At 63.6% G+C, this 41,154-nt stretch carries 40 protein-coding genes and 2 tRNA genes; 33 read left to right on the top strand and 9 right to left on the bottom strand.

What is annotated here, in order from left to right; genetic code table 11:
* Nucleotides 1-87 precede the first annotated feature (87 nt).
* Nucleotides 88-163, top strand: a tRNA-Gly gene (locus tag PPL01S_RS22125).
* Between the two features lie 103 nt (nt 164-266).
* On the opposite strand, the gene PPL01S_RS22120 is transcribed toward PPL01S_RS22125, so the two are convergent.
* Nucleotides 267-677: a PA2817 family protein gene (locus PPL01S_RS22120; RefSeq protein WP_016391919.1), complete on the bottom strand. Its 411-nt coding sequence runs from the start codon at nt 675-677 to the stop codon at nt 267-269.
* A gap of 128 nt (nt 678-805) precedes the next feature.
* Nucleotides 806-3,253, bottom strand: coding sequence for an acyl-CoA dehydrogenase (locus PPL01S_RS22115; protein WP_016391250.1), 2,448 nt, complete (start codon nt 3,251-3,253; stop codon nt 806-808).
* Between the two features lie 273 nt (nt 3,254-3,526).
* On the opposite strand from PPL01S_RS22115, the gene PPL01S_RS22110 reads away from it, so the two are divergent.
* From PPL01S_RS22110 to PPL01S_RS22100, 3 genes are all read left to right on the top strand, one after another.
* Nucleotides 3,527-4,150, top strand: coding sequence for a glutathione S-transferase (locus tag PPL01S_RS22110; protein WP_028626096.1), 624 nt, complete (start codon nt 3,527-3,529; stop codon nt 4,148-4,150).
* 135 nt (nt 4,151-4,285) lie between these two features.
* On the top strand, nt 4,286-5,218 hold the full coding sequence (locus PPL01S_RS22105; protein ID WP_016391248.1) for an ABC transporter ATP-binding protein: 933 nt from the start codon (nt 4,286-4,288) through the stop codon (nt 5,216-5,218).
* Entirely contained in the window at nt 5,215-5,994 is a 780-nt protein-coding gene (locus tag PPL01S_RS22100; RefSeq protein ID WP_008096461.1) for an ABC transporter permease, read from the top strand. The genes PPL01S_RS22105 and PPL01S_RS22100 overlap by 4 nt, the downstream gene beginning before the upstream one ends.
* Here the strand turns inward: PPL01S_RS22100 and PPL01S_RS24935 are convergent.
* A complete protein-coding gene (locus tag PPL01S_RS24935; RefSeq protein WP_116131208.1) occupies nt 5,878-6,504 on the bottom strand; it encodes a DUF2062 domain-containing protein in 627 nt (208 codons plus the stop codon). The genes PPL01S_RS22100 and PPL01S_RS24935 overlap by 117 nt on opposite strands.
* A 142-nt stretch (nt 6,505-6,646) precedes the next feature.
* Between PPL01S_RS24935 and PPL01S_RS22095 the strand changes: the two genes are divergently transcribed.
* Genes PPL01S_RS22095 through murB form a run of 8 tightly spaced genes read left to right on the top strand, consistent with a single transcriptional unit; the run spans nt 6,647 to nt 13,483 of the window.
* A complete protein-coding gene (locus tag PPL01S_RS22095; protein ID WP_016391245.1) occupies nt 6,647-8,884 on the top strand; it encodes a DNA internalization-related competence protein ComEC/Rec2 in 2,238 nt (745 codons plus the stop codon).
* 54 nt (nt 8,885-8,938) lie between these two features.
* Nucleotides 8,939-9,574, top strand: a complete 636-nt coding sequence (gene pocA, locus PPL01S_RS22090; RefSeq protein ID WP_016391244.1) for a flagellar polar localization protein PocA — start codon at nt 8,939-8,941, stop codon at nt 9,572-9,574.
* On the top strand, nt 9,571-10,005 hold the full coding sequence (gene pocB / locus PPL01S_RS22085; RefSeq protein WP_016391243.1) for a flagellar polar localization protein PocB: 435 nt from the start codon (nt 9,571-9,573) through the stop codon (nt 10,003-10,005). The genes pocA and pocB overlap by 4 nt, the downstream gene beginning before the upstream one ends.
* Nucleotides 10,005-11,012, top strand: a complete 1,008-nt coding sequence (gene lpxK, locus PPL01S_RS22080) for a tetraacyldisaccharide 4'-kinase (protein WP_016391242.1) — start codon at nt 10,005-10,007, stop codon at nt 11,010-11,012. The genes pocB and lpxK overlap by 1 nt, the downstream gene beginning before the upstream one ends.
* 44 nt (nt 11,013-11,056) lie before the next feature.
* On the top strand, nt 11,057-11,242 hold the full coding sequence (locus PPL01S_RS22075; RefSeq protein ID WP_003247142.1) for a Trm112 family protein: 186 nt from the start codon (nt 11,057-11,059) through the stop codon (nt 11,240-11,242).
* The gene (gene kdsB / locus PPL01S_RS22070) at nt 11,239-12,003 is read left to right on the top strand and encodes a 3-deoxy-manno-octulosonate cytidylyltransferase (RefSeq protein ID WP_016391241.1); all 765 of its coding nucleotides are present in this window, start codon (nt 11,239-11,241) and stop codon (nt 12,001-12,003) included. The genes PPL01S_RS22075 and kdsB overlap by 4 nt, the downstream gene beginning before the upstream one ends.
* Complete coding sequence (locus tag PPL01S_RS22065) at nt 12,003-12,467, top strand: low molecular weight protein-tyrosine-phosphatase (protein WP_016391240.1); 465 nt, start codon at nt 12,003-12,005, stop codon at nt 12,465-12,467. Before kdsB ends, PPL01S_RS22065 begins: the two co-directional genes overlap by 1 nt.
* Complete coding sequence (gene murB, locus PPL01S_RS22060) at nt 12,464-13,483, top strand: UDP-N-acetylmuramate dehydrogenase (protein ID WP_028626097.1); 1,020 nt, start codon at nt 12,464-12,466, stop codon at nt 13,481-13,483. The genes PPL01S_RS22065 and murB overlap by 4 nt, the downstream gene beginning before the upstream one ends.
* Nucleotides 13,484-13,663: 180 nt before the next feature.
* Here murB and rne read toward each other — a convergent pair whose 3' ends face one another.
* Nucleotides 13,664-16,894, bottom strand: coding sequence for a ribonuclease E (rne, locus tag PPL01S_RS22055; protein WP_028626098.1), 3,231 nt, complete (start codon nt 16,892-16,894; stop codon nt 13,664-13,666).
* An 800-nt stretch (nt 16,895-17,694) separates the two neighbouring features.
* Here rne and rluC point away from each other — a divergent pair.
* Genes rluC through PPL01S_RS22040 form a run of 3 tightly spaced genes read left to right on the top strand, consistent with a single transcriptional unit; the run spans nt 17,695 to nt 20,327 of the window.
* The gene (rluC, locus tag PPL01S_RS22050) at nt 17,695-18,651 is read left to right on the top strand and encodes a 23S rRNA pseudouridine(955/2504/2580) synthase RluC (RefSeq protein WP_016391237.1); all 957 of its coding nucleotides are present in this window, start codon (nt 17,695-17,697) and stop codon (nt 18,649-18,651) included.
* Between the two features lie 3 nt (nt 18,652-18,654).
* The gene (locus PPL01S_RS22045; protein WP_016391236.1) at nt 18,655-19,335 is read left to right on the top strand and encodes an HAD family hydrolase; all 681 of its coding nucleotides are present in this window, start codon (nt 18,655-18,657) and stop codon (nt 19,333-19,335) included.
* Nucleotides 19,336-19,337: 2 nt separating this feature from the next.
* A complete protein-coding gene (locus PPL01S_RS22040; protein ID WP_016391235.1) occupies nt 19,338-20,327 on the top strand; it encodes a S49 family peptidase in 990 nt (329 codons plus the stop codon).
* Nucleotides 20,328-20,384: 57 nt separating this feature from the next.
* Here PPL01S_RS22040 and PPL01S_RS22035 read toward each other — a convergent pair whose 3' ends face one another.
* On the bottom strand, nt 20,385-20,963 hold the full coding sequence (locus PPL01S_RS22035; RefSeq protein ID WP_028626099.1) for a Maf family protein: 579 nt from the start codon (nt 20,961-20,963) through the stop codon (nt 20,385-20,387).
* Between the two features lie 96 nt (nt 20,964-21,059).
* Between PPL01S_RS22035 and PPL01S_RS24925 the strand changes: the two genes are divergently transcribed.
* The 12 genes from PPL01S_RS24925 to PPL01S_RS21975 all read left to right on the top strand — a co-directional run bounded on the left by PPL01S_RS24925 (nt 21,060) and on the right by PPL01S_RS21975 (nt 30,921).
* The gene (locus PPL01S_RS24925) at nt 21,060-21,587 is read left to right on the top strand and encodes a YceD family protein (protein ID WP_016391233.1); all 528 of its coding nucleotides are present in this window, start codon (nt 21,060-21,062) and stop codon (nt 21,585-21,587) included.
* A gap of 13 nt (nt 21,588-21,600) precedes the next feature.
* Nucleotides 21,601-21,783, top strand: a complete 183-nt coding sequence (gene rpmF / locus PPL01S_RS22025) for a 50S ribosomal protein L32 (protein WP_010223221.1) — start codon at nt 21,601-21,603, stop codon at nt 21,781-21,783.
* A 3-nt stretch (nt 21,784-21,786) separates the two neighbouring features.
* Nucleotides 21,787-22,797, top strand: a complete 1,011-nt coding sequence (gene plsX / locus PPL01S_RS22020) for a phosphate acyltransferase PlsX (RefSeq protein WP_028626100.1) — start codon at nt 21,787-21,789, stop codon at nt 22,795-22,797.
* 127 nt (nt 22,798-22,924) lie between these two features.
* Nucleotides 22,925-23,863, top strand: coding sequence for an ACP S-malonyltransferase (gene fabD, locus PPL01S_RS22015; RefSeq protein WP_028626101.1), 939 nt, complete (start codon nt 22,925-22,927; stop codon nt 23,861-23,863).
* Nucleotides 23,864-23,878: 15 nt separating this feature from the next.
* On the top strand, nt 23,879-24,619 hold the full coding sequence (gene fabG / locus PPL01S_RS22010) for a 3-oxoacyl-ACP reductase FabG (RefSeq protein WP_016391230.1): 741 nt from the start codon (nt 23,879-23,881) through the stop codon (nt 24,617-24,619).
* A 203-nt stretch (nt 24,620-24,822) separates the two neighbouring features.
* Entirely contained in the window at nt 24,823-25,059 is a 237-nt protein-coding gene (gene acpP / locus PPL01S_RS22005; protein ID WP_016391229.1) for an acyl carrier protein, read from the top strand.
* A 173-nt stretch (nt 25,060-25,232) separates the two neighbouring features.
* Nucleotides 25,233-26,477, top strand: coding sequence for a beta-ketoacyl-ACP synthase II (fabF, locus tag PPL01S_RS22000; RefSeq protein ID WP_016391228.1), 1,245 nt, complete (start codon nt 25,233-25,235; stop codon nt 26,475-26,477).
* Nucleotides 26,477-27,292 carry an aminodeoxychorismate lyase gene (gene pabC, locus PPL01S_RS21995; protein ID WP_016391227.1) on the top strand — a complete coding sequence of 272 codons (816 nt, stop codon included), beginning with the start codon at nt 26,477-26,479 and terminating at the stop codon, nt 27,290-27,292. Before fabF ends, pabC begins: the two co-directional genes overlap by 1 nt.
* Nucleotides 27,293-27,296: 4 nt before the next feature.
* A complete protein-coding gene (mltG, locus tag PPL01S_RS21990) occupies nt 27,297-28,484 on the top strand; it encodes an endolytic transglycosylase MltG (RefSeq protein WP_028626102.1) in 1,188 nt (395 codons plus the stop codon).
* A gap of 9 nt (nt 28,485-28,493) precedes the next feature.
* Entirely contained in the window at nt 28,494-29,126 is a 633-nt protein-coding gene (gene tmk, locus PPL01S_RS21985; RefSeq protein WP_016391225.1) for a dTMP kinase, read from the top strand.
* Nucleotides 29,119-30,105 (top strand): DNA polymerase III subunit delta', encoded by a 987-nt coding sequence (locus PPL01S_RS21980; protein ID WP_016391224.1) that lies wholly within the window; start codon nt 29,119-29,121, stop codon nt 30,103-30,105. Before tmk ends, PPL01S_RS21980 begins: the two co-directional genes overlap by 8 nt.
* 30 nt (nt 30,106-30,135) lie before the next feature.
* The gene (locus tag PPL01S_RS21975) at nt 30,136-30,921 is read left to right on the top strand and encodes a TatD family hydrolase (RefSeq protein ID WP_016391223.1); all 786 of its coding nucleotides are present in this window, start codon (nt 30,136-30,138) and stop codon (nt 30,919-30,921) included.
* A 216-nt stretch (nt 30,922-31,137) separates the two neighbouring features.
* Here PPL01S_RS21975 and PPL01S_RS21970 read toward each other — a convergent pair whose 3' ends face one another.
* Nucleotides 31,138-32,271 (bottom strand): aminotransferase class V-fold PLP-dependent enzyme, encoded by a 1,134-nt coding sequence (locus tag PPL01S_RS21970; protein WP_028626103.1) that lies wholly within the window; start codon nt 32,269-32,271, stop codon nt 31,138-31,140.
* A 72-nt stretch (nt 32,272-32,343) separates the two neighbouring features.
* Between PPL01S_RS21970 and PPL01S_RS21965 the strand changes: the two genes are divergently transcribed.
* The 5 genes from PPL01S_RS21965 to PPL01S_RS21945 all read left to right on the top strand — a co-directional run bounded on the left by PPL01S_RS21965 (nt 32,344) and on the right by PPL01S_RS21945 (nt 35,822).
* Complete coding sequence (locus tag PPL01S_RS21965) at nt 32,344-32,979, top strand: TetR/AcrR family transcriptional regulator (RefSeq protein ID WP_008096393.1); 636 nt, start codon at nt 32,344-32,346, stop codon at nt 32,977-32,979.
* A 109-nt stretch (nt 32,980-33,088) separates the two neighbouring features.
* The gene (locus tag PPL01S_RS21960) at nt 33,089-34,057 is read left to right on the top strand and encodes a GTP 3',8-cyclase MoaA (protein WP_028626104.1); all 969 of its coding nucleotides are present in this window, start codon (nt 33,089-33,091) and stop codon (nt 34,055-34,057) included.
* Nucleotides 34,058-34,122: 65 nt separating this feature from the next.
* Complete coding sequence (locus tag PPL01S_RS21955) at nt 34,123-34,728, top strand: DUF4823 domain-containing protein (RefSeq protein ID WP_016391220.1); 606 nt, start codon at nt 34,123-34,125, stop codon at nt 34,726-34,728.
* A 10-nt stretch (nt 34,729-34,738) separates the two neighbouring features.
* Complete coding sequence (locus PPL01S_RS21950; protein ID WP_016391219.1) at nt 34,739-35,299, top strand: DUF1285 domain-containing protein; 561 nt, start codon at nt 34,739-34,741, stop codon at nt 35,297-35,299.
* A gap of 106 nt (nt 35,300-35,405) precedes the next feature.
* Entirely contained in the window at nt 35,406-35,822 is a 417-nt protein-coding gene (locus PPL01S_RS21945; protein ID WP_016391218.1) for a cupin domain-containing protein, read from the top strand.
* 33 nt (nt 35,823-35,855) lie between these two features.
* Here the strand turns inward: PPL01S_RS21945 and PPL01S_RS21940 are convergent, their stop codons facing one another.
* The 3 genes from PPL01S_RS21940 to PPL01S_RS21930 all read right to left on the bottom strand — a co-directional run bounded on the left by PPL01S_RS21940 (nt 35,856) and on the right by PPL01S_RS21930 (nt 38,568).
* Nucleotides 35,856-37,100: a nucleoside deaminase gene (locus PPL01S_RS21940; RefSeq protein ID WP_016391217.1), complete on the bottom strand. Its 1,245-nt coding sequence runs from the start codon at nt 37,098-37,100 to the stop codon at nt 35,856-35,858.
* Nucleotides 37,101-37,222: 122 nt separating this feature from the next.
* Nucleotides 37,223-37,298 (bottom strand) — tRNA-Asn (locus tag PPL01S_RS21935).
* A gap of 73 nt (nt 37,299-37,371) precedes the next feature.
* Complete coding sequence (locus PPL01S_RS21930; protein ID WP_016391216.1) at nt 37,372-38,568, bottom strand: amino acid aminotransferase; 1,197 nt, start codon at nt 38,566-38,568, stop codon at nt 37,372-37,374.
* 287 nt (nt 38,569-38,855) lie between these two features.
* Here PPL01S_RS21930 and uvrB point away from each other — a divergent pair, with 287 nt between their 5' ends.
* On the top strand, nt 38,856-40,871 hold the full coding sequence (gene uvrB / locus PPL01S_RS21925) for an excinuclease ABC subunit UvrB (protein WP_016391215.1): 2,016 nt from the start codon (nt 38,856-38,858) through the stop codon (nt 40,869-40,871).
* Nucleotides 40,872-41,154 lie beyond the last annotated feature (283 nt).

Genomic DNA, 41,154 nt, shown 5'->3' with positions numbered 1-41,154 from the left:
AGTTTAAATACTGTGGCGTTCGCACGGTGCAGTGGTGGTGAAGGTCTTCATGGCGCTTCACGTCGATTAGCGGTAAAGCTTCAAATTGCGGGAATAGCTCAGTTGGTAGAGCACGACCTTGCCAAGGTCGGGGTCGCGAGTTCGAGTCTCGTTTCCCGCTCCAAATCAGAAAACGCCATCTCTTACGAGGTGGCGTTTTTTTTTTGCCCTGCACAATGGGCCCTGGGCAGAAGTTGCGCCTGTTTCAGCGCAACTTCATGGCATGATCAGTGCGTGCCGCCCTGGGAAGGCGTGCTCATCAGTTGCTTTTCCAGGTGCCAGTCGAAGGGTTCGTCATTCTGCTCGGCTTCATAGCGACGCTCTTCCAGTTGCTGGTACATCTCCAACTCCTCGTCGGGCATGAAGTGCAGGCAGTCGCCGGCGAAGAACCACAAAAGGTCGCGGGGCACCAGGTGGGCGATCTGCGGGTAGCGCTGGATCACCTGGCAGATCAGGTCCTGACCCAGGTACTGGCTTTCCAGCGGGTCCTGCGGCAGCAGGGTCAGCAACTCGTCGAAGCGTTCGAGGAACAGGGCGTGGCTTTCCTCCGGTACCTGGTCGGCTTCACCCAGAGCGACCAGAATGGTGCGCAGGTGATTGAGCAGTTGCAGGTGGTATTCCAGATGGGGGTTGGCCATGGTGGCGGACCTCGGGTGGTTGAAACGGGGGGGCGGAGTATACGCCGGTTGGGGCGGGTATGGGGATGCACTCCGCTCCTGTGGGAGCCGGCTTGCCGGCGAATGGGCCGCAAAGCGGCCCCCCTGTATCAGCGAACCTTGCCCCGCGCAGGCAACAACTCTTCCTTGTCGAACGCATCCACATCGATCACCAGACGGCGGGCCTTCTCTGCCTCATGCAGCCGCTGGCCTTCACCTGGCTGCAGCACACCGTGTTCGATCGCCGCATCGATCGCCGATTGCCCGGGTGCCGGTTTCAGCTTGCCGTCCTTGATCGCCTGATGCAGTGCCTTGTGCAACGGTACTGCTTCATCCAGCAAATCGCTCGCCCGCTGCAGAGCCGCCACCGGGTCGCCTTCGGCCTGCGGCCTGAAGCAGCCGGCGAGCAACTCCTCGAGTGCCGGGTCACCCTTGCTGCGGCCGATCAGCGCTGCCACTTCGGCATCCAGTTCATCGCTCGGGCCGGTGTGACGTCGGCCAAACGGGAACGCCAGCACCCGCAGCGCACAGCCGACGAAACGGTTGGGGAAGTTGTCCAGCAGACGGTCCAGCGCACGTTCTGCCTGGCCCAGGCTCTCTTCCATGGCCCAGCGCAGCAGTGGCCGCATATGTTCCGGCGAGCCCAGGTCGTGGTAGCGCTTGAGCGCGGCCGACGACAGGTACAGGTGGCTGAGCACATCACCCAGTCTTGCACTCAGCCGTTCCCGGCGTTTGAGCGCTCCGCCCAGCAACATCATCGACAGGTCTGCCAGCAGGGCGAACGCGGCGGCCTGGCGGTTGAGGGCACGGAAGTAACCTTGGCTCAACGCATCCCCCGGCACTTTTTCCAGCCGCCCCAGGCCCAGCCCGAATATCAGTGTGCTGGCGGCGTTGCCGACGGCGAACATGATGTGCTTCATCAGCAAATCGTCGAACTCCCTGAGCGCCTGGTCGCGGTCTTCACGCCCGGCCAGGGCCATTTCCCTGAGCACGAACGGGTGGCAGCGAATGGCGCCCTGGCCGAAGATCATCAGGTTGCGCGAGAGGATGTTGGCCCCCTCGACCGTGATGAAGATCGGCGCACCCTGCCAGTTACGCCCCAGGTAGTTGTTCGGGCCCATGATGATGCCCTTGCCGCCATGCACATCCATGGCGTGCTGGATGCATTCGCGGCCGCGTTCGGTCAGGTGATACTTGAGGATCGCCGACAGCACCGACGGTTTTTCCCCCAGGTCCACCGCCTTGGCGGTCAGCAAGCGGGCACTGTCCATCAGCCAGGCGTTGCCGCCGATGCGCGCCATCGACTCCTGGATGCCCTCGAAGGCCGCCAGTGGCACGTTGAACTGTTCGCGGATATTGGCGTACTGACCGGTGACCAGGCTGGTGTACTTGGCGGCGCCTGTCCCGACGGCGGGCAGCGAGATGGAGCGGCCCACCGACAGGCAGTTCATCAGCATCATCCAGCCCTTGCCGAGCATGGCCTGGCCGCCGATGAGCAGATCCAGCGGCACGAACACGTCCTTGCCGCTGTTGGGGCCGTTCATGAAGGCAGCGCCGAGGGGCAGGTGGCGCTTGCCGATTTCCACGCCGGGGGTGTCGGTGGGGATCAGCGCCAGGCTGATGCCCAGTTCTTCCTCTTCGCCGAGCAGGTGTTCCGGGTCGTAGGCCTTGAATGCCAGGCCGAGCAGCGTGGCTACCGGGCCGAGGGTGATGTAGCGCTTTTCCCAGTTCAGGCGCAGGCCGATGACTTCTTCACCTTGCCACTGGCCCTTGCAGATGACGCCGGTGTCGGGCATGGCGCCGGCGTCGGAACCGGCCAACGGACCGGTGAGGGCGAAGCAGGGGATTTCATCGCCGTGGGCCAGGCGGGGCAGGTAGTGGTTGCGCTGTTCGTCGGTGCCGTAGTGCAGCAGCAGCTCGGCCGGGCCCAGGGAGTTGGGGACCATCACCGTGGAGGCCAGGTCGCCGCTGCGGGTGGCCAGCTTCATCGCCACCTGGGAGTGGGCGTAGGCGGAGAAACCCTTGCCGCCGTACTCCTTGGGGATGATCAGGGCGAAGAAGCCGTGCTCCTTGATGAAGGCCCAGGCTTCTGCGGGCAAGTCGAGGTCCTGGCCGATTTGCCAGTCGCTGACCATCGCGCACAGTTGTTCGGTTGGCCCGTCGATGAATGCCTGCTCTTCATCGCTCAGCTTCGGCGCAGGGTAATCGAGCAGGGTGCGCCAGTCGGGGCGGCCGCTGAACAGCTCGCCATCCCACCAGACGGTGCCGGCGTCGATCGCTTCGCGTTCGGTCTGCGACATCGGCGGCAGGGTGCGCTGGAACCAGTTGAACACCGGGCCGGTGAACACCTTGCGCCGCCACTCGGGCAGCGCCACCAGGGCGATCTTCAATGCCAGCACGATCCAGATCAGGGTCAGCAGCCAGCCGGGGGCGCTGCTGAAAATGCCCATCAGCAGCACATAGGCCGCCATGATGCCCAGTATCTGCAAGGGTGCCAGACGCCGGTGCGTGAGGTACGCCGCGCCGATCACCAGTACCACCAACCACAACAGCAACATAATCGGTCCTCCTTGGAACCAGGGGGGCTTTGGCCGTCCCACAGAGCTTAGACGCTAAGCAGTGGGCGTCGGTGTCAGAACAGTGACAGGGTGTGGCGGTGGGAGTTTCAGTTCATCTGCGCCTTTACCGGCCCGATCGCCTGCAAGTCGGCTCCCACGGGAGGCCCGCCGCACCTGAACCTGTGGGAGCCGACTTGCCGGCGATCGGGCCAGTACAGGCGACAGAGCTCTGGAGTAGACTGTCCGCCCACCGCATTTCATAAGGACGTTGCCATGCTGAAGATCTGGGGCCGCAAGAATTCGAGCAATGTGCGCAAGGCGCTGTGGATCGCCCACGAGCTGGGCCTGGATTTCGAGTCCATCGACGCCGGCGGCGCCTTTGGCGTGGTCAACGAGCCGCATTATCGCGCCCTCAACCCCAACGGCCTGGTGCCCATGCTCGAGGACGGCGACCTGGTGCTGTGGGAGTCCAACACCATCGTCCGCTACCTCTGTGCCGAGTATGGCGCCGAGCAGGGCTGGTACCTGGGCGACCCACGCCAGCGCGCCCTCGCCGACAAGTGGATGGACTGGACCACCTCGTCTTTCGCCACCCCGTTTCGCCCGCTGTTCTGGGGCCTGCTGCGCACGCCCGAGGAACAGCGCGACTGGGTGGCGATCAACGCTGCTCACAAGCAGTGCGCGCAGTTGCTGGCGATTGCCGATGAAACCTTGGCCCGCCAGCCTTACCTTTCCGGTGATCAGATCGGCATGGGCGACATCCCACTGGGTAGCTTTGTCTACGCGTGGTTCGAGATGCCCATCGAACGTCCGGCCATGTACCACCTCGAGGCCTGGTACGAGCGACTGAGGGCGCGCCCGGCCTACCAGGCGGCGGTAATGACGGCGCTCACCTGAACCTGCTTCGATAGTCATTATCAATAGATGTGACTGTACTTGTGCGGCCTGGCCTTGCACCATGGCCGAACTCACTGCGCCAGTGACTTTACCTGGCGTGTCCTGAACCATTCTTTACTCGGTACGTGACCCGCTATGAGTTCCGCCCTGTCCATCCGACAGCTGACCAAGACCTACGGCAACGGCTTCCAGGCCCTCAAGGGCATCGACCTGGAGGTTGCCGAAGGTGACTTCTTCGCCTTGCTAGGCCCCAATGGCGCCGGCAAGTCCACCACCATCGGCATCCTCTCGACCCTGGTCAACAAGACCAGCGGCACGGTGAACGTGTTCGGCCACGACCTGGACGGTGAACCCGCCGCGCTCAAGCGTTGCCTGGGCGTGGTGCCGCAGGAGTTCAACTTCAACCAGTTCGAGAAAACCTTCGATATCCTCGTCACCCAGGCCGGTTACTACGGCATCCCGCCCAAGCTGGCCAAGGAGCGCGCCGAGCAGTACCTGACCCAACTGGGGTTGTGGGACAAGCGTGACGTGCAGTCGCGTTCGCTTTCCGGCGGCATGAAGCGTCGCTTGATGATCGCCCGGGCGCTGATCCACGAGCCGCGCCTGCTGATTCTCGACGAACCGACCTCCGGGGTGGACATCGAGCTGCGCCGTTCGATGTGGAGCTTCCTCACCGAGCTCAACCAGAAGGGCATCACCATCATCCTCACCACCCACTACCTGGAAGAGGCCGAGCAGTTGTGTCGCAACATCGGCATCATCGACCACGGCACCATCGTCGAGAACACCAGCATGCGCAAGCTGTTGGGCAAGCTGCACGTGGAGACCTTCGTGCTTGACCTCAAGCAGGACCTGGCCCAGGCACCGACCCTGCAAGGCTACCCCTGCCGCCTGCTGACACCGCACACCCTGGAGGTGCAGGTGGAGAAGGACATCGGCATCACTGCGCTGTTCGGCCAGCTGGCGCTGCAGAACATCGAGGTGCTGAGCCTGCGCAACAAGACCAACCGACTCGAGGAGCTGTTCGTGTCCCTGGTGGAAAAGAACCTGTCGAAGGTGGCCGTATGAGTGTGGAACTGCGCACCAACTGGGTCGCCCTGAATACCATCGTCTACCGTGAAGTGCGCCGCTTCCTGCGCATCTGGCCACAGACCTTGCTGCCACCGGCGATCACCATGGTCCTGTACTTCGTCATCTTCGGTAACCTGATCGGCCGGCAGATCGGTGACATGGGTGGCTTCACCTACATGGAATACATCGTGCCGGGGCTGATCATGATGTCGGTCATCACCAACTCCTACGGCAACGTGGTGTCGAGCTTCTTCGGCAGCAAGTTCCAGCGCTCGATCGAGGAGTTGATGGTGTCGCCGGTGTCGCCGCACATCATCCTCGTGGGCTACGTGATGGGCGGCGTGCTGCGCGGTCTGGCGGTCGGCGTGATCGTGACCATCCTGTCGATGTTCTTCACGCATCTGCAGGTGCATCATCTGGGTGTGACCGTGGTCGTGGTGCTGCTGACCGCCACGATCTTCTCGCTGCTGGGCTTCGTCAACGCCGTCTTTGCGCGTAACTTCGACGATATCTCGATCATCCCGACCTTCGTGCTGACACCGCTGACCTACCTGGGCGGGGTGTTCTACTCGATCAACCTGCTGCCGCCGTTCTGGCAGACCGTGTCGCTGGCCAACCCGGTGCTGCACATGGTCAACTCGTTCCGCTACGGCATCCTAGGGGTGTCGGACATCAGCATTGGCACGGCGATCACCTTCATGCTGGTGGCCACCGCAGTGCTCTACGTGCTGTGCGTGCGTCTGCTGGTCAGCGGCCGCGGCATGCGTGCCTGAAGCCTTCTGCTTGCGCCGGCGCCACTGCCGGCCAACCCACCAGCGCCAGTACAGCATGGTGGTGAAGTAGGCGACGATACCCAGCACCACCCCGCATACCACCGAGCCCAGCAAGAACGGCTGCCACAGCGTTGCCAGCTGGTCGGTGATCCACTCGAAGGTCAGTTCGTCGGGCAGCGTGCGGGGTGGCAGCTGCATCAGCCATGCGCCGGTCATGTAGGTGACGAAGAATACCGGCGGCATGGTCAGTGGGTTGGTCAGCCAGACCAGACTCACCGCGATCGGCAGGTTGCCGCGTACCGGGATGGCCAGCGCCACCGCCAGCAGCATCTGCATGGGAATCGGGATCAGCGCCGCGAAAAGGCCTACCCCCATTGCCCGCGCCACCGAATGGCGGTTCAGGTGCCAGAGGTTCGGGTCATGCAGCAGTTTGCCGAAAAAGCGCAGGGACTTGTGTTCCCGAATGCTGGCTGGATCCGGCATGTACCGTTTGAAAAGTCGGCGCGGCATGTAGGCTCCTGGAGCGTGGATCGGGGCAGTATGCCTTGATTCAATCTCCGGCTCGTTCAGAGTTTGTGACAATTGTTGAGCGAGCCAGGTCGGTATTTCAGCTAAGCCTCAGTAGGCGATTGTGCTTCTGGAGCTCTACCTCATGCGCACAGGGATGCTTGCGCTGGCACTCGGGCTGCTGTGCCCGGGTCTGTTACCCGTATTGCCGTCGGTCGGATGGCTGTGGCTGTTGCTGTGCAGCGGCCTGCTGTGCCTGCGCACGCGTGGCTGGCCGGTGGGTTGTTTCCTGCTCGGTTTGTGCTGGGCCGGTTGGTCGGCGCAGCAGGCGTTGGATGATCGCCTGGCGCCGCTGCTGGATGGCCGCACCCTGTGGGTGGAAGGGACGGTGGTCGGGCTGCCGACCGCGACAGGGCAGGGCACGCGCTTCGTCCTCGAACACCCCGTTTCGCGCCGTGCCGAGTTGCCCGCCCGGCTGCAGCTGAGCTGGTTCGATGGCCCGCCGGTGCGGGCGGGCGAGCGCTGGCGCCTGGCGGTAAGCTTGCAGCGCCCAGCGGGGCTGCTGAACCCCCATGGGCCTGATCGCGAGGCGCAATTGCTGGCGCGGCGAATTGGCGCCAGCGCAACGGTCAAGGCAGGGCAGGTGCTCGATGCGCAAGCGCCAAGCTGGCGCGATACCCTGCGCCAGCGTTTGCTGGCCATCGATGCCAACGGCCGGGAAGCGGCATTGGTGGCGCTGGTGCTCGGCGACGGTGGCGGGCTGGCCCGCAGCGATTGGCAAGTGCTGCAGGCCACGGGCACGGTGCACCTGCTGGTGATTTCGGGGCAGCACATCGGCCTGGTGGCCGGACTGCTCTATGCGCTGGTGGCCGGCTTGGCGCGTTGGGGGCTGTGGCCTCGGCGACTGCCGTGGCTGCCTTGGGCATGCGCCCTGGCATTGTCGGCGGCCCTGGCCTACGGCTGGTTGGCCGGTGGCGGGGTGCCGGTGCAGCGTGCCTGCCTGATGTTGGCGGTGGTGCTGTTGTGGCGCTTGCGCTTTCGTCACCTGGGGGCGTTCTTTCCCTTGCTGGTTGCACTGAACCTGGTGCTGATCGTCGAGCCCCTGGCCGCCCTGCTGCCGGGTTTCTGGCTGTCCTTCGCGGCGGTGGCAACCCTCGTCTACTGCTTCAGTGCCCGCCTCGGCGGCTGGCGCCCCTGGCAGGCGTGGACCCGCGCCCAGTGGGTGATCGCTATCGGTTTGCTGCCGGTGCTGCTGGCTACCGGGCTGCCGATCAGCCTGAGCGCGCCATTGGCCAACCTGGTGGCTGTGCCCTGGATCAGCCTGGCGGTATTGCCGTTGGCCTTGCTCGGTACCCTGCTGTTGCCGCTGGCTGGTGTGGGCGAGGCGCTGTTGTGGCTGGCGGGCGCCATGCTCGATGGCTTGTTCGGGTTGCTGGGGGTTATTGCGCAGTGGCGGCCTGCCTGGGTTCCGCCAGCATTGCCGCTGTGGGCCTGGATGCTGGTGTGCCTGGGCGCGCTGCTGGTCCTGCTGCCCACCGGTGTGCCCTTGCGCGGACTGGGCGGTGTCATGCTGCTTGCTTTGTGGGTGCCCAGGGAGCCCGTGCCGCATGGATTGGTCGAGGTCTGGCAGTTGGACGTCGGCCAGGGCCTGGCGGTGCTGCTGCGCACGCGAGAGCACACGTTGCTGTACGACGCGGGCCCGGCGCGGGGCGACCTTGACCTTGGCGAGCGGGTGGTGCTGCCGACCCTCTACAAGTTGGGTGTGCGGCAGTTGGACCTGATGGTGATCAGCCATGCCCACGCCGATCATGCGGGTGGAGCGTTGGCGGTCGCTCGCGGATTGCCGGTAGCGCAGGTACTGGGTGGCGAGCCGCGGGCCCTCGCCAGTTCGTTGTCGGCGCAGCCGTGCCTCGGTCACGAGGGCTGGGAATGGGATGGCGTGCGCTTTTCGCTCTGGCAGTGGGCCGACGGGCAGGGCAGTAACGATCGTTCCTGCGTGCTGTTGGTCGAGGCGCGTGGCGAACGCCTGCTGCTGGCGGGTGACATGGAGGCCGGTGCCGAGCAGGCCTGGCTGGCAGCCATCGAAGCGCCGGCGATCGATTGGCTGCAGGCGCCGCACCATGGCAGCCGCAGTTCATCCACAGAAGCGTTCATCCGTGCCACGGCGCCGCGCGGGGTGATGATTTCCAGGGGGCGCAACAATGGCTTCGGGCACCCCCATGAACAGGTGATGGAGCGCTATCGGCGCCATGGCCTGGCGATTCACGATACGGCGGTGGAGGGCGCGTTGCGCCTGCTGCTGGGCAGCCAGGGCGAGGTCGAGGGCGTGCGCGGGCAGCGGCGCTTCTGGCGCGAGGGCAATTCCCTGACCTTCGGCAGATGAGCCCCTGGCGCGCGTATGGTAGAGTGGCGGCCTTTTTCCAAAGGGGCGTTTACTGTGTGGGAATTGGTCAAGTCCGGTGGTTGGATGATGCTGCCGATCATTCTGAGTTCCATCGCTGCCATGGCTATCGTCGTCGAGCGCCTGTGGACCCTGCGCGCCAGCCGTGTCACGCCACCGCACCTGCTCGGCCAGGTGTGGATGTGGATCAAGGACAAGCAACTCACCAGTGACAAGCTCAAGGCCCTGCGCGCCGACTCGCCGTTGGGCGAGATCCTCGCGGCAGGCCTGGCCAACTCGCGCCATGGTCGCGAGATCATGAAAGAGTGCATCGAAGAAGCCGCCTCGCGGGTCATCCACGAACTCGAGCGCTACATCAGCACCCTCGGCACCATTGCCGCAATGGCCCCGCTGCTAGGCCTGCTGGGCACCGTGCTGGGCATGATCGACATCTTCAGCGCCTTCATGGGCTCGCAGATGACTGCTAACGCCGCCGTGCTGGCAGGGGGTATCTCCAAGGCCCTGGTCACCACCGCCGCCGGCTTGATGGTGGGTATCCCCGCCGTGTTCTTCCATCGCTTCCTGCTGCGTCGCATCGACGAGCTGGTGGTGGGCATGGAGCAGGAAGCGATCAAGCTGGTGGAAGTCATCCAGGGCGACCGTGAAGTCGAAGTGGCCGGAGGCAAGGCGTGAAGTTCCGGCGCAATCGCCAGCGGGAGAACGTCGACATCAACCTGGCGTCGCTGATCGATGTGGTGTTCGTCCTGCTGCTGTTCTTCGTGGTCACCACCACCTTTACCCGTGAGACGCAGTTGCGCGTCGAGCTGCCCGAGGCCGCCAGCGCCGAACAGCCGCCGGCGGATCAGGACAAGCTGGTGGAGGTCACCATCAGCGCCGAGGGCGTCTATTCGGTGAACAACCACCTGCTGCCCAAGAGCGACCTGGCCACCCTGACCGAGGCCATCGAGCGTGAGTCCGGAGGCGATACTACGTTGCCATTCGCAATCAGCGCCGACGGCAAGACCCCGCACCAGGCCGTGATCACCGCGATGGATGCTGCCGGCAAGCTCGGTTTCAGCCACCTGCGCATGACCACCGTCGAGGCGGCCCAGGGCACACCTTGATGGCGCTCGCCGACCGTCTGTTGGCTGCCTGGTATGCCGGGCATCCGGCGCTGGCCCTGCTGCGTCCGCTCGAGGCGTTGTACCGCCGTGTGGTCATGCGCAAGCGTGCGCGTTATCTCAGTGGCGAAAGCGCCAGCTATCGGGCCCCGGTGCCGGTCATCGTGGTGGGCAATATCACCATTGGTGGGACCGGCAAGACGCCGATGATCCTCTGGCTGATCGAGCATTGCCGAAAGCAGGGGCTGAAGGTCGGGGTGGTCAGCCGCGGTTATGGTGCCAAGCCGCCGCAATTGCCCTGGCGCGTCGAGGCGCATCAGCCTGCCGGCCAGGCTGGCGACGAACCGCTGCTGATCGTCCAGCGCACCGGCGTGCCGCTGATGATCGACCCCGACCGTTCGCGCGCCGTACAGGCGCTGTTGGCCAGCGAGCCGCTGGACCTGATCCTGTGTGATGACGGCATGCAGCACTACCGCCTGGCGCGTGATCTGGAGCTGGTGCTGATCGACGCCGCCCGCGGCCTTGGAAATGGCCGCTGCCTGCCGGCCGGGCCTCTGCGTGAGCCGGCCGAGCGCCTGCAGGAAGCGGATGCGGTGCTGTTCAATGGCGCCAAGGCTGATCGCCCCGATGGCTTCGCCTTCCGTTTGCAGCCCAGTGCCCTGGTCAACCTGCGCAGCGGCGAGCGACGCGCGCTGGACGTGTTCCCGGCAGGCCAACGCCTGCACGCGGTTGCCGGTATCGGCAACCCGCAACGTTTCTTCAATACCCTGCTGGGGCTAAACTGGCAGCCGGTACCGCATCCCTTCGCCGACCACGCCGAGTTCAGCGCCGAACGCCTGGCGTTCAACCCGCCACTGCCGCTGGTCATGACCGAAAAGGATGCGGTGAAATGCCGGGCTTTTGCCGCCGATGACTGGTGGTACCTGGCCGTCGAGGCGCAGCCCACGGCGGCCTTCGTCGCCTGGTTCGACAGCCAGCTGCAACGCCTGCTGGCGCAGTGCACGCCCTGAGCCCGTTTTCTATTTTCCGGCCACCTGGCCTCAAGGAAGCTTCCATGGACACCAAACTGCTCGACATCCTGGCCTGCCCGATCACCAAGGGCCCGCTCAAGCTCAGCGCCGACAAGACCGAGCTGATCAGCAAGGGCGCAGGCTTGGCCTATCCGATTCGCGACGGCATCCCGGTGATGCTGGAAAGTGAGGCTCGCACCCTGACCGACGATGAGCGTCTGGACAAATGAGTATCGACTTCACCGTGGTGATTCCCGCCCGCCTGCGTTCCACGCGCCTGCCGGGCAAACCGCTGCTGATGATCGCCGGCAAGCCGATGGTCCAGCACGTCTGGGAACAGGCGCGCAAGAGCGGCGCCAGTCGCGTGGTCATTGCCACCGACGACGCCAGCATCGTCGAGGCGTGCCAGGCGTTTGGCGGTGAAGTGCTGTTGACCCGCGCCGATCATGAATCGGGCACTGATCGCCTGGCCGAAGTGGCCGCGCAGCTCGGCCTGCCCGCCGATGCCATCGTGGTCAACGTGCAGGGTGACGAACCGCTGATTCCGCCGGTGATCATCGACCAGGTGGCCAGCAACCTGGCCGCTCACCCGGAAGCGGGCATCGCCACCCTGGCCGAGCCGATCCACGAGCCGGAAACCGTGTTCAATCCCAATGCGGTCAAGGTGGTCAGCGACAAGAACGGCCTGGCGTTGACCTTCAGCCGTGCACCGTTGCCGTGGGCGCGCGATGCCTTCGCCAAGGACCGCAACCAACTGCCGGAAGGCGTGCCGTATCGCCGCCATATCGGCATGTATGCCTACCGCGTGGGCTTTCTCCAGGACTTCGTCAGCTGGGGTCCATGCTGGCTCGAGCAGACCGAGTCGCTGGAGCAGCTGCGCGCCCTGTGGCATGGCGTACGTATCCATGTCGAAGATGCCATCGAAGCGCCGGCCGTGGGCGTGGATACTCCCGAAGACCTGGAGCGCGTGCGGCGCTTGTTGGAGGCCTGATGCGCGTTCTGTTCGTGTGCCTGGGCAATATCTGCCGCTCGCCCACCGCCGAAGGTGTGTTGCGCCATCAACTGCAGGTCGCAGGGCTGGCCGAACAGGTGCACGTGGCCTCTGCCGGCACCGGCGACTGGCATGTCGGCAAGGCGCCCGACAGCCGCACCTGCAAGGCCGCGCTGGCCAGGGGTTACGACCTCTCGGCGCAGCGAGCCCAGCAGGTCAAGGTGGCGCATTTTGCCGAGTACGACCTGGTCCTGGCCATGGACGAAAGCAATCTCGGCCACCTGCAGGCCATGCGCCCGCAGACTGCGGTCGGCGAGCTCGATTTGTTCCTGCGCCGCTATGGCGCTGCCCTCGACGAGGTGCCGGACCCGTACTACGGCGGTTCCGACGGTTTCGAGCAAGTGCTGGACCTGATCGAGGCAGCCTGCCGTGAGCTGGTCGTGGAAATCAAGGGGCGGTTATGACAGCGCGATGGCAAGGGCAGGTGTCGCTCAAGCCCTACAACACCTTCGGCATCGACGTGAGCGCCCGGTATTTCACCCAGGCCCACAATGATGAGGAAGTGCGTGAAGCGTTGGCCCAGGCGCAGCAGATGGGGGTGCCTGTGATGGTGATCGGCGGCGGCAGCAACCTGCTGCTGACCCGTGATGTCGACGCGCTGGTGCTGCATATGGCCAGCCAGGGCCGCTGGGTGCTGAGCGATGATGGCGAGCGGGTGGTGGTCGAGGCCGAAGCGGGCGAAGCCTGGCATCCGTTCGTGCAATGGTCGCTGGCGCAAGGCTACTGTGGCCTGGAAAACCTCAGCCTGATCCCGGGCACCGTGGGGGCCGCGCCGATGCAGAACGTCGGTGCCTATGGCGTGGAGATCAAGGACGTGTTCGTCGGGCTGACCGCACTCGACCGGGAAACGGGTGAGCTGCGCAATTTCGACCTGGATGAATGCGCCTTCGGATACCGCGACAGCCTGTTCAAGCGCAACCCTGGCCGTTGGTTGATCCTGCGCGTGCGCTTTGCCCTGAGCCGTGTTCTGCAGGCGCACCTGGACTACGGCCCGGTGCGTCAGCGTTTGCTGGAGCAGGGCGTCGGGCAGCCGACTGGCCAGGCGATCAGCGATGCCATCTGCAGCATTCGCCGCGAGAAATTGCCTGATCCGGCCGAACTGGGTAATGCGGGGAGTTTCTTCAAGAACCCGGTGGTGTCTGCCGAGCGAGTGGAGCGGATTCGTGCCCGATATGCAGGTGTGGTGGCTTATCCTCAGGCCGATGGCCAGGTGAAGCTGGCGGCGGGGTGGTTGATCGAACAGGCGGGATGGAAGGGTTATCGCGAGGGCGATGCCGGGGTGCACAAGCTGCAATCGCTGGTACTGGTCAATTATGGTCAGGCGAGCGGGGGGCAGATGCATGCGCTGGCACAGCGTATCCAGGCTGATGTTCTGCAGCGATTCGGGGTCGAGCTGGAGATGGAGCCCAACCTTTACTGATCGCTGCGCCTGTACCGGCCTCATCGCCGGCAAGCCGGTTCCCACAGGTATTGCACTGCACTCTTTCATGTGGGAGCCGGCTTGCCGGCGATGAGGCCGGTGCAGTCAACGCAAAACATCCAACCAAGAAAAAGCCCCGCCAGTTCGCACTGGCGGGGCTTTTTCATTCAGCCGTTGCTATCAACCGTGATGTGGCTTGTGCTCATCGGCGGTTTCCAGCGCAGGCTCGTCGGCTGCAGTTGCAACTTCCTGAGCGGCCTTGGCGGCAGCCTCGGCTTCACGCTTGCGGCGACGTACTTCACGTGGGTCGTTCGGTGCGCGGCCATTGGGCAGCATGACGGTAGCGGCTTCGACCACTGCCGGTGCTTCTTCCGGGGCTGGCTCTGCAGCGACAGGCGCTACTTCGACAGTGACCGGGGCAGGCTCGGCAACCACTTCTGGTTGAGCTTCGACGACTGGAGCGGGCTCTGCCGCAGGTGCAGCTTCGAAGGCGACCGGGGCCTTCTCGGCTTCACCGGCCTCGATTGCCGGTGCCTGGGCAACTACAACCGGCTCGGCGGCAGGTGCAGGTTCGGCTTCGACAACGGGCTGCGGTGCAGCTTCGACCACAGGCTCGGCGCTAGCCTCGACCACGGCAGCAGGCTGGCTGACAGGTTGCTCGACCACAGGCGCGATCACGGTTTCCTCGGCCTGGACAGCGGCTTCGACCTGCTCGACCGGGGCTTCGCTGTTGTCGGTGACGGCTGTATCGGCAGTGGCGCGTTCGGCCTGCTGGTTGGCTTCAGCCTCGGCACCGGCACTGATGTTGCTGCTGGCGACTGCGGCGGTGACGGTCAGGCCGGCGGCGAGTTCTGCACCCAGTTCGGTGGCCTGATGCTGTGGCTGCTCTTCGCTGCCATCGTCTTCGCTGCCTTCGATCAACTCGCCATTGGCATTGCGCTGACGTTCACGACGGTTGCTGCGGCGACGTTGGCCACGGGAGCGGCGGCGCGGACGCTCGCCATCGACACCTTCCTGCTCGTCCTGCAGCAGTTCTTCGTTCGGCAATTGCTCTTCGGCGAGCTCGGCAGCCTGCTCGGCGGCCTGTTCGGTTGCACGTGGCTGACGCTCTTCGCGCGGCGGGCGTGGTTGACGCTCTTCGCGTGGGGCGCGTTCTTCACGTGGGGCGCGTTCCTCGCGAGGTGCACGTTCTTCACGCGGAGCGCGTTCCTCGCGAGGGGCACGCTCTTCACGCGGGGCACGCTCTTCACGTGGGGCGCGTTCTTCGCGTGGTGTGCGCTCTTCACGCGGCGCTCGCTCTTCGCGGGCTACGCGTTCTTCACGAGGTGCACGCTCCTCGCGTGGCTGGCGCTCTTCGCGGGCGACCGGTGCAGCGTCCAGTGGCTCGCGCAGTTCGCGAACCGGGCGCTCTTCACGGTTGCCGCGGCGGTCTTCGCGTGGCTGGCGTGGTGCCCGCTCTTCGCGTGGGGCGCGTTCTTCACGTGGGGCACGCTCTTCGCGAGGCTGGCGCTCTTCACGCGGGGCGCGCTCGGCACGCTCCTCGCGCGGTTTGCGCTCTTCGTCACGACGGCCGTTACGGTTGCGGCTCTGCTGGCGGCCGTTGCGACGCTCTTCGTTGCGCGGCGTGCGCTCGGTGGCAGGCTTTTCGGTGACCACGGCCGGAGCGGCGACAGGTTCATCCTTGCCGGCGAACAGGCTGACCAGCGACTTGACCAGGCCCTTGAACAGGCTTGGCTCCGGCACGCTCGGCGCAGGTGCTGCGGGTGCTGCGGGTGCGGCAGGCTGCTCTTCTTCGGTGGTCGGTACCGGCGCGTTGGCGCGGGCTGGTGCGGTCTTCACCGCGGCTTCCTGGCGTACCAGGGTGCGGGTGGCGGTCGGCAGCGGCGCCTCTTCGGTTTCCGATGCGGCGATTTCGTAGCTGGACTGGTTGTTCAGCACTTCCGGATTGTCGTCGCGCAGGCGCTGGACTTCAAAGTGCGGGGTTTCCAGGTGATCGTTCGGCAGGATGATGATGCGCGCACGGGTGCGCAGTTCGATCTTGGTGATCGAGTTGCGCTTCTCGTTGAGCAGGAAGGCCGCCACCGGGATCGGCACCTGTGCCCGTACTTCGGCGGTGCGGTCTTTGAGGGCTTCTTCTTCGATCAGACGCAGGATTGCCAGCGACAGCGATTCGACGTCACGGATGATGCCGGTGCCGGAGCAGCGTGGGCAGACGATGCCGCTGCTTTCGCCCAGCGACGGGCGCAGGCGCTGACGGGACATTTCCAGCAGGCCGAAGCGCGAGATGCGGCCTACCTGGACACGGGCGCGGTCGGCCTCCAGGCATTCGCGCACGCGCTCTTCCACGGCGCGCTGGTTCTTCGCCGGGGTCATGTCGATGAAGTCGATGACGATCAGGCCGCCGATGTCACGCAGGCGCAGCTGGCGGGCGATTTCCTCGGCCGCTTCCAGGTTGGTCTGCAGGGCGGTTTCTTCGATGTCGCTGCCCTTGGTGGCGCGCGCCGAGTTGATGTCGATGGAAACCAGTGCCTCGGTCGGGTCGATCACGATCGAGCCGCCGGATGGCAGGTCGACCACGCGCTGGAAGGCGGTTTCGATCTGGCTTTCGATCTGGAAGCGGTTGAACAGTGGCACGCTGTCTTCGTACAGCTTCACCTTGCTGGCGTATTGCGGCATCACCTGACGGATGAAGGTCAGGGCTTCTTCCTGGGCGTCGATGCTGTCGATCAGCACTTCGCCGATGTCCTGGCGCAGGTAGTCGCGAATGGCGCGGATGATGACGTTGCTTTCCTGGTAGATCAGGAATGGCGCAGCGCGGTCCAGGGAGGCTTCCTTGATGGCAGTCCACAGCTGCAGCAGGTAGTCGAGGTCCCACTGCATTTCTTCGCTGCTGCGGCCAAGGCCTGCGGTGCGCACGATCAGGCCCATGTCGCCTGGTACGGTCAGGCCGTTGAGGGCTTCGCGCAGTTCGTTGCGCTCTTCGCCTTCGATGCGGCGGGAGATACCGCCGGCACGCGGGTTGTTGGGCATCAGCACCAGGTAGCGGCCCGCCAGGCTGATGAAGGTGGTCAGGGCGGCGCCTTTGTTGCCGCGCTCTTCCTTCTCGACCTGGACGATGACTTCCTGGCCTTCGCTCAGGACTTCCTTGATGTTGACGCGGCCTTCAGGGGCTTTCTTGAAGTATTCGCGGGAGATTTCCTTCAGCGGCAGGAAGCCGTGACGTTCAGAGCCGAAGTCGACGAAGGCCGCTTCGAGGCTGGGCTCGATCCGGGTGATCTTGCCTTTGTAGATGTTGGCCTTTTTCTGCTCGCGCGCGCCGGACTCGATGTCCAGGTCGTAGAGACGTTGGCCGTCCACCAGGGCTACACGCAACTCTTCGGGTTGAGTTGCGTTAATCAGCATTCTTTTCATGTTGTACCGTCGGTTTCCGGGCTGCCGGAAACGGCGTTCGGCACACACGACTTCTCATGGTCGGTGCCAAGGTGCGCAAAGGGTGGCCGGGCCACCCCCGTGTCGAGCAACGTTCGGCACCAGCCGGTTGCCCAGCCTGCCGTTGTCGCGACGACGCGTCCTGTTTGCTGCGGTGCCTACCAGGCCCCGGTGGCTTCGAATGGGTATCCGAATCAACCAAGCGGGCCTCGTGCACTCAGTCAGGAGGAGGAATCAACCGTCAGCCGTGGACGCCCGAGGGCATCTGTTCAGGACCTTATCCGCTCGCCGGCCATGTCAGTGGGCCGGTGGCCGGACTCGGTGCTACACGGTCCGAGGGCTGTGCATCTCCACCCTGCACGTATCCCTGATAATTCGGGTGCTGCCGCGCGCTGAATCCGCAACGGGTTGCATTTTTCGCCAGCTCCGAACGAGGAGCTGGCGCCATTACATGTCCAAGGCAGGTATTTCCGAAGCATTCGCCGGGCGTTGCGTGGAAGCGACGGGGCGGGCAGAGGTGCGGCGAAAAGAATCGGGTAAGCAGGCGAAAAACCACACTTGTCGTTTTTTTCGGTCTTCTCTACACAGCGCTGGTGGCGATTCCAGGCAATTCGGTAAACTGGCGAAAACCCCGTAGGACGGCCTCGCGTCCTGCAGAATTGCGTTGGTCAGGGACCGGCCAAGGGCCTGGTGCCGCTGGCCTGCCGCTTTTGGCGGCGTTCGCGACTATAGCAGTAATGATTAAGTGCTTCAATTCCATAAAAAATTGTTATGATCCCGCAATGACGACCAATACCCCTCCGACTTCCGGCGTAAAGCTGATCGAAGTCGCGCCGGAGCTTGCCGGCCAACGCATCGACAATTTCCTCATCACCGCGCTCAAGGGCGTGCCCAAGACGCTGGTCTACCGCATCCTGCGCAAAGGCGAGGTGCGGGTCAACAAAGGCCGCGTCAAGCCCGAGTACAAGCTGCAGGCCGGCGACATCGTGCGTGTACCGCCCGTCCGCTTGCCGGAGCGCGACGAGCCGGCACCGGTCGCCCAGGGGCTGTTGCAGCGCCTGGAGGCGGCCATCGTCTACGAAGACAAGGCGCTGATCGTGATGAACAAGCCCGCCGGCATCGCCGTGCACGGCGGTAGCGGCCTGAGCTTCGGTGTGATCGAGGCGCTGCGTCAGCTGCGTCCGGATGCCAAGGAGCTGGAGCTGGTGCACCGCCTGGACCGCGATACCTCGGGCCTGCTGATGATCGCCAAGAAGCGCAGCATGCTGCGCCATCTGCATGCGGCCTTGCGTGGCGATGGCGTCGACAAGCGCTACATGGCGTTGGTGCGTGGTCATTGGCCAACCGCCAAGAAACAGGTGAATGCGCCGCTGCTCAAGAGCAACCTGCGTTCGGGCGAGCGCATGGTCGAGGTGAACGACGAGGGCAAGGAAGCGCTGACCCTGTTCCGCGTACTGCGCCGTTTCGGTGAGTTCGCCACCATCGTCGAGGCCCGGCCGATTACCGGTCGGACCCACCAGATCCGTGTGCATACCCTGCATGCCGGGCACATGATTGCCGGCGACAGCAAGTACGGCGACGAGGATTTCAGTCGCGAGATTCGTGAGCTGGGCGGCAAGCGCCTGTTCCTGCATGCCTATGCCTTGACCGTGCCGCTGCCCGATGGCGGCGAGCTCAAGCTGGAAGCGCCGGTGGACGAAGTCTGGGCGAAAACCGTCGAGCGCCTGAGTGCGTCGTGATCCATGAAAAAACCGTATGAGCTGCTGATCTTCGATTGGGATGGCACCCTGGCCGACTCCATTGGTCGTATCGTCGAGGCCATGAATGCCGCGGCCGACCGTGCCGGTGAGGCGCGGAGCGATGAACGAGCGGTGAAGGGCATCATCGGCCTGGCGCTCGGTGAGGCCATTTCGACGCTGTATCCACATCTTGAGCCAGGCCAGGTGGAAGTCTTTCGCCAGCACTATGCCGATATCTACATGGCGCTCGATCAGCAGCCTTCGCCGCTGTTCGAGGGTGTGGTCGAATCGCTGGATGCCTTCCGTGCCCAGGGCTATCGCCTGGCGGTGGCCACCGGCAAGGCGCGTCGTGGCCTCGATCGGGTGCTCAAGGCCAATGGTTGGGAGCAGTTCTTCGATATCACCCGTGCCGCCGACGAGACGCGAGGCAAGCCGTACCCGTTGATGCTCGAAGAGATTCTTGGCCATTGTGGCGTCGAGCCTGGTCGCGCTCTGATGATCGGCGACTCGGCGTTCGATCTGCAGATGGCCAGCAATGCCGGCATGCACTCGGTGGCTGTGGGCTATGGTGCGATGTCGCTGCAGGCGTTGGCCGAATTCGGCCCGCAGGTATGTATCGATCATTTCTCCCAGCTGCGCGAGTGGCTGGCCGGTTCCAAGCAACTGCAATTCCAAGGTAGGTGAGCATGGCTGACGAGTGGAAGGCGCCTGAGTCCGAGCCCGATGAGCGCGAAGAGCGCAAGAGCTGGAAACTGTTGGAAAAGACCTTGCTGGCCGGGGTTCAGGAGCAGCGTCGGGCGCGGCGCTGGGGGATTTTCTTCAAGCTGTTGACCTTCGTCTATCTGTTCGGTCTGCTTGCCCTGTTCCTGCCGTTCATGGATGTGGACAAGGCCGCGTCGCTCAGCGGTAGCCATACGGCGCTGGTGGAGGTGCGCGGGGTCATTGCCGACCAGGAGGCAGCCAGTGCCGACAATATCGTCAAGAGCCTGCGTGCAGCCTTCAAGGACCCTAAGACCAAAGCTGTGGTGATGCGCATCAACAGCCCGGGCGGCAGCCCTGTGCAGGCGGGCTATGTGTATGACGAGATCCGCCGCCTGCGCGCCGAATATCCGGATATCAAGCTGTATGCGGTGATTTCCGACCTGGGTGCTTCCGGTGCCTACTACATCGCCAGTGCGGCGGATGAGATCTACGCCGACAAGGCCAGCCTGGTTGGTTCCATTGGCGTGACAGCGGCCGGCTATGGTTTTGTCGGTTCGATGGAGAAGCTGGGGGTCGAGCGGCGCACCTACACGGCAGGCGAGCACAAGGCCTTCCTTGATCCGTTCTCGCCGGAGAAGCCGGAAGAGCGAGTGTTCTGGCAGGGGGTGCTGAATACCACGCACCAGCAGTTCATTGCGATGGTCAAGCAGGGGCGCGGTGATCGCCTGAAGGACAAGGAGCATCCGGAGCTGTTCAGCGGCCTGATATGGACGGGCGAGCAGGCCAAGGCGCTGGGGTTGGTGGATGGCCTGGGTAGCGCCAGTTACGTGGCGCGCGAGATCGTTGGCGAGAAGGAGCTGGTGGACTTCACCGTCCAGGAATCGCCGTTCGATCGCTTCTCCAAGCGGATCGGCGCCAGCGTGGCCGAGCGTCTGGCCATGTGGATGGGCTTCCAGGGGCCTGTCCTGCGCTGATCTGTTCCGGCCTCATCGCCGGCAAGCCGGCTTGCCGGCGATGAGGTCGACGCATTCTCAGGGAATCATCACCCCTTCCTTGTTCAGCATATCCACCAACCGAATCAACGGCAGCCCGATCAGGCTGGTCGCATCGCACCCGTGGGTGCTCTGGAACAGGCTCACCCCCAATCCCTCCGCCTTGAAGCTGCCTGCGCAATCCAGTGGCTGCTCGGCCGCCACATAGCGCTCCACGCGTTCCCGGTCCAGTTCCCGCATCGTCACGGTAAACGGTACGCAGTCGACCTGGCAGTGCCCTGTGGCGCTGTTCAGCAGGGCCAGTCCGGTAAGGAAGGTGACCTGCTGTCCGCTCGCCTCCAGCAGTTGCTCGCAGGCGCGCTCGAAGGTGTGCGGCTTGCCGAGGATCTGTTCGCCCAGCACGGCGACCTGGTCGGAGCCAATGATCAGGTGTCCGGGATGGCTGCCGGCCAGTGCTTCTGCCTTCTGCCTGGCGAGTCGCCGTACCAGCGCCGAAGCCGGCTCGTCATCCAGGCGCCGCTCGTCTAGGTCGGGGCTTGCCCAGGTGAAGGGCAGGCGCAGGCGCGCAAGCAGTTCGCGCCGGTAGGCAGAGCTGGAAGCCAGCAAGAGAGGCAGCATGGTAGACTCCTGGTCAGTTGAACCCGATTCTAACATGCGAGATGCCGCCGAATTTCCTTTGACAGGGGCGGGGGGCATCCCTAGAATGCTGCGCCTATGTTGAATGACCCGATTCCACCTCACGTTGACCCGCGCAAATTAGCCGATCGTGGCGTAACCCTTAACGGTTCGCTGCAACTCGCTGATTTGGATAGACTCTGCGACCCGCTTTCCGACAATGTCGGTACGGTGCAGGCGAAGTTCGATTTTGAACGAGATGAGCAGCACGTGGTGGTTATCCACAGCGAGCTGGACGTCGAGGTCAAGATGGTTTGCCAGCGTTGTCTTGAGCTGGTCACCCTGCCGATTCACAGCGAATGTACGTACGCTGTGGTGAAGGAGGGTGCGAATACCCAGTCGTTGCCGAAAGGCTATGACGTGCTGGAACTGGGCGAAGATCCTTTGGATCTGCAGGCCTTGATCGAGGAGGAGCTTCTGCTCGCCTTGCCCATCGTGCCTGCTCATCATCCGGAAGAATGCCAGCAGCCGGCGGGCGCAGACGAGCCCGATTCGAGCAAGGACGAGGTATCGCGGTCCAACCCGTTCAGTGTTTTGGCGCAGTTAAAGCGTGACCCAAACGTTTAGGAGTTAATCAATTATGGCTGTTCAGCAGAACAAAAAATCCCGCTCTGCCCGTGACATGCGCCGTTCCCACGACGCCCTGTCGGAAAACGCGCTGTCGGTAGAGAAAACCACCGGTGAAGTACACCTGCGTCACCACGTTTCGCCAGAAGGCGTATACCGTGGTCGCAAAGTGATCGACAAGGGCGCTGACGAGTAATCCTTGTCCGCTCAGATCATCGCGATCGACGCAATGGGCGGGGACTTCGGTCCCCGCAGCATTGTCCAGGCTAGCATTGCCTGCCTTTCGGCTACTCCCTCGCTTCACCTGACCCTCGTCGGTCAACCCTCCCTCCTTGAAGATCTTGTCAGCGGCCTTGCAGCTGCGGATCGCGCGCGCCTGCAAATCGTCGCCGCCAGTGAGGTGATCGGGATGGACGAGCGTCCTTCGCAGGCGCTGCGGGGCAAGCCGGATTCGTCGATGCGCATTGCCCTTGAACTGGTGCGTGACGGCAAGGCCCAGGCCTGCGTGAGTGCCGGCAATACCGGGGCGTTGATGGCGCTGTCGCGTTACGTGCTCAAGACATTGCCCGGCATCGATCGGCCGGCCATGGTCGCGGCGATCCCGACCCAGGCGGGTTACTGCCAGCTGCTCGACCTTGGCGCCAATGTCGATTGCAGTGCGGAAAACCTCTACCAGTTCGCCGTGATGGGTTCGGTGGCTGCCCAGGCCCTCGGTGTGCATCGTCCGCGCGTTGCGCTGCTGAACATCGGTACCGAGGACATCAAGGGCAACCAGCAGGTCAAGCTGGCTGCCACGCTGTTGCAGAACGCCCGCGGCCTCAATTATGTTGGCTACGTCGAAGGTGATGGCTTGTATCGCGGGGAGGCGGATGTGGTGGTGTGCGACGGGTTCGTCGGCAACATCCTGCTCAAGTCCAGCGAAGGGCTGGCGACCATGATCGGCGTGCGCATCGAGCGGCTGTTCAAGGGGGGTGCCTTGTCGAGGGTGGCGGGGGCCTTGGCCATGCCTTTGCTCAAGCGCCTGAAGGCCGATCTGGCGCCGGCACGCCACAATGGCGCGAGTTTCCTTGGCTTGCAGGGCATCGTCATCAAGAGCCATGGCTCGGCAGGTGTGGAAGGGTTCCAGAGTGCGATCCAGCGGGCGCTGATCGAGATCCAGGAGAACCTGCCGCAACGCCTGCACGGCCGCCTCGAAGACTTGCTGCCTTAGGCATTTCACCGATGAAGTGCTTAAATGTGACCGCGCAGTTTTCGATACCATCCAAGATTTCATACCCTGCGCCTGGCTCGCGGCCGGGCGCACCCCATTCGACGACAAGATCATAAGGGCTTGTTCAATGTCTGCATCCCTCGCATTCGTCTTTCCCGGTCAAGGTTCCCAGTCGCTGGGCATGCTCAAGGAGCTGGGCGCCGAAAAGCCGGTGATCGTTGAGACCTTCAAGGAAGCCTCCGACGCTCTGGGTTACGACCTGTGGAAGCTGGTCCAGGAAGGTCCGGAAGAACAACTCAATCAAACCGACAAGACCCAGCCAGCGATCCTCACTGCTTCCATCGCGCTGTGGCGCCTGTGGCTGGAAGAGGGTGGTGCGCAGCCGGCTTTCGTTTCCGGTCACAGCCTGGGTGAGTACAGTGCCCTTGTCGCTGCCGGCAGCCTGTCGCTCAAGGATGCGGTGAAGCTGGTCAAGCGCCGTGGCGAGCTGATGCAGGAAGCCGTGCCTGCTGGTCACGGCGCCATGGCTGCGATTCTCGGCCTGGACGACGCTGTCGTAGTCGAGATTTGTGCCAAGGCAGCTGAAGACCAGGTGGTCAGTGCAGTCAACTTCAACTCCCCGGGCCAGGTTGTGATTGCGGGCAACAAGGCGGCAGTGGATCGCGCCATCGAGCTGTGCAAAGAGGCCGGCGCCAAGCGCGCCCTGCCGCTGCCAGTCAGCGTGCCGTCGCACTGCGCCCTGATGGAGCCGGCCGCCGAGCGTTTTGCCGAATCGATCAACGCCATCGAGTGGAAGGCCCCGCAAATTCCGGTGGTGCAGAACGTCACCGCCGCCGTCGCCGCCGACCTCGATGCGCTCAAGCACGACCTGCTGGCGCAGCTGTACCAGCCGGTACGCTGGGTCGAGTGCGTGCAGGCCCTGGCGGCCAACGGTGCCGTCAATCTGGTCGAGTGCGGCCCGGGCAAGGTCCTGGCCGGCCTGAACAAGCGTTGCGCCGACGGCGTCACCACCTACAACCTCAATACCCCTGATGCCGTCGCCGCCACCCGTGCGGCGCTGGCCTGAATTGGAGAAGCTTGCATGAGCCTGCAAGGTAAAGTTGCATTGGTTACCGGCGCCAGCCGTGGCATCGGCCAGGCCATCGCCCTCGAACTGGGCCGCCAGGGCGTGATCGTGATCGGTACTGCCACTTCGGCGTCCGGCGCCGAGCGCATCGCCGCGACCCTGAAAGAGCACGGCATTGCCGGTACCGGCATGGAATTGAACGTCACCAGCGCCGAGTCCGTCGAGGCAGTGCTGGCCGCCATTGGCGAGCAGTTCGGCGCACCGTTGATCCTGGTCAACAACGCCGGCATCACCCGTGACAACCTCATGCTGCGCATGAAGGACGACGAGTGGTTCGACGTGATCGACACCAACCTGAACAGCCTCTACCGTTTGTCCAAGGGCGTGCTGCGTGGCATGACCAAGGCGCGTTGGGGTCGTATCATCAGCATCGGCTCTGTCGTCGGTGCCATGGGCAACGCCGGTCAGGCCAACTACGCGGCCGCCAAGGCGGGCCTCGAAGGCTTCAGTCGTGCGCTGGCGCGTGAAGTGGGTTCGCGTGGCATCACCGTCAACTCGGTGACTCCGGGCTTCATCGACACCGACATGACGCGCGAGCTGCCAGAAGCACAGCGCGAAGCCCTGCAGACCCAGATTCCGCTGGGCCGCCTGGGCCAGGCTGACGAAATCGCCAAGGTGGTTTCCTTCCTGGCGTCCGACGGCGCAGGCTACGTTACCGGTGCCACCGTGCCGGTCAACGGCGGGATGTACATGTAACGCTGCAACTCAATGTGACGGATTGCTTAAAAAAAGAGTCATACTCCGAGCCTAAAATCCGTTATAAAGCTGCAACCAGATTCCAGGCAGGGGGTTGGGTGTCTAATCCGAAAGTGCGTTCCGCTTGAAAAGCGAACGTCTTTCTATAAACTTGGTCACCGGCCAGCTGCCTGACATATGTCCATTAGGAGTGAAAACTAGGTATGAGCACCATCGAAGAACGCGTCAAGAAAATCGTCGCCGAGCAACTGGGCGTCAAGGAAGAGGAAGTCAAGAACGAGGCTTCCTTCGTCGATGACCTGGGTGCCGATTCGCTTGACACCGTTGAGCTGGTGATGGCTCTGGAAGAGGAATTCGAGACCGAAATCCCTGACGAAGAAGCCGAGAAGATCACTACCGTTCAAGCAGCCATCGACTACGTCAACAGCCACAAGGCCTAAGACGCTGTAGTCGTCGCTTCCTGACGAGAAAAACCGCACTGCCTTTGCCGGCGTGCGGTTTTTTCTTTGCGAAGCTGCAGCGTCGGTTCGCTCACGGCGAGAGCCTGTTGCCATTTCATTCCATTGCCTGAATGCAATGGCAAGAGACTCTGTAATCAGAAAAGGAGAGTACTGTGTCGCGTAGACGCGTCGTGGTCACCGGTATGGGTATGCTGTCGCCACTGGGTACCGATGTACCGAGCACCTGGCAGGGCATTCTGGCTGGCCGCAGTGGCATTGGTCCGATCGAACACACGGACCTGTCTGCCTACTCCACCCGTTTTGGCGGCTCGGTGAAGGGCTTCGAGGTCGAGCAGTACCTGTCGGCCAAGGAAGCTCGCAAGCTTGACCTGTTCATTCAGTACGGCCTGGCGGCCGGCTTCCAGGCGGTACGCAATGCCGGCCTCGAAGTCACCGACGCCAACCGTGAGCGCATCGGCGTGGCCATGGGCTCGGGTATTGGCGGCCTGACCAACATCGAAGAAACCAGCCGCACCTTGCACGATCAAGGTCCGCGCCGCATTTCGCCGTTCTTCGTGCCCGGTTCGATCATCAACATGATCTCTGGCTTCCTGTCGATCCACCTGGGGCTGCAGGGGCCGAACTACGCCATCGCCACGGCGTGCACTACCGGTACCCACTGCATTGGCATGGCGGCACGCAACATCGCCTACGGTGAGGCCGACGTAATGATCGCAGGCGGCGCCGAAATGGCTGCTTGCGGCCTCGGCATGGGCGGTTTCGGTGCCTCGCGTGCACTGTCGACCCGCAACGACGAGCCGACCCGGGCCAGCCGTCCGTGGGACAAGGGCCGTGACGGTTTCGTGTTGTCCGACGGTGCCGGTGCCCTGGTGCTCGAAGAGCTGGAACACGCCCAGGCCCGTGGCGCGACCATTTATGCCGAGCTGGTCGGTTTCGGCATGAGCGGCGACGCCTACCATATGACCTCACCGCCCGACAGTGGTGAAGGCGCCGCGCGCTGCATGGCCAATGCCTTGCGTGATGCCGGGATCGCGCCGGAAGCGGTCAGCTACATCAATGCCCATGGCACCTCGACGCCTGCGGGCGACATTGCCGAAGTGGCGGCGATCAAGCGCGTATTCGGCGAGCACGCCTACAAGCTGGCGGTCAGTTCGACCAAGTCGATGACCGGCCACCTGCTGGGTGCCGCAGGTGCCGTTGAAGCGATCTTCAGTGTCCTGGCGATCAACAGCCAGATGGCACCGCCGACCATCAACCTCGACGAGCCGGACGAAGGCTGCGACCTGGACTTCGTGCCCCATGTGGCGCGCAGCATGCCGATCGACGTGGTGTTGTCCAACTCGTTCGGCTTCGGTGGCACCAACGGCTCGCTGGTGTTCCGCCGGTTCGCCGGTTGATGCACAGCTGGGTCGACGGCCAGCCTGCGACTGCGGTCAACCTGCAGAACCGAGGCCTGGCCTATGGCGATGGCCTGTTCGAGACCATCGCCATACGCGCCGGCCGGCCCAGCCTGCTGGACGGCCATCTGGCCCGCTTGGCGCTGGGTTGCCAGCGCCTGGCGATCGATGCCGACCTGGCGCTGCTGCGCGATGAAGTCCAGCGCTACGCCAGCCAGCTGGGCGACGGCGTGGCCAAGCTCATCCTCACCCGTGGCGATAGCTTGCGTGGCTACGCGCCGGCGGCGGGTGCCGCGCCGCGACGTATCCTGCAGGGCAGTCCGCTGCCAAGCTATCCTGTCGAACATGCCGAGCTCGGCGTGCGCTTGTTCCCCTGCCAGACCCGGCTTGGGGAACAACCGTTGCTGGCTGGCCTCAAACACCTCAATCGCCTGGAGCAGGTGCTGGCCCGAGCCGAATGGCAGGACAGCGAACATGCCGAAGGCCTGATGCGTGACGGGCAGGGAAGGGTGATCGAAGGCGTGTACAGCAATCTGTTCCTGGTGCGTGACGGCGTGCTTCTTACCGCCGACCTCAGTCGCTGTGGGGTTGCCGGGGTGATGCGCGGTGCGTTGCTGGAGCAGGCGCAGGCGCTGGCGATACCGGTGCAGGTACGCGACCTGCCGTTCGAGGCGCTGGAGCAAGCCGATGAAGTGTTCGTCTGCAACAGTGTCTATGGGGTCTGGCCGGTGCGTGCAATTGCCGCGCTGAACTGGTCGCCGGGCCCGCTCACCCGTAAACTGCAGGCCGTTGCCCGTACGTTACTGGATACCTGAATTCGTGAGACGCAAATTCCTGCTGCTGCTGGAAATGGGTTTGATCCTCGCCGGCCTGGCATTGGGCTGGTCGGCCTGGAAGATCAACTCGGTGCTGGAGCAGCCCTTGCACGTGACGCAGGAGCGCCTGCTGGACGTGCCCAGTGGTACCAACCCCAATCGCATGTTCTATCGCATGCAGAACGAGGGGTTGCTCGAAGACGCCGTCTGGCTGCGCCTTTACTGGCGCTTCAACATGGCGGGTATCCCGCTGAAGACCGGCGAGTATCGTCTCACCCCTGGCATGACCGTCGAAGACCTGTTCGACGCCTGGCGCCGCGCCGACGTGGTGCAGTACAACCTGACCCTGGTCGAGGGCTGGACTTTCCGTCAGGTGCGTTCAGCCATCGCCAAGCATGAGAAGCTCAAGCACACCCTCGATGCTCTGTCCGACGCCGAGGTCATGGACAAGCTTGGCCACACCGGCGTCTTCCCCGAAGGGCGCTTCTTCCCTGACACCTACCGCTTCGTGCGCGGCATGAGCGACATCGAGCTGTTGCAGCAGGCCTATATGCGCCTGGACGAAGTGCTGGCCAAGGAGTGGGCCGAGCGCACCACCGACTTGCCTTACCGGGACCCTTACCAGGCCTTGATCATGGCCTCCCTGGTGGAGAAGGAAACCGGCATACCCCAGGAGCGTGGACAGATCGCCGGCGTGTTCGTCCGGCGCCTGCGCCTGGGGATGATGCTGCAGACCGACCCGACGGTGATCTACGGCATGGGTGAGCGCTACAACGGCCGGATCACCCGCGCCGATCTGCGCGAGCCGACGCCCTACAACACCTATACCATGACCGGTTTGCCGCCGACGCCGATCGCCATGGTCGGGCGCGAGGCGATCCACGCCGCGCTCAACCCGTCCGATGGCACCAGCCTGTACTTCGTCGCCCGTGGTGACGGCAGCCATGCCTTCTCCGACGACCTGGACGACCATAACTCGGCAGTGCGCGAGTTCCAGCTCAAGCGGCGCGCGGATTACCGCTCCAGCCCCGGGCCACAGGCTGCTCCGGAGTCCGTGCCCGAGCCTGTGCCGGCAGTGGACCCGCCCGAACCGCAATCGCCATCACCGCAGGAGTCGGTGCCGGACAGCGAGCCTGAGCCCGCCGGCGAACCTGCACCGGCCGATGCGCCGGCACCTGACGAACAACATTAAGGACTGCCTGTGAGCGGCTTGTTTATTACCCTGGAAGGCCCCGAAGGCGCGGGCAAGAGCACCAACCGCGACTACCTGGCCGCGCGATTGCGCGAACACGGGCTGGATGTGGTGTTGACCCGCGAGCCCGGTGGCACGCCTTTGGCGGAGAAGGTCCGCGAATTGCTGCTGGCACCCAGTGAAGAGGCGATGCATGCCGACACCGAACTGTTGCTGGTGTTCGCCGCGCGTGCCCAGCATCTGGCCCAGGTGATCCGCCCGGCGCTGAGCAACGGCTCGGTGGTGTTGTGCGATCGCTTCACGGATGCCACCTACGCCTACCAGGGTGGCGGTCGCGGTCTGTCCGTGGCGCGCATTGCAGCGCTGGAGCAGTTCGTTCAGGGCGATCTGCGTCCTGACCTGACACTGGTGTTCGACTTGCCGGTCGAGGTCGGCCTCGCCCGCGCTGCCGCGCGCGGTCGCCTGGATCGTTTCGAGCAGGAAGGCCAGGCCTTCTTCGAGGCTGTACGCCAGGCCTACCTGCAGCGCGCCCAGGGCGAGCCGCAGCGCTACCACATGCTGGACGCGGCACAGCCGCTGGAAGCAGTGCAACGTGCCATCGACGCGCTGTTGCCGGTGATTCTGGAGCGCTGCCGTGGCTGAGGCCTACCCCTGGCAGCAGTCGCTGTGGCAGCAGTTGGCCGGACGTGCCCAGCATGCCCACGCCTACCTGTTGCACGGCCCCCAGGGGATCGGCAAGCGCGCCCTGGCCGAGCGCCTGATGGCCCGCCTGCTGTGCCAGCACCCGCAGGGGCTGGACGCCTGTGGGCAATGCAAGGCCTGCCTCTTGCTCAAGGCAGGTAGCCATCCGGACAACTACGTGCTGGAGCCGGAAGAGGCCGACAAGCCGATCAAGGTGGACCAGGTGCGTGAACTGGTTTCCTTCGTGGTACAGACCGCGCAGCTGGGCGGGCGCAAGGTCATCTTGATCGAGCCGGTAGAGGCCATGAACGTCAATGCCTCCAACGCCTTGCTCAAGAGCCTGGAAGAGCCTTCGGGCGACACGGTGATGTTGCTCGTCAGCCATCAACCCAGCCGCCTGCTGCCCACCATCAAGAGCCGCTGCCAGCAGGTCGCCTGCACGCAGCCCAGCCTGGCCGAAAGCCAGGCCTGGCTGGCGGCGGCGCTGCCCGACAGCGACGGTGTGGAGCGTGATGAACTGCTGACCCTGGCGGCCGGATCACCGTTGAGGGCAGTGAGCTTGCAGGCTCAAGGGGTGCGTGAGCAGCGCGCGCTGGTCGCTGAAGGGGTGAAGAAACTGCTCAAGCAGCAGCAATCGCCCAGTCAGCTGGCCGAAGCCTGGAGCAATGTGCCATTGTTGTTGCTGTTCGACTGGTTCTTCGATTGGTCGCACCTGATCCTGCGCTACCAATTGAGCCAGGACGACACTGGGCTTGGCCTGGCCGACATGAGCAAGGTGGTGCAGTACCTGGCGCAGAAGAGTCGGCAGGCCAAGGTGCTCGAGGTTCAGGCCTGGATCCTCGAGCAGCGCCAGAAGGTGCTCGGCAAGGCCAACCTCAATCGTGTGCTGTTGCTGGAAGCGTTGCTCGCCCATTGGTTGCAGCTGCCTGGCTCCCGCTGATTTTTCATTTCTTCACATGTGCCGTATCCCATGCTCGTAGACTCCCATTGCCACCTCGACCGTCTTGACCTGAGCGCCCACCAAGGCTCCCTCGATGCCGCCCTGCAGGCTGCCCGTGAACGGGGCGTAGGGCATTTCCTGTGCATCGGTGTAAGCGCCGAGAACGCCGGCGCGGTGAAGGCCCTGAGCGAGCAATATGCCGATGTCGATTGCTCGGTAGGGGTACACCCACTGGATCTGGCGCCCGGCGAGATACCGGCCCTGGAATGGCTGTTGCGCGAGCTGGCGCACCCGCACGTGGTGGCGATCGGCGAAACCGGTCTGGACTACCACTACGAGCCGGAAGCGGCCCATTTGCAGCAGGCCTCGTTCCGTCTGCACCTGGAGGCATCGCGTCAGGCCGGCAAACCGGTGATCGTGCACACCCGTGCGGCCAGGGCTGATACCTTGGCGCTGTTGCGCGAGGCGAACCTGCCCCAGGCCGGTGTGCTGCATTGCTTCACCGAGGACTGGGACATGGCTAGGGCCGCGCTCGACCTGGGTTACTACATTTCGTTGTCGGGCATCGTCACGTTCCGCAATGCCGAGGCCTTGCGCGATGTCGCCCGGCAGGTGCCGGCCGACCGCTTGCTGGTGGAAACCGATTCGCCTTACCTCGCACCCATTCCGCACCGTGGCAAGCCGAACCTGCCGCAGTACGTACGCGAGGTAGCCGAGTATGTCGCCTCGTTGCGTGGGGTCAGCTACGAGCAGTTGGCCAGCCAGACCACCGCCAACTTCAAGCGATTGTTCCCGCTGGCACGGGTGGCGATGTAAAGGGCAAAAAAAACCCGGGTTCTGGGGGGGGAATCCGGGTTAAGACCATTAGGAGTAAAACAAAGGTACGCGGTCCCTGAGCACCTTTATTGGCGCGCCACTTGGGGGGGATGCGCCGCGCCAACACTTCAAGTATTGGTCAGGTTTGGCGCAGTGCCAGTGTCTGTTGTTCGTTTTTTAAACAGATTTGGAATACGCCCGGGCACCGTTCCTCCCTCAGCGTATGGCCAGTCGCCGCACCTGCGCGACAGCTTCGTCGATCAATCGCTCATCGGTATAGAAATGCGGCGAAAAACGCACACCTGGGCCGCGAAGCGCACAAACAGTCCCCTCGCTTGACAGCGAGCGATAGATATCGGCGCTCAGATGGCCCTGGACGCTGAATGTGATGATCCCGGCCCGTCTTTGCGGGGCTGTCGGGCTATGCAGCTCGACCCCGGGGATACTGGCCAGCCCCTGGTGCAACTGCTCGATCCGTTGTTGCAGTTGCCGCGTCACCTCATCCATGCCCACCTCCTCCAGCAACGACAGACTTGCTTCCAGCGCACAGGTGCCCAGCATGTTCGGGCTGCCGCACTCGAAGCGCCGCGCACTGCGTGCCGGCTGCCACTGGCGGCGTTCGAAGTCGCCAAGATTTTCGAGCATGTGCCAGCCATAGGCATGGAGCCTGAGGCGTGGGCGTAACGCTGCCCGGCAGTAGAACAGGCCCAGGCCCTCCGGGCCCAGCATCCACTTGTGACCATCGGCCATGGCGAAATCGCACGGGTACTGCTGCACATCGAAGGGCAGGGCGCCGATGTGCTGGATGGCATCGACGCAAAACAGCACCTTGCGCGCCTGGCAGCCTTGGCCAAGTCGCGCCAGGTCCAGGCGCAGGCCGCTGCCGAACTGCACGGCACTGACTGCCAGCAAGCGTGCGCGTGGGCCGCAGGCGTCAAGCAGCGAAGATTCCGGGTCGTCGCCGCCAAGGCTCACCTGGACCACCTCGACACCGCGGTCGGCCAATGCTTCCCACACGACCCTGTTGGAGGGAAACTCCTCGTCGCTGATCACGACCTGGTCGCCCACTTGCCAGTCGAGGCCGAAGGCAACCAGCGACAGCGCTTGCGAGGTGTTGCCGACCAAGGCAATGTCGCCGCTGGACGGTGCATTGATCAAGCGGGCCAGGCGTTGGCGCAAGCGCCGTTCGGTGGCCAGCCATGTCGCATACTCGCGGGCGCCCAGGCTGAGGTTCTCCCGAGCGAAGCGCGCCACGGCCTCGCTGGCCCGGCGCGGCCAGGGCGCGATGGCGGCGTGGTTCAGGTAGCGCAGTCCCGGGGCTTGCTCGAACTCATCGTGAAACATAGACATGGTTGGAAGATCCGTGCAATTTGCCGCAAGTTAGGCATAATAAACCGCTTCGATTGTCATCCAGTCCTTCCTATGCAGAAAGAACCTCGTAAGGTCCGTGAGTTTCGCCGTCGCGAACAGGAAATCCTCGACACTGCACTCAAGCTTTTTCTCGAACAGGGTGAAGACAGCGTCACCGTCGAGATGATCGCTGATGCCGTGGGTATCGGCAAAGGCACGATCTACAAGCACTTCAAGTCCAAGGCGGAGATCTACCTGCGCCTGATGCTCGACTACGAACGCGACTTGAACGCCCTGTTGCACTCGGCCGATGTCGACCGTGACAAGGAGGCGCTGTCGCGTGCCTACTTCGAGTTCCGCATGCGCGACCCGCAACGCTATCGGCTGTTCGACCGCCTTGAGGAAAAGGTGGTCAAGGGCAACCAGGTGCCAGAAATGGTCGAGGAATTGCACAGCATTCGCGCGTCCAACTTCGATCGCCTGACCCAATTGATCAAAGGCCGCATCAGCGAAGGCAAGCTTGAGGATGTGCCGCCGTACTTCCACTACTGCGCCGCCTGGGCATTGGTACACGGTGCCGTGGCGCTCTACCATTCGCCGTTCTGGAGCAATGTGCTGGAGGATCAGGAAGGGTTCTTCCAGTTCCTCATGGACATCGGCGTGCGCATGGGCAACAAGCGCAAGCGCGACCCCGAAGCGACCAACTGACGAGGGCGCCGAGCGTCCCGTCGCAGCCGGCATCGAGCAGGGGCTTGCAAAAACCTGAATTTTGAGTCAGGTTTTGCCGGCCCCCGATTCATCCATGCCGGAGTCACCCATGATCGTCGATCGTCAAGGCAGGCGCTTTCGCAACCTGCGCGTCAGCCTGACAGCTGCCTGTAACTACGCCTGCAGCTATTGCGTGCCTGACGGCAAGCGCCTGGTGGCGGCCCAGGATGAGCTCACGGCCGAGACCTTGGCCCGTGGCGTGTCCTACCTGATCGAAACAGCCGGAATCGAGCGCCTGCGCATCACCGGCGGCGAGCCGCTGGTGAGTCCGCGGCTGGATGCATTTCTGGCTGCCGTCGCCAAGCTCGACCTTCAGGACATCACCCTGACCACCAATGGCCAGCTGCTTTCGCGCAAGTTGCCGCAACTGCAGGCGGCCGGCATTCGCCGCTTGAACGTTTCCCTCGATTCCCTCGACCCGCAAGCCTTCCGGCGGATCGCCCGCGGCGGTGACCTCGCCACTGTGCTCGCCGGCATGGACCAGGCCCGGAGCATGGGTATGCAGATCAAGGTGAACATGGTGCCCATGCGTGGACAGAACCTCGACCAGGTGCTGCCAATGCTCGACTACTGCCTCGATCGCGGCTATGAGCTGCGTTTTATCGAGCTCATGCGCATGGGGCATCTGGCCCGAGACAACAACGCGTTCCTGCAACAGTTCGTGGGGCTCGACCATCTGCTCGCCCTCATCGGCCAGGCGCATGACTACCAGCAGGCCCAGGCGCCTCTGGATGCCACTGCACTGCGCTACCAGATTCCCGGCAAGGGCCATTTCGGTGTGATTGCCAACGAGAGCGTGCCGTTCTGCCGCACCTGCTCGCGCTTGCGGCTGTCGTCCACCGGTTGGCTGCACGGCTGCCTGTCGTCGAGCAATCGTCACTTTGTCGGCGATCTGCTGGAAAAGCCGCGCCATGAGGCCTTGCCTGCGCTGCAGCGCTTGCTGGTCAAGGCCTTGGCCGACAAGCAGGAGCTGGCGTTTGCCGGCGGTGTGACGGTGATGAAGGTGATCGGCGGCTGATCTGGCGCAAAAGCTGCATCCGCCAGCTATTCGCCGGTTTTTCGTCGCCGGTCATTGGAGGAAAGATGCGTAGCCTGGTCTTGCCCCTGGCGCTGTTGGCGCTGGGTGGCTGCATGAATGTCAGCGACATGGGCGAGGGCGTTCGTTATCACATGAGCGATGCCGGCCTGCTGGACCACAGCGATACTCGCCGCTCATTGTCGATCCGCCTGCAGCCCGACTCGTTCATCTTCATTGGCCAGGGTGCCTTCGTGCCGCCCGCCAACGGCCCGGTACCGCCTCAGAATGTGGTGGCCGACGAGGCTTTCAAGAGTTTTGTCGAGTACTTCCCGCTGGTGCGCCGTGCTGCGGGCCCGCTGGGCCTTGAGGAAGCGATTGCCCAGGCGCGCGCGGTCGGTGCCGACTACGTGCTGTATACCCGCTTCGCCCGCACCGACGACCGTATCGGCAATGGCGATGAGTGGTATGACGAACAGGCGGTCGATCGCCTGGGCTGGGATACCGGTGTAGTGCAGATGATGCTGATCGAAACCAATACCCGCTACCTGATCGATACCGCACGGATCAAGAGCCGTGGCGGATTGTTGACGTTCCACGACAATTCACCCCAGGATTTGCTTGCCGCACCGATGCGCGAGTACGCTCGTAGCCTTCTTGGAATGAGTGAATGAGGCGAGCGCGATGACGGATTCCGGCAAGGCCAATGATCTGCTGGCACAGATACCCAAGCACAAGGGCCTGCCGCCGGTGCATCTGTGGAATCCTGATTTCTGCGGCGACATCGACATGCGCATCGCCCGTGACGGCACCTGGTACTACCTGGGCACGCCGATCGGGCGCAAGCCGATGGTGCGGCTGTTCTCCACCATCATTCGGCGTGATGGCGATGAGTACTTCCTGATCACCCCGGTCGAGAAGGTTGGCATCCGGGTCGACGATGTGCCTTTCGTTGCCGTGACCCTCGACGTGCAGGGCAGTGGTGAGCAACAAGTGCTGAGCTTTACCAGCAATGTCGAGGATCAGGTCGAGGCGGGCCCGGCCAATCCGCTGCGGGTGGAGATCGATCCCGTCACCCAGGAGCCGTCGCCGTATGTGCTGATGCGCAGTAATCTCGAAGCGTTGATCCACCGCAATGTGTTCTACCAGCTGGTCGAGCTGGCGGTGCCGCGCATGATTGATGGCGAAGAATGGCTTGGCGTCTGGAGTCATGGCGAGTTCTACCCCATCGGACGTAGCAACTGAAGTCCCGGGGCTGTGAAGCGGCCCCCTGTTTTTTCTCCGAATTGGCCGTTTGCCTCTGTTGGTCCTGGGCCTAACCTGCAGGCAGTCGCCAATCAGGAGAAGCCCCATGAAATCTTCCTATCTTCCTTTTGCCCTGCTCGTCGGCATCGGCCTGCTCGCTGGCCAATCCAATGCCTGGGCGCACGGTGACGTGCCAGACCAGGTCAAGGTCCTGCAGGTACAACAACCTTCGAATGCCCCCGGCAAGCAAGCGATCATGCTCACCGTCAATTATGCCCCTGGCCAGGCATCGCCTGCCCACCAGCATCCAGGCGCGGTGATGGCCTATGTGCTTGAAGGCGCAGTGGTGTCGAAGCTCAATGATGAGCAGGAAAAGACCTACCAGGCGGGGGAGTACTGGTACGAAGCGCCGGGGACTGTGCACAGCGTGTCGCGCAACGCCAGCAAGACCAAGCCTGCCAGGTTGCTGGTCTGGAGCCTGGTGGATGAAGGCAAGCCGGTGACCTTGCCCCTGGCGCAATGAAGCACCCCGCCGCGCAAGGCGGGGTGGTCGTGGCTACAGCAAGGCCTGTGCAGCGCTGACCAGCGCCGCGTCCAGTACCTGGCTGGGGGCGACTTGCACGCTCTGGGTGTAGAAGGGCGGGAGGTTCAGGGCCAGTTGCGCGACCTCCTGCGCCGTGGTGCCCTCCGGCAGCAGCACATATTGCAGGTTGGAGGGGAACGACTGCGGTACGGCGCCCTCCATGGTCGAGCCGTACGCACCGAATGTCATCACGGCCTGGCTGCTGCTCGGGTCCGGGATGTAGAGGAACACGAAGGTGCCGTACTTGGGGTGGGTCAGGTAATCATTGGCCTGCTGACGAACCACTGGGTCCGCGTCGTTCATCAGGGTCCAGCGCATGATCGCGTAGTTGCGCGTGGTCTCCATGAACGCGGTGCGGATCGGCGACTGGTTTTCCACGCCGCCCAGGCACGCCAGCAGGTTACCGAACGGGTCGAGCAACGCCACGGCGTTGGGCGTGTCGGCCTGCCGGGCGGTCTCGATGAGCGGTTTTGCCAGCTCCTGGCCCGGCAAGCGCGGGTTCGCGGTCTTGAGCTGTAGCGCCCAGGGGCTCAGTGCGCTGAGTGCCTGGCGCACCTTGCTGTCGGCAGGCAGGGTGGTCGGGTCCTTCAGCTGCGAAGGCGGCAGGCCGCTGTTGTTGCTCGCCTCACGCACGGTGTTGACGCTGGCATCGAACACGGTGCCGGTGAGGGTGAAGGCTGCCGCGTCTATCGATTGACCGGCATGAATCGGACCCTGTGAGCCTTGGTAGGGGCGGCCGATCGGTGCATCCACGGCGTAGTAGCCCCATGTATCGCGGGCCTGTTGGCGCACGGCGGGCGGCAGCGTCGGGAAGTCGAACTGGCTGTTGTAGTTGATCCCGGCATAGGTGTCGATGGCACTGACTGCCACGTTGAAGCCTGCGGTCAGCAGCGAGCCTGCACACATCGCACAGGGGTCCAGGGTTGTCACCACGGTCAGTTGCTGGGGGGGTGGCAGGCCGAGTGACTGCCGGTTGGCGAAATACCAGTCGACCAGTTGCCGCTCGCCATGGGCAGTGGGATCGTGGGGCAGGAAGGGCGGCTGCACGGTACTGTTGGGGAATGGCATCAGTACGTTGTTGTGCAAGGCGGCGAGTACGTTGCCGGTCTGGTTGTCGACGATGCAGCCGCCGACCGCGAAGGTGCCTTGCTGACTGGCCAGGATAGCCTGGTTGGCGACCAGGTCCACGGCCTGCTGGGCATTCTGGATAGTGTCCATGATGACTCCCTGTCGATGAGCGCTCGATGCGCTTTCAAACGATAGAACAGGGCAGGGCGAAGACAAGAACGCCGAAAACAAAAAACCTCCAGTGCACACGCAACTGGAGGTTTTTCAGTATTTGGCTCCGCGACCTGGACTCGAACCAGGGACCCAATGATTAACAGTCATTTGCTCTACCGACTGAGCTATCGCGGAATCTGCTGGTATCTTACTGATTGCCAAGGGGAAGTCAAGCTGCCCCTCGGCAAATCAGAAGAGAATCAAGCAGTTACAGCACTTCGACGATGGCCTTGGTGACCACGTGGATGTTGCTCTGGTTCAACGCGGCCACAGCGATGCGGCCGGTGTCCAGTGCGTAGATGCCGAACTCGTTCTTCAGGCGCGCCACCTGCTCGACGGTCAGGCCGGAGTAGGAGAACATGCCAGCCTGGCGGCCAACGAAGCTGAAGTCGCGCTTGGCGCCGTATTCGGCCAGCAGCTCGACCATCTGCTTGCGCATGCCGTGGATGCGCACGCGCATCTCGGCCAACTCCGCTTCCCACATGCTGCGCAGTTCGTCGCTGTTGAGCACGGTGGCGACGATGGTGGCGCCGTGGGTCGGCGGGTTGGAGTAGGTGGTGCGGATCACGCGCTTGACCTGGGACAGCACGCGGGTGCTTTCGTCCTTGGAGGCGGTGACGATCGACAGTGCGCCGACGCGCTCGCCGTACAGCGAGAACGATTTGGAGAACGAGCTGGAAACGAAGAACTCAAGGCCGGACTCGGCGAACAGGCGCACGGCGAAGGCGTCTTCGGCGATGCCGTCACCAAAGCCCTGGTAGGCCATGTCGAGGAACGGCACGTGACCTTTGGCCTTGACCACTTCCAGCACGTTTTTCCAGTCGTCCAGACCCAGGTCGACGCCGGTCGGGTTGTGGCAGCAGGCGTGCAGCACGACGATCGAGCCGGACGGCAGGTTGTTCAGGTCCTCGAGCATGCCGGCGCGGTTGACGTCGTTGCTCGGCGCGTCGTAGTAGCGGTAGTTCTGCACCGGGAAACCGGCGGTCTCGAACAGCGCACGGTGGTTTTCCCAGCTCGGGTCGCTGATGGCCACCACGGCGTTCGGCGAAAGGCGCTTGAGGAAATCGGCACCGATCTTCAGAGCGCCGGTGCCGCCAACGGCCTGCACGGTGACCACGCGGCCAGCGGCCAGCAGTGGCGACTCGGCGCCGAAGATGAGTTTCTGTACAGCCTGGTCGTAGGTGGCGATGCCATCGATCGGCAGGTAGCCGCGCGAGGCATGCTGGGCGGCACGCTGGGTTTCGGCTTCGATCACGGCGCGCAGCAGCGGGATGCGGCCTTCCTCGTTGCAGTAGACGCCCACGCCCAGGTTGACCTTGTCGGTACGCGGGTCGGCGTTGAATGCTTCGTTGAGGCCCAGGATCGGGTCGCGGGGTGCCAGCTCTACAGCGGAAAACAGGCTCATTGTTACCTTGGCTCTGAATGGAGAGTGATAGGACGTACACGCTCCAGCCGAATGCACTGAAGCGGTGCACAAACGGGGAGTCAGTATAGTGATACCGATCGGTCACGGCGACACTGTGTCGCGGCTTTTCAGCTGATTTGCGCAAATTTTTTTCGACCATTGGTCGAATTGCCGGGTCCACCGCAATAGGCGCTCACAGCTTGACCTTGAATCCGGTCCCCGAGGGGCGCATTTGGGTATAGACTACTGGCTAAATTTACAGTTGCTGCAACATCGCGAGGTTCGTCATGTCCGAGTTCCAGCTCGTCACCCGATTCCAGCCGGCCGGCGACCAACCCGAAGCCATCCGCCAGATGGTCGAGGGTATCGACGCCGGGCTGTCTCACCAGACCCTGCTCGGGGTAACCGGTTCGGGCAAGACCTTCAGCATCGCCAACGTCATCCAGCAGGTGCAGCGGCCGACGCTGGTGCTGGCGCCGAACAAGACGCTGGCGGCGCAACTGTATGGTGAATTCAAGGCGTTCTTCCCGAACAACGCGGTGGAGTATTTCGTCTCCTACTACGACTACTACCAGCCCGAGGCCTACGTGCCGTCGTCGGACACCTTCATCGAGAAGGACGCTTCGATCAACGACCACATCGAGCAGATGCGCCTTTCGGCGACCAAGGCCCTGCTGGAGCGGCGCGATGCGATCATCGTGACCACGGTGTCGTGCATCTACGGCCTGGGCAGCCCCGAGACTTACCTGAAGATGGTCCTGCACGTCGACCGTGGCGACAAGCTGGACCAGCGCGCGTTGCTGCGCCGTCTGGCCGACCTGCAGTACACCCGCAACGAAATGGATTTCGCCCGCGCCACCTTCCGCGTGCGCGGCGACGTGATCGACATCTTCCCGGCGGAATCGGACCTCGAAGCCATCCGCATCGAGTTGTTCGACGACGAGGTCGAGAACATCGCGGCCTTCGACCCGCTGACCGGCGAGGTCTTTCGCAAGCTGCCACGGTTCACCTTCTACCCCAAGAGCCACTATGTCACCCCGCGCGAGACCCTGTTGGAGGCGGTGGAGGGCATCAAGGTCGAACTCAAGGATCGCCTGGAGTACCTGCAAAAGGCCAACAAGCTGGTGGAAGCCCAGCGCCTGGAGCAACGGACCCGCTTCGACCTGGAAATGATCCTCGAACTGGGTTACTGCAACGGCATCGAGAACTACTCGCGCTACCTCTCCGGACGCCCGGCCGGGGCACCGCCGCCCACGCTCTACGATTACCTGCCGGCGGATGCGCTGTTGGTGATCGACGAATCGCACGTCAGCGTTCCGCAGGTGGGCGCCATGTACAAAGGCGACCGCTCGCGCAAGGAAACCCTGGTCGAATACGGCTTCCGCCTGCCCTCGGCGTTGGACAACCGCCCCATGCGCTTCGACGAATGGGAGTCGGTGAGCCCGCAGACCATCTTCGTTTCGGCAACGCCGGGGCCCTATGAAGCTGAACATGCCGGGCGGGTGGTCGAGCAGGTAGTGCGCCCCACCGGCCTGGTCGACCCGCAGGTCGAAGTGCGCCCGGCGCTGACCCAGGTCGACGACCTGCTTTCGGAGATCCGCAAGCGGGTCGACCAGGGCGAGCGCGTGCTGGCGACCACGCTGACCAAGCGCATGGCCGAAGACCTTTCCGATTACCTGGCCGACCACGATGTACGGGTGCGTTACCTGCACTCGGACATCGATACCGTGGAGCGGGTAGAGATCATCCGCGACCTGCGCCTGGGCACCTTCGACGTGCTGGTGGGGATCAACCTGTTGCGCGAGGGTCTGGACATGCCCGAGGTGTCGTTGGTGGCGATTCTCGATGCCGACAAGGAAGGCTTCCTGCGCTCCGAGCGCTCGCTGATCCAGACCATCGGTCGTGCCGCGCGCAACCTCAATGGCCGCGCCATTCTCTACGCCGACCAGATCACAGGTTCCATGCAGCGGGCCATCGACGAGACCGAGCGACGCCGGGAGAAGCAGGTCGCGTTCAACCAGGCAAACGGCATCGTGCCCAAGGGCGTGGTCAAGGACATCACCGACATCCTGGAAGGCGCCACCGTGCCGGGGGCCCGAAGCAAGAAGCGCAAGGGCATGGCCAAGGCGGCGGAGGAGAGCGCCCGTTACGAAGCCGAGTTGCGCACGCCGGGTGAGATCACCAAGCGGATCAAGCAGCTGGAAGAGAAGATGATGCAGTTTGCCCGTGACCTGGAGTTCGAGGCAGCGGCGCAGTTGCGAGACGAGATTACCCAGCTTCGGGAGCGGTTGATCACCAGTTGATTTGATGCCGTCTGCAATGGCCTCATCGCGGGCAAGCCCGCTCCTACAGGGTCACCACCGATCCTGTAGGAGATCACCCAGCCCTTTCGGGCTGCGCTGTCGCGCAGCAAACATGAGGCGCATGGCTTCAGATCTGCAGCGGCGCTGACATTTTGAAAAAGAAAAGACGGCTGGCCCGATAGGGCCAGCCGCCTTTTGCTTTGTTAGGGTTCGAGCGCGCGGGACAGAGATCGTAGCCAGCACTGGTGTGTGTCCCCACACCCGCGTGGGAGAGTGATCCGAA

This window comes from Pseudomonas plecoglossicida NBRC 103162 = DSM 15088 (genome assembly GCF_000730665.1).
GTDB lineage: Bacteria > Pseudomonadota > Gammaproteobacteria > Pseudomonadales > Pseudomonadaceae > Aquipseudomonas > Aquipseudomonas plecoglossicida.
This window is presented reverse-complemented; position numbering and strand designations above follow the sequence as displayed.

What these genes read in the sequence shown, in the direction of transcription:
- PPL01S_RS22120 (WP_016391919.1), bottom strand. Translation starts at nt 677, where the DNA reads ATGGCCAACCCCCATCTGGAATACCACCTGCAACTGCTCAATCACCTG.
- PPL01S_RS22115 (WP_016391250.1), bottom strand. Translation starts at nt 3,253, where the DNA reads ATGTTGCTGTTGTGGTTGGTGGTACTGGTGATCGGCGCGGCGTACCTC.
- PPL01S_RS22110 (WP_028626096.1), top strand. Translation starts at nt 3,527, where the DNA reads ATGCTGAAGATCTGGGGCCGCAAGAATTCGAGCAATGTGCGCAAGGCG.
- PPL01S_RS22105 (WP_016391248.1), top strand. Translation starts at nt 4,286, where the DNA reads ATGAGTTCCGCCCTGTCCATCCGACAGCTGACCAAGACCTACGGCAAC.
- PPL01S_RS22100 (WP_008096461.1), top strand. Translation starts at nt 5,215, where the DNA reads ATGAGTGTGGAACTGCGCACCAACTGGGTCGCCCTGAATACCATCGTC.
- PPL01S_RS24935 (WP_116131208.1), bottom strand. Translation starts at nt 6,504, where the DNA reads ATGCCGCGCCGACTTTTCAAACGGTACATGCCGGATCCAGCCAGCATT.
- PPL01S_RS22095 (WP_016391245.1), top strand. Translation starts at nt 6,647, where the DNA reads ATGCGCACAGGGATGCTTGCGCTGGCACTCGGGCTGCTGTGCCCGGGT.
- lpxK (WP_016391242.1), top strand. Translation starts at nt 10,005, where the DNA reads ATGGCGCTCGCCGACCGTCTGTTGGCTGCCTGGTATGCCGGGCATCCG.
- PPL01S_RS22075 (WP_003247142.1), top strand. Translation starts at nt 11,057, where the DNA reads ATGGACACCAAACTGCTCGACATCCTGGCCTGCCCGATCACCAAGGGC.
- kdsB (WP_016391241.1), top strand. Translation starts at nt 11,239, where the DNA reads ATGAGTATCGACTTCACCGTGGTGATTCCCGCCCGCCTGCGTTCCACG.
- PPL01S_RS22065 (WP_016391240.1), top strand. Translation starts at nt 12,003, where the DNA reads ATGCGCGTTCTGTTCGTGTGCCTGGGCAATATCTGCCGCTCGCCCACC.
- murB (WP_028626097.1), top strand. Translation starts at nt 12,464, where the DNA reads ATGACAGCGCGATGGCAAGGGCAGGTGTCGCTCAAGCCCTACAACACC.
- rne (WP_028626098.1), bottom strand. Translation starts at nt 16,894, where the DNA reads ATGAAAAGAATGCTGATTAACGCAACTCAACCCGAAGAGTTGCGTGTA.
- rluC (WP_016391237.1), top strand. Translation starts at nt 17,695, where the DNA reads ATGACGACCAATACCCCTCCGACTTCCGGCGTAAAGCTGATCGAAGTC.
- PPL01S_RS22045 (WP_016391236.1), top strand. Translation starts at nt 18,655, where the DNA reads ATGAAAAAACCGTATGAGCTGCTGATCTTCGATTGGGATGGCACCCTG.
- PPL01S_RS22040 (WP_016391235.1), top strand. Translation starts at nt 19,338, where the DNA reads ATGGCTGACGAGTGGAAGGCGCCTGAGTCCGAGCCCGATGAGCGCGAA.
- PPL01S_RS22035 (WP_028626099.1), bottom strand. Translation starts at nt 20,963, where the DNA reads ATGCTGCCTCTCTTGCTGGCTTCCAGCTCTGCCTACCGGCGCGAACTG.
- PPL01S_RS24925 (WP_016391233.1), top strand. Translation starts at nt 21,060, where the DNA reads ATGTTGAATGACCCGATTCCACCTCACGTTGACCCGCGCAAATTAGCC.
- rpmF (WP_010223221.1), top strand. Translation starts at nt 21,601, where the DNA reads ATGGCTGTTCAGCAGAACAAAAAATCCCGCTCTGCCCGTGACATGCGC.
- fabD (WP_028626101.1), top strand. Translation starts at nt 22,925, where the DNA reads ATGTCTGCATCCCTCGCATTCGTCTTTCCCGGTCAAGGTTCCCAGTCG.
- fabG (WP_016391230.1), top strand. Translation starts at nt 23,879, where the DNA reads ATGAGCCTGCAAGGTAAAGTTGCATTGGTTACCGGCGCCAGCCGTGGC.
- acpP (WP_016391229.1), top strand. Translation starts at nt 24,823, where the DNA reads ATGAGCACCATCGAAGAACGCGTCAAGAAAATCGTCGCCGAGCAACTG.
- pabC (WP_016391227.1), top strand. Translation starts at nt 26,477, where the DNA reads ATGCACAGCTGGGTCGACGGCCAGCCTGCGACTGCGGTCAACCTGCAG.
- PPL01S_RS21975 (WP_016391223.1), top strand. Translation starts at nt 30,136, where the DNA reads ATGCTCGTAGACTCCCATTGCCACCTCGACCGTCTTGACCTGAGCGCC.
- PPL01S_RS21970 (WP_028626103.1), bottom strand. Translation starts at nt 32,271, where the DNA reads ATGTCTATGTTTCACGATGAGTTCGAGCAAGCCCCGGGACTGCGCTAC.
- PPL01S_RS21965 (WP_008096393.1), top strand. Translation starts at nt 32,344, where the DNA reads ATGCAGAAAGAACCTCGTAAGGTCCGTGAGTTTCGCCGTCGCGAACAG.
- PPL01S_RS21960 (WP_028626104.1), top strand. Translation starts at nt 33,089, where the DNA reads ATGATCGTCGATCGTCAAGGCAGGCGCTTTCGCAACCTGCGCGTCAGC.
- PPL01S_RS21955 (WP_016391220.1), top strand. Translation starts at nt 34,123, where the DNA reads ATGCGTAGCCTGGTCTTGCCCCTGGCGCTGTTGGCGCTGGGTGGCTGC.
- PPL01S_RS21950 (WP_016391219.1), top strand. Translation starts at nt 34,739, where the DNA reads ATGACGGATTCCGGCAAGGCCAATGATCTGCTGGCACAGATACCCAAG.
- PPL01S_RS21945 (WP_016391218.1), top strand. Translation starts at nt 35,406, where the DNA reads ATGAAATCTTCCTATCTTCCTTTTGCCCTGCTCGTCGGCATCGGCCTG.
- PPL01S_RS21940 (WP_016391217.1), bottom strand. Translation starts at nt 37,100, where the DNA reads ATGGACACTATCCAGAATGCCCAGCAGGCCGTGGACCTGGTCGCCAAC.
- PPL01S_RS21930 (WP_016391216.1), bottom strand. Translation starts at nt 38,568, where the DNA reads ATGAGCCTGTTTTCCGCTGTAGAGCTGGCACCCCGCGACCCGATCCTG.
- uvrB (WP_016391215.1), top strand. Translation starts at nt 38,856, where the DNA reads ATGTCCGAGTTCCAGCTCGTCACCCGATTCCAGCCGGCCGGCGACCAA.